The sequence below is a fragment of the Pseudoalteromonas sp. MMG033 genome, assembly GCF_057197785.1.
The window spans coordinates 3,762,817-3,820,487 of sequence record NZ_CM170070.1 but is presented as its reverse complement, the minus strand read 5'-3'; the positions used below and the strand labels follow the sequence as shown (position 1 = coordinate 3,820,487).

The following is a 57,671-nucleotide window of genomic DNA, read 5'->3' as shown; positions in this document are numbered from 1 at the left end:
TCAGTTATTGCTTATGATACTTCTATCATGTTTGGATGTATTAGACTGCGTTCATGATAAAATATAACATAATCACAGTAATTCACACCTTTCCAATAAACACTGTTATATAAGTCGTACGTAATGTGAATTTCAACTTTACGAAGCTCAACAACATAATTTTATTGAAGTTAACCATGTGTACTTTTATTGAGAACCAACTAACGCTGGCCCCAAGGTAAAACTAGATAGCGTCAGGTAGAGGAGCGATAGACTTCAAGTTGATTTATACATAGATAACTTATAATTAACTTGTCTCGGTATAAGAATGATATGCTTTAAATGTTGCTTTGAAAATTTGGCCTTCTGATATATTTTTGTTGTTCCTCTAATGACCTAATATCAATATAATTAAAAATTCAATGTGAATAAAAACAAAAAACAAGAATAAAAAACTTACAACTTTTAGAAAAAAACAGATTAACAGTAGCGCTTAAAGGTTTTTTACGCTAACCAAAGGGCTAAAACCAAAATACCTTAGTAGTACACCAACTATATTTTCATTAACGAAGTCAAAATATGGAAAAGAAAAAATATTTACAATAAATTTAAGCAATGAAGATAGTGAAATGGTTTTTTCTAACCAATTATAAGCAAAATGCAAGCGCTCTATCACACAGAACACTTGCATCGCTACTCATCAGAGTCTAAGTAAATTATACCAAGCTTTGATTTATTTTACTGATGAAGCTTCATCAGTAAATGGGATCACTGGACCACTACCATACCAAAACATGCCATATGCACAAGCGTTTATATTTTCCCATGTACCGTCTTTATATAAAACACGCCTTGCACAAGCTTCAGCGCCACCACTAGGCTCATCATTGTAGTTCCTAAAGATACAGTATTGCCCTCTCCCACAGTCCCACCTTCCTGACGAGCCGTTATATGTCCAAGATACCTCGGCGATAGGCTTGCTTGTAACAAGCCTAAATCTGACACTTGACGCAGTGGAACTAACTGCGCTAGAACAAAAATCCGCTGTGTACTCTTGAGGTGTGGGCGTGCCACTGACTATACACTCGACAACCGCAGCTTGTGCGGATAAGGTGAATACCCCAAGCCCTAACGTAAGTATTAAAGCATTTTTTATCATGATTATTTCCTTATCTTAATATTTTAAATTTAGCTTTCATCTCACTGTAATTAAAAAATAAAATCAGAGTGAAATTGAAAACACAATTAAATCAAACCAAAAAAACCGGCAGTTTAATAAAATTAAAAATTAGCATGTGAAAGCTACATCCCCTTTTTCACAACCAAAATCATTAACTTGAATACAACAAGGAAATCTCAAAGGGTAATTCAGTAGTTTAAATAGTGCTTTTACTTTTAATATGACATGTTCTCGTCAAGCAGCGCTTCTGAAACTTCTGCAATAGACGGCTTAACTGGATTACTCTCATGATAGAACATACCATATGCACAAGAGTTTACGCTTTCCCAAGTGCCGTCTTTATATAGCACACGTGTTGCACAAGCTTCTGCACTCCCAGTCGGTTCTCTTCTATCATTCCTGAATATACAATACTGTCCATTTCTACAGTCTTCCCAGCTCCCAGCGGAGCCATAATAAGACCAAGATACCGAGGCAATAGGTTTAGTTGCATTTAATCTAAAAACCACTGCAGACGAAGTAGTCGATGTCCAACTAGAGCAAAAATTGGCTGTATATTCTTGTGGGGTCGGTGTACCACTTATTAAGCATTCAACTATCGCAGCCTGAGTTGATATACTAACAACACCAAAGCTTAGAAATGCTAATACGTGAAGCTGCTTCATAAATATTCCTTTTAGTTTAGTGAATAAACCAGCCTTAATTAAAACAGTATTAAAATAGCCGCCTTTATTAATCTAGTACAATTGCGACCAATGGCTGATTTTGATTATACGCGTTAGCCTTTGGTACCAAATTCAATAGGACCACCACCGGTGTACCAAAACTCACCTTCTGCACAAACGTCTGTATTTTCCCAAGTACCATCTTTGTATAAAACTCGTGTTGCGCAAGCTTCAACCATGCCAAATTCAATGCCATAATATGATTGATATGAACAATATGTACCGTTATTGCACCTCCAATTCCCCCTAGTCCCAGCATAAGACCAAGTCACATCGGCTATAGGTTTACTAGACTTGAGGTTGAATAAGATACCGCTATCTAATGTATTTGTAGTACTAGAACAAAAATGTGCTGTAAACTCTTGCTTTGTCGCCGTTCCGCTAACTAAGCATTCAACTACTAATGCTTGAGCAGAAACGCTAACAATACCTAATGTTAATACTGTTAATAATGTAAGTTTTTTCATTTGAATTATCCTTTAATTATCCCCTTAACAATTATTAAGCTGCCACCTGAGAAGTTAGTTTGTCAACAGAGCCTCACAACCGATTTTAAAAATATAATGCTTGATAACCTTTAGAGTTATGATAGAAAAAGTTAATAATGTTGATAATTAAAGATATAAAAAACACCAAAGAAAAAAACAAAGTTAAATATAATTGAAATAATAACACTAATAAGAAAGTCTAAGTAATTTAATACTCAAAAATTATAGTGACTTGTAAAAAAAATAAAAATAAAAGGCATTAACAATTAAAATTAACCGAACAAAGTAAGAAAAAAAACTAAAATTGTTCCTATGTTTATTTTGTGTTGCACTAAAAGCTATTACCTAGCTCAGATAACAGGCTCACGACTCATAGTTGAGCTATGAAGATGGATAAGTTCAAAGAGAACTTACCTTATTCCCAAGGAAGTGTTTTGAATAAACACAGAAGTGGAATTCGAAGAAATAGTTAAGCGGCTCAAAACTGTCTGTCACTTATTCAATATGCGACACTACGAGGTTATTTGCATAATAGAAAATACGATATCTACAAGCTTTTACCTACTTCTTGGCGCTCTCCTACTGCCGAAATACGCAGTACTGAACATTCAATAATTACAGAGCACTGAAATAGCCCTATAAGAACATATAAACTCTGCCACAACAGCATTAATTACCTTTATAAAATAAAACGCGAAAAAGAGATCCAAAGCGTATTTTTAATAACTTAACGGGCCATAAATGACAAGTTATTCACAACAAATTTAACTATTTTAAACCACTATAGTTATAGTGTTATCGACTAACAAGTGCGCCAATATATAACTCACGAGTTTCTAATATATGCTGATTTGACGTATTGCTTTTTAATAGCACAGAAAAATAAGGAACATTCACATCACTATTAGACTTTACAAGAGAAACACTTATTAGGCTGGTAATTCTCGGAGGCAAAGTCTATTTTTGATAATGTATCATGAGTCACTGAATCTTTTACAACAACTTGTATTGTACCTCAATTGCGCTTTCTCAGCAGAAGCAGCTCATCAGAACCATTCTCGTTGAGATCTGAAATTGATTTATGATCTACATAATTAGCATTGTTCTCGTTGATTTTAACCTCTTGTCCAGTACTACCGAAATTCCAACCACCGTATACAACAAAATCGACAGTCTCGCCTTTCTGTAACCATAAATTATCAAATGCAAAGACTACAGCATTTGCTTTTGTCCAAACAGAGTATCCATTAACTCTGATTGTAACTGTCATAGAGCCTGTATCTCCTGCTAAAATGCGCCGTCAATTGCAAAATCAGAACTAGTTGATACCGTAAAACGAGCAATAGCATCTGCACCGTTAGGGCCCGGTTTCAAAGGTAGCGTTTGAGGTGCTAAACCGTATTTCACTACATTCGAGTAATTGAATCCAATGTTAGGGGTATAACCATTATCGATCGCATCATCAAACCAGTGCTGAATTTGACCTGTATCGATTTGATTGGGATATAACGTAAATGACAAAAAGTCTTTTGGTTGCCATCAGAAGGCCCACACGCTATTGGATGGCGATGCATAGTTAAAGTCTTTCTTAATGAGAAAATGAAGCCTAGCTGTAGGTCAGTGCCGAGATAAGTAATAATACATTTCACCCATCATTTATAATGAGTATTTTTCATTAAAATTCAATTAGTTACAAGATTAAAAATAAAAACTCTATGTCTTTGATCAAGCTCGACACGATTAATGATAACGGTTATCATTACAGTGAATGAAATCTTCAATTCGAATTTAAGTAACCGGAATTTTAATGAAACAAATCAAGCGTTTTAAAGCCACAGTGATGCTATCAATCCCTTTAATGTTGGCTCAAGGCTGTATGACAACACAACAAGATACCTCCCACTCGAGTCATCTAACCATGTTACATGACTATACGTTGTACGACGCAAGTAATGAGAAACCTATCACAACTAAAAAGCTAACTGAGAAGTTAAAAAACGCAGACGTAATTTTTATGGGTGAATACCATAGCCACAGTGCCTCTCATCTTTTACAGGCAAATTTACTGCCCCTCATATTCCAACAAAACCCAAACTTAAAACTGAGCTTTGAGCAATTTACACGCGATAAACAACATATATTAAATCAATACTTAAACAATGAAATTGGCGAACAAACATTGATTAAACAAGCTGATGCTTGGGACAACTATCTAAGTGACTACCGCCCTTTAGTGGAGTTTGCACGTGAAAATAAGCTAGATGCCATTGCCGCCAACACCCCGCTAAGCGTTGTTAGATGCGTTGCACGCAAAGGCCCTGAATATATTAAAGAATTTACAGCGTCGCAGAAAAAGTGGGTCGCGGAGGATATAACTACCAGCTCACCAGCGTACCAAGAAAAATTTATGGCGGCTATGAGCCATCACGGGTCAAAGACGACTAAATCTGGCCCTGTGAAACTCAATAATAGCTTTTACGCTCAGTTGGCACGTGACAACACCATGGCGGAATCAATTTTTAATGCACTAAAACAATCTGAAAATAGCCAAGTAATTCACTTTAATGGCGCTTTCCACAGTAACTACCACCTAGGCACCGTCGATGCTCTTAAGCGACTTGATCCTGACCTCAAAATTGCAGTTATTAGCCCACAATTTATAAACAACCAAATCGACTGGTCTGTTGGTGATTTTGTATACACTATAAAACCATTGCCAGAACGTTATATTAAAAAAGAAAATTTGAATTTCGCTGTGAAAGCAATGATGGAAAAGCGTAAACTGACTCAATGCGAATTATAATGTTATTGCTAAAGATGAACTTAAGATAAGTAGTTATCGCATTCAAATTTTACCAATGATAGGGTTACACTTTGTACTCCACTTTGATAAGGACATCCGCTTTAAATTGATTGATATCATTAGCTTACCCTATCACTCTAGCCAATTTTGGGAGTCGATTTAGCTCTAAAATGAACCTAAACTTAGCAATAAAAAGATAAACAATGAATGAGTAATTACACATGGATCCTTTAGAAAAGCTGACCGAACGAAACATGAAAAAATAAAACAAAATGAGCGAATAGAAGTGGCTCGACATTTACCACTCGTAACTCTTTATATCATTATTTATCTATCAATCTATGTGTTTCTTAGTGTCGATAACTTCGCGCCTAACACTGATAGTTTATTAGGAATGTCAAAGCAAGTATGGCTTTTTGCAAAGATAATAAGCGGTAGCTTTGGTGCAATACTTTTTATTGGCAGTGTAGCATCGATCATTTGGTTTTTTCTTGTATCAAGCTATATCGAATTCAAGCGTATACCAAAAAGGGCTATTTTAATTCTTTTACTTGCAAAAGTATCAAGCTTTTGTTTCTTTATACTAGGAAGTTACCTCGACACTATAATAAATATCAATTCACAGTTAATTGCAAAATTTATGAATTTTGGTTATGAAACCACACCATTTTTAATCACTTTGCCAGCAAATATGTTTATAGCTGGGGTCGCTCTAATTTTGCTTAAAATATTAATATCTATAGCATCCATTCCATTAGATGCGAAAAAGCATGCAGAAAAACTTATCGCTCTATATAAATAACTGTTGGCCGAACTACACTAGCCTACAATATAAATTTGCATTTAGTGGTCTAATACAAAATATAGACCACCCACTATGCGTCGTACTCTAGGCCACGTCAGTAGTATGTTGTTCAAGCCACAATCCAATGTCTTGTTTGCGATTTTCAGTGGCATCACTTGCTCCCGCCGCAACTAGGTCGATTAGCTTTACTTTCGCCAACGAATTTCTGTATTCAACCTCAGCACGAGCAAACGCAGACGCAATGTGGCATGGTCCAGCACACTCTTTTTCTGAGGCGCCGCAAGGGCCATTTCGCCTTACTTCAGTACACCTAAAACTAGGCGTAGTTCCTTCAACTGACGCTGTGATATCCCAAAGTGAAATTAGGTCTGCACTTTTAGCCAACCGATATCCCCCTTTTGCGCCCCGATGCGTCAGCACAATACCAGCTCGACTCAGAGCCTGTAACTGTTTCGCTAAATAGGGTGCTGGAACACCTAAAAATTCTGCAAGCGACTCTTTTGACAATGCGCGTTTAGGGGGCAATAGCGCCAAAATAGCGCAAGCGTGTGCAACCAGATTAACTATCTACAAATCTGGTTATTGTATTTCAGTAAAATTAGCGAGTCGAACCATTTACTCAGATACAAACCAGTACTTCTAAGGAACACCATGATCTTATTGATAATTGTATCGATTTTTATATCTGTTATCGCGCTGTTATCTATGATATTTGGCGAAGCTATCCAAGATTTATCAGAGCGTCTTCCTGGGCACAGTGAAAGTATCATTTCATTGACAATTATACTTAGCTCACTCTGTACTGCTTGGTTTATCAATCATCGTAAATCTAAAATTAGAGCCTTTGGCACTTTACTCGCTTCGACCGGTTGTTTAGCAATTGCAAGTTGGTTTTTTCTGTTTATTATCAACACTGGCTTTCTAACCAACCCGAAACCCTATGATACGCCACTAGACGCTTTTAAACCGACTCTTTTGTGGCTTCAGTGCACATTTGCGCTTACGGTTGGTATTGCTTTACTTTATGTCGCTTACAAGCAGAGTCGCTCCGGCACTCCTTTACCCTTAAAAAATACAAATGACGATAGCAAATATGGATTAGTTGCTAGAGCGCTGCATTGGACAACGGCATTTTTATTTATATTAATGATCCCCTTGGGTATTTTCGCAACAATCATCCCCGAAGGAACGCCTTATCGCATTGAGTATTATGTTGTTCATAAAACCATAGGTGTTCTAATATTTGCACTGGTAATCATTCGCCTTATTTGGAAGCTATATAACCACCAGCCAAAATCTGTGGAAGGGCTTAGCACCTTTGAGCGCATACTTTCACGTGCTGTCCATGCATTGCTCTATTTGTATTTACTGGCGTTACCCATCTCGGGATTCATCATGACCAGTTACTTTGGGGCCCCCACCTATTTATTTGGTTGGGAAGTTCAGCCACTTTGGCAACCCAGTGAGCGTGGCGTGATCATTTGGGGGTAATACACAAGTACTTATTACCTTACTTAATCTATCTTATACTTGGCGCACATATTTTAGGCGCACTCAAACATCATTTATTTGATAAAAAAACCAAGGTGCTAAATAGGATCCTAGGGTAGCCCATTGGTAAATTAACCAAAATAGAAACAGACATACTAAGAGCTCTATGTTTACTATCTAAGAGCTCTACTCTGCTCTTCACACTTGAGTTTGGTCAATCCATAGATTAGTCGACATTACTAAATAACATACTGATTAATAAAATATTAGTGTAGCAATCTTGAAATGGTTTTTGAGTCATCTGCATAAACTCTTGCCTCAGCTCTCGGTACTCTCGTGTCAATTCACAGGACATGGTAGAGAATGAAACACTACAAAGCGTGATTAACATACTTATGAGAATCAATTTATAAAGATGCAAAATTCAGCTACTTTAATGAATATATACGCTTTTTTTATAAGGAGTCTGAATAAAACCCTTCAAACTAAAAAGACGAAGTGGAGCCTAGTTCTTTAGAAAAATTGGGTAACTGAATCGTTGCGATAGCACCATTACTATCAACTCTGCTTTTTAATGTTAACTCGCCACCTTGCGATCGAATAATTTCTCGGCTTAATACCAATCCAATGCCATTACCCTGCTCTTTTGTTGAATAAAAAGGCGTGAACAAATTATCTGTATTTGATACACCTTCACCTCTATCTAATACTTCAAAACAACTTTGTGACTCAGAGAGTTTTATGACCAATATTACTTCAGTCTCACCTGCTACCTCATTCGCTTCCTCAGCATTTTTGACTAAGTTAATTAATGCCTGTTCTAACTGCTCAACATCACAATATGCAGTCAACTCTTGTTCAGAAACTTGTTTTATAAATACGTTGGGGAATAAGGCTTGTAAACGCTGATGCAGATCAGTGGCTGCAACAAAGTGCTTTTTAGGCTCAGGCAGTTGAGATAACTTGGAATAACTTGATACAAAATCAAGTAAGTGCTCGGCACGCTTTTCTATCACTCCTAACATAGTATGTTTTAAGTCATTATTTGTATTACTTGGCAATACTTTTAATGATTGCGCCATGGAATAAATTGGCGTAAGCGAGTTTCTCACTTCATGGTTTAACACCCGAACCAACTTTTGCCATGCTTGCTGTTCATTTTTTCGAAGCTGCTGTTCAATTGATACATACACCATCAATTTATAGTGTCTTTGCCCCCTTAACAGCGTATGTTCCACCACTTTAAAACGCTGATTATCCGCTGTTGTTTGCCAGCGACCATTTACCTTTTCAAGCGCCAATTGTGAGACATTAAACCCCGTAATATTAGCGCCTTGATAAAAGCGTCCAGCAGCTATGTTGTAATGATAAACTTGAAAGTGATGATCGAGCACCACAATGGGCAAATCAAGTTCGTTTATAAAATCAAAAATAAACGACTCATTTTGAGCATACTCTTGACGCTTGTGTTTCATTCGCCAAGCAATCGATCTCAAGTCACTTTTCACCTGAGCAACACGCCCCTGCCGATATTGGGCTAATTGCCATATGGTAAACTCCTCATTTGCTAGGCTTTCGATCTGGATCGAGATCCCATCTAAGCAAGAACATACGCACTCGTATATTTTATAACTCGCGATAATGCTCGGTAACATAACCGCTAAAAATAAGGTCAAGGTCTCCAAAGCGTCTAACTTAAAATGTGTGGAAATAAAGAGTATCAACAGGAGTAAAGTACAAATAGGTATACTAAAAAGCCAAACTAAGCTGCGTTCTAACGATGTTGTTTTTAGCTTCATTGCGTACCTTTCACCTGAATACTAAATTTATCAATTCGTCGATAAATCGCAGATTTACTCAGACCCAAGAACTCTCCCGCCTTAATCACATTGCCATCAAAATGATTTATCGCTTGAGTAATTAGCCTTTGTTCGGCTTGCTCTAACGACATCAGGGGTACATGGTTCACTTCTTTTTTACTGCCTTGCGTAATTTGAATATCATCAGCTTCTATAACATTACCTTGAGCCATAATTACTGCACGTTCTAAAACATGGGAAAGCTCGCGGATATTGCCCGGCCAATGGTATTCTTTAAGTTTGTTGAAGGCGCGTTGCGTTAAAGTCAGTGGGTCTTGACCATACTTCTTTGCATGATGATATAAAAAGTGATGTGCAAACTCCGCAAGCTCATCCAAACGCGACCTCAGAGGCGGCAACTCAATAACGAGCGTATTGAGGCGAAATAGGAGATCTCTTCTAAATTTCCCTTCATCAATAAGCTTATCCAAATCAGCATTTGTAGCAGAAATAACCCGAGCATTACTTCGTTTAGATTTAGAGCAACCAACTTCCTCGTACTCCCCGCTTTCCAGCACACGCAAAAGCTTTGCTTGCAACGGTAAAGTTAAGCACCCGACCTCATCTAAAAACAAACTAGAGTCATTGGCTAACGTAAACCGACCAATTCGATGTTCCTTTGCATCTGTGAATGCACCTTTTTTATGGCCAAACAACTCACTTTCAAATAAATTGTCAGGGATCGCAGCCATATTCACGCTTACCATATCTTTGGTCGCACGATGACTGTGTTGGTGGATGAACTTCGCTAACATACTTTTACCAGTGCCGTTTTCACCGGTTATCAATATATTTGCATCGGTTTTAGCGATACGCTTGGCTTTTTCAATTAACAAATGACTGGTTGTACTAAAGGCACCAAATACGTCTTGCTCTTTGGTATTTGAAGAGGCGTCGGGCTGCTCTACACTCTTTTTTACAGCATCTATTAGCCTGTTATTTTTCCAAGGCTTTTCGATAAAGTCACACGCGCCCTTTTGCATTGCTTGAACAGCAAGCTCAATTTTCGCCCACCCCGTTATCACGATAACGGGAATAGCTAAACCCCGAGCTCTTAAACTTGATAAAAAAGCCAGTCCTTCATGCCCGGATGTCGTATCCTGACTAAAGTTCATATCCAATAAAATCAAATCAACTTTATCTTTAGCCAAACAAGTCAACGCTGTATTTGGATGATCCGCCTCCAAGCATTGAAACCCATGGCTTTCAAGCACAATCCGTGCACTTAAACGCACGTCGATAAGATCATCTACAATTAATACTGTTTTCATACTGCCTTTCTAATTCTTATTTTGGGCTAAAACATTGATGCTTTAGCCCACCACTCTATCTAATTTTGGCGAAGTGAAGCCATCGGCTTCGAGCCTAATATTTTGCTCATAGGGTATAAAGTCGCAAACAGTGCAAACAATACAATTCCCGTACACACAGCTGTCAACCAAATGGAGTTAAGTAGCATATAGTCACTCACATGCTCCATAAATTTACGATAGCTGGATACACACACTAATATTGCCAATATAAATGCACTCGCCAAGGGTAATATAGTGTCTTTAGCTAACTGTTTATACAGACTTTTTCTTTTTGCTCCTAAGGCCATTCGAATACCCAACTCGTAGCGGCGTAAACCCAAGTTGTAGCTAAGCACTCCATAAATACCTACACCGGCAAGAATCAGAGTGAACATCGCAAGTACAATAGTGAGATTACGTGTCATACGCTCCATATGTGTCATCTTGCCATACTCATGGTGCATATCTGTTAGCTTCCAAACGTGTGCTCGGGGATCAATACCCCTGCCCGCTTGAAATACCAATTCACGGTTTAAGCTTCTTCCCTCTTCCATTTTTACAATATAAGGAAAAGAATAGGGCTGAGCAGCCCACCAGAATTGGCGCCCCTGGTGTCTACCAAAAGATTTCGGATGATTAAAGTTTTCCGTGATACCCACTACCTCTACGGGGTTATCAGGGTCAAAACTAACAAAAGTCTCTCCAATTAAACTGCCGTTTGGTTTAAGTAAATCATTAACTGCCTTTGAAACCAAAAACTCATATTTTTCACCGCGGATCGCCGCTTCACTAAATGTTCTTCCCTCAATGATTTTAAGGCCCGTGACGTCAAAGTAATCTCGACCAACCCAAGCTTGCGGAATAAACACACTCTCTCTCCCTGCCATATCGGTCACTGTACTTGCAAGCACATTCATTTCAACAGGACTTCCTCCATGCGCCACTTTCTCAACTCCATCAATATTCAGAAGTGCATTCTTAAAAGTGTCGATATAGTGATAACGTTCAGAGACACTTTCTTCGATACCTTGTATAAAAAACTGAACTGTATACAGGTTTTCTGTTTCACTACCAAGTGGCCGGTTAAGCGTTTCTAGACTTTTGCTTAATACCATGGTCGCACAGATTACTAAGACTGTAGCTAAAAATAACTGCCCCCCGACCATCCACTTTATTGTGCGAGCACTCACCTGACTAATCGCCCCTTTTCCAGAAGACTGGATTTGCTTACGAAGCTTACCAAAGTCAATTAATCGACTGGTTATTGCAGCAAATAAAAAAGACAGCAACAGACAAGCAACCAATGCACTTGTGAGCACTGCGATATCAAGAGAAAGATCGGAGATTAAGGGTAAAAACCCTTCACTTACAGAGACAAAAAGTTTAATTCCCCATGCAGCTAAAAACAATGCCACCAGCACGGATGCTGCCATTAACATACTTGTTTCTAATAAAATACTCTGAAACAATATTCGCCGTTTAGCTCCCAATACAGCTTGAAGCGCTAATTGCTTATGTTTAACAACCGCTCTGGAGATAAACAAATTACTCACATTTAATAATGCGATACACAGTAACCCTGTGACTCCAGCCAGTAACAAAATTGCTAAATTATCATTATTACCCAGTTCCGCCTCACGAAAACTCGTTATAATGGGTTTCAAGTCTACTAAGCTAGGAAAGTCTTCTTTCCACTGTGCTTTCACTTGCTGAATAGATTGATACAGATGCGTTTGTGCGCTGTTGTGTGTTTCCCAGTGTTTTAAAATCCCCACTAATTTAAGTGTGCCGTATAAACTTGACCAAGGGCTGCGATTTTCTTCACGGAAATAACGTACGTCTGAGGAAAAGTTAAACCATACTTGCGCTTTTCCATCGTTAAACATAAATGGGTCGACAAATTCTTTTGCTGCAACACCAACGACTTTAAATGAATTCTCTCGCAAACCGTCAGTTTGTAAAGTTTGGCCAATAACAGAGTCATCGCCATCAAAATACCGTTGCCAAAAAGTATAAGAAATAACGACCTCTTGCACTTTTTCCTCAAGTTTAGAAACAGGGGTTATATGGCGGCCCAATACCAATGGGACTTTAAATAGCTCGTAGTATTCACTTGTCGCGTACGTCACATGAATTTTAGGCTGTCCTGGTAGACTGGTAATAATTCGTTGTGCGGTACTGACTGCAGCCGCTTTTTGAAACACTTGCTGAGTATTATACCAATGCTCGATCGATTGAAAGCTCTGATAGCCTGAACTGTTTTTATCCTCATAAATATTATCTTGTTCGACAATCACTAATCGTGATTCATTTTCAACTTTGAGGGGCTTTATAAAGTAACTGCTAAAAAGGCTCATTACCACGAAAAAACATGCTAACGTCAGTGACAAAGTTAATATTATGGAAGCGGAGAACCCTTTTGCTTGACCAAGAGAATTGACAGCTAACTTTAACTGATTAAAAAAGCGAACTATATTCATGCCATCTTCCTCGACGCTTCAGGTCCTAATTCACTTGTATTTAATACTGAACCATCAAATAACTTAATTTGTTTTTTTGCATACCCAGCGTATCGTGGATCGTGGGTCACCATGCAAATTGTTGTGCCTTGTTGATTCAAAGATTCTAGGATGGCCATAACCGCGTCCCCATTTTTGGAGTCTAAGTTTCCCGTAGGTTCATCAACCAATAAAATACTCGGCTCGCCTGCCAATGCACGAGCGATCGCGACACGCTGTTGTTGTCCACCTGATAGCTGGTTAGGTTTATGATTTGCTCTATGCTCAATTTCCACTTGACTCAAAGCGCGGATGACTCGCGTTTTGATATCCTCTTGACTCAAAGCTTGCTCACGATACATGAGTGGCAATGCAACATTATCAAAAACAGATAACTCATCAATTAAATTAAATGACTGGAAAATAAAACCAATATGCAGATTTCTAAGCTCTGCAAGGGTATCCGCATCTAAACTCCGGGTATCCACCCCCTCAATTTTGTATGAACCATCTGTAATATCGTCTAGCAGTCCCATCAAACTTAGGAGTGTCGACTTACCACAGCCGGAAGGCCCGCTAATTGAAATGTAGTCGCCTTTATGGATACTTAAGTTGATATCAGTGAGTGCATGGGTTTCTACATCTTTACTTATATATACTTTCGAGACATTGATAAGCTCGATAACTGGTGTATTAGCCATGGTGTTTCCTTATAATTATTGCGTTATTGTTATTTGTGCGAGGTGTTTAAAGTCAGACATATCAGAGATCACAACTTGCTCGCCGGCTTGTACACCAGACCGAATTTCGATGGCGCTACCTGCGAGTGTACCAAACTCTATGGGGGTTTTAACGAGTTGATTTGTATTTAAATTAAGTACAAACAATGATGCATTACTTTGCTCAGCAATATAGCTTGGCTTTTGCAAAGAAAGCGCATTGGACTTGATATCTGTGATGATCCGCCCTTCAATCGATAACGATGGCCTTGCGTTGTCCGGCAAAGCACCTGTTAGTTCCAGCTCAATAGCTATGCGCCCATCCCTGACAACAGGATCGATGCGCTTGACACGCGCTTCTACCTCCGCACTAAAGGTATTGATAATCCCAATTTGGCCTTCTTTCACCCTACTCGCTTGCTTCTGTGGAATCTGAAGATCTGCTAACAAAGCAGATTCGCTGCCAACCAAAGCCAAAGGCGCCCCGACTTGAACAGATTGGCCTTGCTCTACATTCACTTCTTGAAGCATGCCGTTGATACCTGCACGCACTTGCAATTTATTGACATCCTGCTGTGCTGCAGTAAAGCTCAGTTCCACTTCGCGCATTAGTTCTTGTTCTATTTGCAGTCTTTGCGCGTGCAATGCCTCAGTTTGAGTTAGTTGTAATTCGGCTAATTTGACCCGCTTGGTGAGTTGATCCACCTCTAACTGAGAACGCTTGTGGTCAAGTATCGATACTATGCCTGTTGCAATCAATTTTGCTTCTGCTTCTTCGCGGTTTTGTGCATTCGCAAGCTCACTTTTTAGCAACGTAAGTTGACCTTGTTGCGCCAATAAAGCATTGTGCTGACTCAGTTTTAACGCTTCAAAAGTAGCCTTTTGTCTTGCGAGTGCAAGCCGACTTCTATTTAAAGCTTGTACTAGTTCCGAGTTCGACAAGCGCATAATGATAGTATCGGACTGCACACGACTACCGGGTAGGTAAAAGATTTCTTCTACTTGGGAGCGATGGCTCGCTGTAATAAATCGACTTTGTTTAGAGCGGAGAGTCCCATAACCTGATACTGCTAAATTCAATTTACCCCTTTGTACTTCAGCGAGGACCAAACTATGCAAATCAAGCTCTTTTTTATCAAAACCTGAAAATGCCAGCGCAATTAATGCAATACAGCCAGCTATACCGAAGAAAGCTATTTTCAAGTGAGGCGTGTGTTTTTTACTTTTAGCAAGCGAGTCTTTAATGTCCATGTTCAGTCTCAGTAATGATTTCTCGATTACTAGAGCCAATTACATGCCAAATTTAAGGGGTTGATTTTTAGAGACTTTTAGATTTTCGGTTTTCAAACCTTCCCGGTTTCGGGAATTTTAAAATAATTATGGGATTGAAATAAAAGCAGGTTACTTATTCAGAAGTGCAATATGTACTGCGGTGTTTAATAAACTCACATTGCACAATAGGCATTTAATAAAATATCAAAGCTGATGCTTAGTACATATCAACACTCGGGGCTCCACCTTCATAAATGCACTTTCTAACATAGTAATTAATTTGACTGTTACCAGAGACAAGAATACTCCAACTCTTACCATACCTTGGGTTATGGCATGAAACGCGAGCTTGATCAGCTGTTACGCTTGGCTGAGCATGGAGTACGTTTACATTCCCAAGTGACAATGTAGCAAGTGAGATAATTAACATCCTATTTAACATAATTAGTTTCCTATATTTATTGTGTTTAAAGCAAAAAGTGTCCAGCACTCTCTTTGGCTAAAAGCCATAAACACTATATTCATATTATAAAATAATTAACAAACAAAAAATTCAAAGCTACTCATGCAAAAAAATCATCGAGAAAATCTCAATATCAACATGTCATAAATAATAACTTTTTATTTTTATGAGTGTTCATCTAAAGCCCAATTCAAGAAAAACAACCTAACAACTAAGGACTGATTTAAATAGAAATATTTTTAAAATATCAACAGATAATAAGACCAACATCAATAAATCAATATTATATGGAAGAGCCAACTTGCATAATTTTAATCTGGTGAAACATCCCACCAAAAACAACTTAAACCAATTTTAAATACACAATTGAAAGAATTAAAAACATCAAAATTAGACGTTTATTAAAAATACATCCCAGTTTACATTTGAAATATAAAAAGAATAGACACGAAAAGTAGGCAACATAAATTAAATAGAAAATGAAAATTATTGTATTCGTTTTACAAGTAAACACCACCACGCCAACCACCTAGTTGTCATGTTAGCATTCAGTTGCTTAAAAATCTGGTAGAGCCTTTCAAGCAAAAGTGTAATTTCTGTATAGTCATAGGAGATGAAGAACTCAAATCAGATACAGTTCAACTCAAACACAAAAACATGCATTACTCACTACAACTAAACGAATTGACTCTGTTTCTATTAGCTCAATAAACGTCTTGTACTTTTCTTAGCGTTGTCAAACTGCAGGTATTATGACAACGCTAAATTGTGTCAGTGCTGAGCATCCTGTTTTTTATCTTCAAGCTTTTCCATAAACTCAATGGCATTTTGTGGTTGATAGTTATCGCTTTCAGAAATACGCTTATAAACACTTTCATGCAAAGATTCATTAGTGCGTTTACCAATACCCAGTTGACGCACGCGCTCTGTAATTTTGTAGAGCCAACTCATCGAGTCGCGATATTCATCTAGGTAGAAAGGTCGATAGTATGATAAAAACCTCTCGTTGAAGATCAAACCATGCGCTCTGGCGCAATCCTTTATCCAATGCAACGAGATATTTGCTAACCCATCTTGCGAATAACCACCACCGATATTGCTATGGCTTCCTGCAAACCACTTTTGCTCTAATGTTTGCTTAGAACCTTCCGGTAACGTCCAGATTGCAGGTTTAAATGGTCCTCGCCTTTCATCAATTGCTAAAGCATGATAAGCATGTTCGATATTTTCGGTAAGGCTCACATCGTGAAATCGATATCGACCATTTATAAAATCTAAATCAAACGGGACTCCTAGCGCACCAACTGTATCCCACACACCTACAAACTTAATCGACACATCTGTGCAATTATGTTCAGCCTTAAATTTATCAACTTCACTTTCAGGCGCTGTATTGCGATAAAGCCTATACGCTTCAGGCATATAAAAAGCATGATCTTTTGGTAATAATCCAATTTTGTTAATAAGCCCAATTACGCTGCGAATAGTATAAGCACCGCGGCTGAAACCAAACCCATAAATTTCATCACCGGGTTGATAATTCAAGACCAAAAATTGATACGCGCGCAAAACGTTCTGCGACAAACCAAGACCAAAACCGCCACCTAAAATTTTATCCATACCCCAATGAGTACCAACCCCCTCACTGTAATAGACAACTTGATGCACACCATCAGGGCATACAGGGTCAACTCCTCTAGCAAGCTTAACCACATTGGTTGGCTTTCTTTTCCCTCGATCATATTGCGTAGGCTTATTCCAAGTACCATCCATACACAACACCAATCTTTTCATCATTTATCCTTTTAAATCAGCATGATTAAAGTTGACGGTAAGATACAATTAAACTCTTGTATTAAAAAGGGCAAACTTCACCTTTACTTTAAAGAAAAGTAAATGAGCGGTGTTTTTTTAAACGCCACTCAAATATATTTGCTCTGGTATTTGCCTACATGTTTGTTTAAACAGCCACGCCCTTACTAAATAGTGCTTACGTCCCCCTTAAACTATTAGGAATGAAACTCGTCAACATCATACCCACGAATAATTGTGAAACTTCCAACAGAAGGCGAAAAATACTCGGTTTTAACCGCTTGATATCTTGGATCATCAAAAAATGAAGTCATGATACTTTTACTTGGAAATCGCAGCGTAAATACACGATTAATGCGCTCGGTTACTTCGCTTTTAAGTACTTCGGATACGCGAAAGTCATACCCAAATTCACCTCCTTTCTCCTCTAAAATAGGCCTCATAGCGGTACGATACTGGCTGTATACAACGTCATCCAACACTTCCAACCCAACTAGCATTTCATATTTTGCCATAGTGTATTCCTTTCTTATTTGTCGTGTTCACCATATTGAAATAGACAACTTTGTAATTCAAGTTCGATAGTGAGCATTTTAAAAGCAAATCTGTTTTCTCATTTTTTAGTATTAAGTTAATGTCCACACTTCACAATTGCTCCTTATTGTTCTTTTATATAATAGTTAGTTGTAATTAGATGGATAAACTCATGATCCAACCACTATTCGATGGCGAGACAGCCATAAACGATACTCACCTCAACGTAATCGCTCACATGCCAACTTTAAGTCTACCGGTTATCACTACTGATGCATTTAATCAAAAGCTAAGTGACGCAGACTATATGCGCATAGCTGTACTACTTGCTAAAAAAAGTTATATAGAAGGCGGATGCCCGATTGGTGCTGTTATCGTCAACAATGCAACCAAGCAAATTGTCGGTAAAGGCCACAATACATTGGTTCAAGAGTCGCACCCGTATAACCATGGGGAAACATCAGCAATTCGTGACGCTGGCAGAATTGATTTTTCACAAACCACGCTTTACACCAGTTTGAGTCCATGTGATGTGTGCGCAACCTTACTTTACATGCGAGGCTTTCAACGCGTGGTTGTTGGCGATGTTAGCAATGCATGCGGTAACGAAGCACTATTAAAAGAAAAAGGCATTACAGTCGATATTCTCGAAGATAAGATGGGTGTAGCTCAATACGCTCAATTTAGGCAAGAAAAACCAGATCAAGACTTAGAAGACTGGCAAGGCCTTGCAGCAGTTTCAAAGCCTTAGGTAGCATTTTGGTCTATAAGACCCGCGTGTATTAATTGCTCATGATTGGGTGGTTAATACCCCCCATCACCCCGACCTTAAATCGTCCATACCTATGCCCTCGCTTTCCTCCACTTTTTGAACATTAAAGATTGAGTTTAATATTCAACCAACTTTACACGCAGGAGACTTTACTAATACCCAAGAGCACATTTATTCTAATTCATAATTTACATATTAGTTTTATAGGCTTAGCTAAAAAGAAAACTTTAATTTATTGACTGATTACTCGTAACCTGAGGTTATAGCAGACAGATACACGAGCGCGTAAAATCAGTGACAACTTAAAACAGTAATGTATAAAGGCCCAGACGTAGTCAAATTGCCAAAGCGGATAACTGACTATAAAAGCTTATGCTTTAAACATAAAAAAGAACTACACAGTTTGACTGTATAGTTCAATATTTTATGTGATTTAAATTACCTCATCCACCTTGGCTTTTTGCTAGTAGATAAATATAAGCCACTGATTATAGGAAGTTATCATCACATAGGATCAACATGCCACCGCGGCGACATTGCTGGATCATCGGTGGTGTTAGCGTTCTAGTCGTCTCGGTTACATTACCGTCATTATCTGTCACTCTTAGTTTTACTGTGCTTGTAGCGCGAATATCTACATGGCCACGGGTCGTGCTCACTCCATTTACCCACTTCTCTACCTTTTGTACCTGACCATCGCGATCACTGTAATTAAAATCTGCAACAATCACGTCCGCTTGATAATAAGTGGTACGTGTAATGTGGTCATAATGCGATTCAACCAGATGCTCTGTTATATTCGCTTTAGGCGTATACTGGCATGACTCTCTTGAACTGGTGCTATATCCTTTATTAGGTAATGATGCATCACATCTATAAGTTGTCCAGTTACCATTCTCATACTTTGTTTCTGTTAATGTTATCCACTGAGAATGATACTGGCTGACGTACTCAGTGAGGTACTCACCAGAAGCGCGGCAGCTAGCCCAACCATACCAATATGGTGTTTGTACTGTCGTTGTTTTACAGTTGACCTTTTGGTCTCCAGCAGCAAAAACACTAGCAGACAAAACACTTATAGAAGCAATAGCGACTTTAGATAGTAAATTCATAATTACCCTTATTAATTTTACGATATTTTAAATTTATTATTTTAATTATCCCACTAAGCAGTGGTTGTAAATAACATTAACAAACAGAATTTAGCTTTACAAACCAGATACTTTAAAAAGGGTGAAATATAACAATCCTAATTTTAAAAGTTGAATTTAAAGCATAAATAACAACAACTTATATTTTTATTGATTTTTCACTGTAACATTTTATAATATTGATATTTTTCAATTATTAGAATTTAAAGGACTTTTTACTGATAACTTCCTTCCATTTTATATTGAATAAGACTATCAATTTACCTAATCACTTAAGATAGACTTAATTCCTAAAAAACCACCTTATAATTAAGGCACTTTCCAATCTTATATTTTACTAAAAGTCCATCGTTGATTTTTACGTATAATGTAAAGCCTTACTTTACCAATTAGATCAATAGCGAAATGGAAGAAATAGAATGCGGACCTAGTTCAATGCAACAACCTAGCGTGAAGAAGTAGATCAATCTAAAAATATTTGGGATTATCGATGGAGGCTTAACGATGAAAACTCAAAATTTAATTGAAGTCATAAACATTGTTGCTATAAAAAACAATAGATTGGAAGAAATGATATTTAGATTTTTATATGAATTAAGCTCCCCTACTTTGCTAGACTACCCTTTTTAAGCTGTCACTTTTTGACTTCACGCATAAAATTAATTGAGAAGCCTCTCCCCTCCTCTCCAGTAACCGCAACAGTAATGTTATTTTCATTTTTAAGTTGATAAGTTAGCTTTTTAGGAAAATCATGCTTAGGATTCTCAAATATTGCAGTTTCAGTTGTACAACTAGTCAATTTAAATGCAATTGGTAAACTATTACTTGCAACTTTTGCCACATAAAACACGTCTCCTGACATCTCAATTAGTCGTAAAGTTTCAGCACTGACTGTTTTACTCATTTTTATCGAGTAAGTGTAGCCTGATCCCTCAAACGTCTTATTGCTTACTTTTTTCCATGACTCTTTAATTTTCAGCTTACTAGTGTTTGAACTCCAGCTACCAACAATCCAAGATAAAGACTCAAGAGAGCCACACGTATTGTTTTGTGCTGATGTATTAAATGTAGCAAATATCACTATTAGATAAGCAAACTTAAACATTGAACAAACTCCCTGTTATTCCCGATACTTACAGTGATCATGACACTGAGTATAAAAGCAATTAATTGCGAACTTAAATGAAAGCACAGATCAAGTTTTTTACCACTATTTGCTAAACAAAAATCAGTGAAATTTTTATTAAAAAACGGCTTTTTACGTGCCAAGCTTTATTGTTTGCGTACCCATTTTACAAAAATTTACTTTGATATTTTCCCTACTAATGTATATTTAATTTTGGTAATTAACAAAAACATGTACACAAGGAATGATTATGAACCTTAAGTTTAAGAAAAAGAAAATCAAAAATTTGAGTAAGACTGCTGGCAACCTAGACAAAGGGGCCACACCTAATATTGCAGGAGGTAGACACAATACTACACCTGATATTACTAACTTAGGCTGTACAACTATTTGCCCTAGTTTTTTAAATTGCCCGTCCAATCCTCCAGAGTATGACTGCTATTCAACCTTACGTTGTTAAATATATCTCGTTGCTGCGCTATGTGCGCAGCAACTTTTTTCAACCATGTTGTATTCGATTTTCAAAATAACATATCAATATCTAACTTATTAATATCCTCGTCTATAATACTAGATCGTACTCAATGCTACAGTCTAATATTCCTACTCAGCTCAATAACCTTTGATTACTGTCATCATTGGTTCAAACTTGTGCCTTTGCTAATTAAGCACATAACTAATTTAGGTCGAAAAATAGCGCCTTTGTTTTATCACTAATTGTAATGTCACCAATAGCGGTGCTATAAACACAGGGAGCAAATATAAGCTCATTGTCCCAGCATAAAAGCTTGCCGCCGACGATGCTATTACGCCAGACGTAATATATAGCTTCAATCTGGTTGGTTTTGTGTTTTCCTGAAGCGGAAACAGAGTAAGGGTAATTAAGCTTATTGCCCCCCAAAACCCTCCAAACCCTAATATTATTAATACAAAGATTAACGCCTTACTCAATATGTCTTGATCGAGGCCTAGAAGCAAAGCCGGGCTAAATATAAGCGCCAAAACCAACACAATAAGCGACGGTCCAAATGCCAAGACAAACTCTACTATATATAAAAACCGTCTAACTTTACTCATTGAACTCTGCATTAACCACCTTTTGTTCTACTGAAAGCAACAAACTTTACCCAACTAGAATCAAGAGAAATCAGTGTATTATTTACTCACGTTCAAATTATCTATTTCGAAAAATAAGGTATTGCCTTTTATACAAGCTTACTTATTACTCTGCTCATTGCTTGTCGCATTCAAAATTATGATTGTAAAAGCAATAAGTGGAACATTTGTTGTTACGGGATTAAAAGCTTCAACTAATAACTGAGGTTGTAGGATCATAACCCCAATGAGTAGCCCGATTAAAGCAAAGATATTTAATAATAAAATTGCTTTCACCCTATAGAAGAAATAGAACACGATTGCCCAAATTACTTCACCCACTCCAGCGGTCTTAATCAATAAATAAGTTAGCTCCTCCCCTAGGCCAACGCTTTCTGAAATTAGCTGCTCTATGGGTGCAATCTGTATTAATTTAGGAGCAAGCCCATGGTAGAGCCATACAAAAGCAATAATAAATCGAGCTATTTGAATCGTTGCCACATTCCTTCCCGTATTTGTAAATCAGCACAACTGTCAGTATCAACATTGGAAAATTTTAGACAGTGCAAAAAACAGCATTTGTTATGAATCTGTATTAACCAAGCAACCAAAAATTCGCTTAGTTTAAATTTTTTAAGTCATAGCCAAAAATATACTATCAGCCTTCTTTATTTTGATGGCTTTGTAATTGTTGAAAAACACCTAATCGGTCAGCAACCTGCCAGTGGCCCGTGATTTTATTATTTTTAAAATAATAAACCGTGGCACCCGACATTGTTATTTTTTCACCTGTAGGTGGCATACCCGCGATTTCACCTAGATGCGTTGCACTCCAAAGCCAAGTAATACAAACACTATCCTCTTTTTCATACATTTCCTGAATATCAAAGGTCTGATCAGGAACTGGCTCACGAGATGTTGCCACTCTTCTTTGAAAACCTGCTACATCTAGCTCCATTCCTTCCCACGGATCGGCAGGATCATGAACTATGGTGTATTTGTCAGCAATATATTTCGGTATGGCATTAATATCCCCTTCATTCCAAACTTTTTGAATGAACTCTTTTAAAACTTCTTGTTTCATAATTCTCACGTTTTTTGGTATAGCTATTTGTAAGATAAACTACCATATCTGAAAATAAAAGCAGTAAAATACTCGAAATAGCTTTGTCTACTAAATATAATGTCACTTTCGTACAAATCCAGTTAAAACAAAGCATTAACAAAAATCAAAAACTATATAAAAATGACAGAGTACTATTTGATATTTGAAAATTTAATGAACAATAATAGTTCAATTATAACGAGCGATAGGACTGATTACTATTGTCACCTAGATTCCCCTCATGTGAGTGTGGATGAGGTTGTAACAGTAAAAGAAGAATGTACATTAAAATCAACCAAAGATTTCCACTTAATAGGTGAAGTGATTTGCAATGAAGATATAGCCCGAATTTTTTCTAAATACAACCCTTATAGATGTCGATTTTTTCCTATATCAATTAGTGACGAGAGCTTTGAAACCCTGCCTAACTACAGCCTAATTTCGATTGAAAATATAATTAAATGTGCAGATATGGAAAAAAGTGAGATTTTTGTTTTCCCTAAAAGAAGAAATCACATAAAGATATTATCCTTGTACCTTGACTTAGAACAGTTAAATAAAACACCCAAATATAAAAGAAACATTTTTATGATCGAAGAAGCTAAAGGTACTATTCTAGTGTCTAAAGAGCTTGGGGAAGAATTGTTGTCGTACTTAGCAATGAACAATGACTCAAGCCTTGTCGTTAAGCCCATATATGAAGATGGAAAAGTTCCGGAGCTTTTTTAATGCGAAAATTTTATGAGCTAAATATTAATTCACTAGATACCTTTCCTATAAAAGAAAAAAAGATAGAAGGGTCAACGTCCCCAGACTTAGTTTTTGATTTTTATATATTTCCGAAAATATTTATAAATAAAAAACTTTTAAAAAATCTATTACCTTATTTAAAAAATAACATCGAGCTTCAGGAAGGTGCAATAGAATTAAAACACTCAGACTTAAAATTGAATTACTCTTACCTATACATTATAGGCTATGAGAATAGTTCCCCGATAAATGTAAACACACATATCTTAAGGAGTGAAGACAATAGTTCGCTTTTTTTAAGCAGAGAACTAATCAATGAAATAAAAAATCAATCGAAGAGCAATATTATATATCGTTGGCATTAAGTGCCATTCGCTATAAAAACGCCTTTATCAAATATCTTTGGTCAAATATAAGCTCCTCCCCCTTTGAGCATTTTAATTTTATAAACCCGCTAACGACCAAACTTAAGACAAACGCGTTGCGTGATCAATGGTACTTTTTAGGCCTTTCTCCATAAGAACCGCATTTTCACTATAGATAGCACACACATTAACGCCTTTAACTTCATGAAAGCCAACTTTTGACCTACTACTTGCCCTTGTCAATAAGTACTAATAGCCATGTCATGTAGGTATAAATACTTACTGATTTTGATATAAAGGCTCGAATAACTTTAAGTATGTAGTGCAGCTTCAGTGGGGAAATGACAAGTCCCGAGTACTCCCCACCTGTTGTCATGCACACAAATCAAGTGTAAAGATATATACCTCATGCTTACTTTTTATCATAATAATAAATATAAGCAAGCATGCCATTTGTGCTTTGGTTTAGGCATTTTTTAGGGCAGAACTTATGGCCGTTTGTAGAAACCTGTCATATTAATATCCGTGTCAGAGTTGTCCATCTGAAATAAGAATAACTCAACGGCAGTTGTTGATTCACTCGTTCGCGCCGTAATTGAGCCTGAGCCGACTTGACGGTTATTTAAAATATCAACAATGAGCTTAGCACTGTCGACGATAGCACCTTCAGGATCTTCTGAAATAATGTCAACGGCTAGGCTTAATGTATCTGAAACTAAGTTGGTAGCATACTCTTGATCTACATTAGTCCATGTTACGCCGACCATGTATGTGGAGCCAATCCACCAGTTATTGTTACCTGAAAAATGACCTTGGCCTAAAACAAAGTCTTCAAAAGTATAGGTGACACCATTTTCCATATTAAGTGTTAGAGTGCCGGTTACGGCAAAGTTAAGGCTGGATGGAGAGTGGCTACTATATGTTTTCGCTATTCCTCCGATATTAATTCTTTCTTTAAACCAAGTTGCTACGTCACTTGAGTTGTGGCGCCCAGCCTTTACTGTAAGCGTTCTACCGTCACAAGTTACACCTTTATACGGTTGCCCTTCGGTGACTTTATAATCTTTAACGACGAAAGAAACGCTTGAAAGCCCTTCAAGATCGAAGGTAAATTTATTATCGTGCGACTTTGTCATGTTAACTTATCCCTATTCTATATTGGTGAGTAAATTTATATAATTTCAACTCAGTTATGATACACCTCTAATTATTATCCATAAGCGTGGCAAACGTTATTACACTTTATTACTGCATCCTCTAGATAGCGGTACACCATCGATAATGACACGTTTTAAAAGTTTGCTATGGGTTAACCTCTCCTGTTTTGGCTAATACCGAAAACAAAATGCAAGCATAGAAATAAAGAGGGCCGATAGAAAAGAAATACACATAGACGAACGTTTTTAAAAGCTTTATGTCTGCTCATTACCACTAGTTCATTTTTAACATAAATTAAAACTGAATATTCACACAGTGGCTGAGCAGTTTTTTTCAGCAAAAAATTAGTGTCTGTCCCATATGGTTTTAACACCAAAAGAAAAATAAATTGACCTTCTTATTTCTTAAACCATATATAGCAATATATCCAACACACAGGTTAATTTTTTGACATAAAAAATCACATTCCTTCCTTGAAAATCAATAAAACACCGGGCAATATCACAAAAAATAAACAAAAACTTAACGAAAAAGGAGCAATAATTTGAAGTTAAAACTCAACATTAAGAAAGTAAAGTGCTTATCAGAGAATAAGAACCTACCTAAAAAGCAAACAAGAAAAGTTGGTGGTGGTCTTCCTGAAACAGCTAAAGATTGCCCATGTGAGGCATTTACTTACATACAGTCAGGTTGTTATATGACTATGTATTGTCAATAAATCGCTTTATTTTTTAAAATAACCTTCAATTACTCAGTTACATAACAAACTGCCCGAACCCAAAAACACCCCGACTTGGCTAGCATTGTTTTCGGCAAAAAAATGAATTGTACTTGTCCAAATGACTGCAAAAAGCGAGGCCGTGTAATTTAACTTGCCTTACTAATTGCCCGCCACGATAAACCTTTATTTTTTGAAAACTAAAATTAAACTAAAAAATTTCAGGGTCAGTCACATCCCAAATTTTAAGTTTAGTTAGGAGTTTCGGCATTTCGTAAGTAAAAACATTTGCATCAAGTGAAGAGCTATTACACATACCAATAAAGGCGACTTGCTCTTTGTGCCTACGGATATAACTCGTACTTGTCCCCATCCATCCGCCATTGTGCAGCGTATAATTAGGCTCAATATACTGCCCGTTAGCATAAAAAGTTATTCCGTTGTTTTCGTAGGTGTGTTGACTATTTGGCGTATTGAATTGAGCCATCAATTTATTAGGAACATCTCCTAATTTCGGGTTATAAAAGTGATTATCCCAAATCAACATATCTTCCAGTGTGGTGTAAAGACCACCGTCACCTACTACAAAAATATTCGTTTCATAACTCTTTAATACATTATCTTTGAATGTTCTATATCCTTGGGCACGATTAAGTACTATCTCTCGCATATCGTCAGCAAAAAAAGTGTTATGCATACCAAGCGGTTCAAACATGTGCTTTGTCGTGTACTCCCGCATGGACATTCCACTGACCTTAGCAACTAACTCCGACAATAAAAAGTAAGCGAAGTTGCTATAGGCTTGTTGAGTATCAGGTTGATGCTCTAAAGGAAGCGATTTTATGACATCGTAATATTCATCTTTAGTCAGGTAATCCTCATCACCAAGCCTGAAAGGACCACCAGCAGAAGACAGTAATGGTTTAGGTAAAAGCGGTTTGAGTGTATCGTAATCTGCCATCCCTGAAACGTGACCTAACATCGAGTTAATAGTGACTTTTACACCAAAGTCTTTCAAATCGGGAAGATATTTACGTATATCATCATCAAGGTTAATTTTCCCTGCATCTGCTAGTAACAATACCGAAAACCCAGTGAATTGCTTGGATACAGAAGCCATACGAAATACTGATATTGAACTAAGAGGAACTTGATGTTCGATGTTTGCCAAACCATAGCTTTTCTTGAATAAGAATTGTTGATTTTTAATGATGCCAACTGAACACCCAGGCCCACTAGCCGGTATAGACTCTTCTGCAATTTTATCAATTTCCATTTCCAGTAGAGTTAGTTGGGTTTCGTTTCCCATAACAGTAAATGAAAGCAACAAAATAACCCCAGCGATTACTTGAATACTTTTACTCATCAATATTCCTTTATTTTACTACAATTAGTTACACGTCTTAAGTTTGCTTTTTTTGTGGATAAAATCAACAATGAATTTGTGTCTGTCCTATTTCGCTCCTTTTAAAAGCGAAGCAAATTTCGAGATATCATTACAAAACAATGGGCTCTTCACTATAGAAATATCGAGAAACACCTGTCATTAGACATCAACTTCTAATAGGAATGTTTTCACTTTTTTAAGCAAGCAAAAACTTGATTTATAAGTAAGGCTTAAACAAGTTTTACTAACCTACTCCCTTATACCAATTTACATCATTTTTAGCGGCATGCGCTCTTAATACCCTTTTCGAGCCTGCAAAGTTGCCATAGTGATTACCATAATTTTGCACTCTATCTAACCAAGTTACCTCTTCAATTTTCAGTGATACTAGAATATCGGGCACACTCTTTGGTATGTACCCTTTCTTTTTCGGATGAACATGACGACCTGTCCAATCAACTAACTCGAGGTAATCCAAAAACGAAAAAGGTAATGTATTTTCATACTCTCTTGTTCCAAACGATTTTAGTATTTTTGGCTGTTTGATTTGATGCGCATTTTCATTATTTAGATTAGATTTTTGTGCGTTTGGTTTGGCATTTTTAAAGTGCCTTATGCGCTCTTGAATTGAGGTCAAATCACTACCCTCTAGATTATTTGCCATGTTAGCTCGGATTGAGTTTAAATCTACGTAAGCCATACAACTGAGCAATGCCGTTTCATCTAGCAAGGCTTGAGACTTGTACCGCCCTTCCCAGTATTTACCCGTACAACCATCTTCTTTATTTGCTTCTTTTGCTATGTATTCATTGAGGTTTTTCATAAACCAGCTGATGTCGTATAAGCGAGATCGCCACTTTTCAATCAGTTCCCATACAAGCAATTGCTCTGCTTCACTGAGAATATCGCCGTGAATGTATCTATCAATGATTGGGCTGCCCTTGTACAACTTATACCATCTAAATATTACCTCGTTATTTGACCAACTAAGTGCTTGCTGCCTATTCACTTTAACAACCAAATGATAGTGATTACTCATAATGGCATAAGCCGCTATTTCAATGGCAAATACACTGCTTAGCAACTTTACTCTCTCGACTAACCATGTTCGTCTGTGGTCAAAGTTTTTACTTGTGTATTCGTCTTCCCCACACAAAAAAGCACGGCGTACACACCGTGCTATTAAGTGATAATAAGACGTCGACGACAAATCTATCAGTGCTTTCCGTGCTCTTGTCATTCCGATTCAACTCAACTTAAAACTGGATATTTCATCAGTAGTCCATTAACGTGATTTGAGCAATAAATTTGTGCCTGTCCTATTTAGCTCATTTACCTGTGTATTCATCTTCTCCGCACAAAAAAGCACGGCGTACACACCGCGCTATTAAGTGATAATAAGACGTCGACGACAAATCTATCAGTGCTTTCCTTGCTCTTGTCATTTCCATTCAACTCAACTTAAAACTGGATATTTAAACAGTAGTCAATTAACGTGATTTGAGCAATAAATTTGTGCCTGTCCTATTTCGCTTCTTCTTGAACTATTATTAGCGTAGCCACAAAGTTTAAAATATAAACATGGACAGACATATTTCAAATACTGAGTCTCTGTCAATTACCACTATTTCCTGTTCAACTTAAATTAAAACTACATATTTACACAGTGGCTGAGTAGCTTAATTTCAGCAAAAATTTGTGCCTGCCCCATATGATTTACATACCCTTTAACGATACAAAAACGACCAATCGTTTATACTGTCACCCTACTTTTATGGTAACTTCACCTTAGAAAGTAAACTCATAATCGTTTTTTGGTCAAATTTTCCCCCTATTTGAAATATGCTTTGACTCTTTTTGTTTATAATAAATACCTCGTCAAAACTTCTATGGTTACTTATTAAGGTAAAAACTGCCCATTCAGAAGACTCATAAACATTTATTTCATGTTCGGACTTCAACTCATGTATCTCGTAAGCAATTGAGTAGTCTACTTTAAGGTTATTTTTTAATGCTAGGGCTAGAAAGTAACGATATGCCGATAAACCATATTTTTTATGAAGTCCACCCGTTGCATTTTCCACCGTTTGTACTTGAAAAATATACTCACGCCCATCGTATACTATTGACATAGATGTGTATTTTGAATTTAACACATTCAGATAACTTACATTTTCTGGCTCCAAGCACAATTTGATAGCAGAAACTTCTAGCCAATAAGGGGTGCCACTACAAGATGACTGTGGAAATTGGCTAGCACTGGCGGTACAAGTGAAAATGGATAATAGTATTAATATTAACCTCATAGCTAAATACCTAAGGACGCCAATTTCAATGAAGTTTTATAGTCTAAAATTACTTTTTTAGCACAAGTTAAAGATTGCTCTTCCTTTAATTGGTTAATCGCACTCTTTGTAAAGTTTTTCGCAACCCATGTAATGGTCGCTTTTCCGCCTGTTGGAGTAGGCACCCACTTTAGTGCGGTTGTACACTTTTGAGTTTCAATTACCATTTTCCCAAATATTTCAGCTACCTTTTCATTAACCTCACCGGTGAACTTTAGATTAATTCCAGCGCCTTTGTAAAAAGCATTAATGGCATCTTTGACTGAATTTGCTTCGTTCATGCATCTTTCTCCTTAATTGATACAAACAGTGTACTTAACTGCTCTAATCATACAGAACACGTAGTTGAACTAATATAATACTATTAGCTAGGCCCAATAAATGAGAGAATATACTTAGCTGGTAATCCCCCATTTTTAATAGCCATCAAAAAGATAGATTCTGCTTTGCATAAGCAGTTAAAACGTGCACTTGCATGCTTACTTCATATTGAATCGTCACCACTTTAGAAATAAATTTGTGTCTGCCTTTTACTACTTTGCATAAAACGCACAGGATCAAAGTTAACCTTACAAACTTAGCAACGGCTGTTTTTATATTGGGGAATACCGTACTTTTCAGTTAGATTCCGGCTCACTGAAATGCGACTGATATTTAGCAAGATAAAAGTAAAGAGGTAGTAATAACTACCCAATCGAACTTTCTTAATTTGGGCAAAGGGAGTAACATATTTATCACATTTACTTTACCCTCAGGTTTAATACTCTATCCTTGAAAGAATATCTAAAACTCCCTTTTCATCAAACTCACCTGTAATTTGATAAATCACATCACTATCTATTTTATTTAAATAAATCCTGTCATAATCTGCATTACTTCCTGTAATAGTAAAAGCGAATACATTGCCTTTTTTATAAACTTTCATCTTATTTGATTTATCTATATCAAACGCTTCTTTTATTAACCCCAAATTATCAGTTTTTAATGTGCCTTCATACAAGCTCAAAAAAAACTCATGCACAGTCAGGTTAAATTTCTTATGGAGATTTGAGATTGAAATATCTGGAGGGTTAAGACCAATCGTTAATTCCTCACCATTACTGAGTATGGTTACCGTTTGTTCAGACAACCCAAGAAAGTTTATTCTTTCTAAGTTGCTTGTCAGTGGGCAAAAAGACACATCAACAATATTTAACTGTAAGGTACCTGTTGAGCACTTTAATTTGGGGAATTGCAATATAGCACTTGCAAGTGCATTACTAGATATAATCAATAACAAAAAAGAAATTATTATGTTCATTTTATATGCCTGATGCTGCAATCTGTAGTTTAGTCCTATAATTACGAACTACCTCTTTAGCACACGTTAATGATTGCTTTGATTCTATCTGCCTTAAAACACTTTGAGAAAAGTTTTTTACGATCCAAGATATTGTTGCCTTCCCTCCACTGGGCCTTGGAACCCAGTTTAATGCAGTTGTGCATTTCTGAGTTGCAAAGATCATTTCACCAAAGACTTCAGCTACACGATCTCAGCTAACCCAACTTATCCAAATGCACTTAAGGCTTAAAGGCGAATACCTTCAATATGTAATTCAAGCGTCACGTGTGTCGATGCTGGACCTAAGTTATAGTCGATCCCAAAGTCTTTTAGTTTTAGTGATGTTTCGCCAGAAAAACCAACACGGTAGCCACCCCAAGGATCTTGCCCTTCGCCAATTTTTTCAACTGGGAATGTAATTGTTCTTTTTACACCGTTCAGCTCTAGTAAGCCTGTTAACTTGGCTTCTTTGTCGTTTACTTGCTCATACTTGGTACTTTCAAAGGTTGCTTGTGGGAATTTCTTCACATTCAAAAAATCTTTACCACGTAAGTGTTTATCACGCTCAGCGTGGTTTGAGTCAATACTAGCTGTGTTGATCACAATATCGATTTTAGACTCATTTGGCTTGTTTTTGTCATAGCTAAATTTACCATCAAAATCATTGAACCGACCTGTTAGCCAGCTGTAGCCTAGGTGCTTAATTTTAAAGTTGATAAATGCATGTGCACCGGCTTTATCTACTTTGTACTCGGCTGCGTTCGCTGTTCCAGCCATTAATAAGCCTGTTGCTAATACCGCACTCACGATACCCTTTTTCATAATTTGCCCTTAAATATTCTATAAATAAATTAAAATACGTTATTTTGATACTTTTAAAATACGACTTAAGCCGCCGTCTTTATTGATAAATTGATGTTTCAGTGCTGCTAACATGTGTACTGCCACAAATCCGATTAAACTCCATGCAAGCCAAAAATGTATATCGCCCACAATGTCTTCTTGGTTGTCAAAAGACCAAGACACTGCTGGGATTTCAAACAGCTCAAATACACTTATCGGCCTACCATCTGCGGTTGAGATAAAATAACCACTGAGTAAAAGAAGCAACATCAACACATATAAAAGCTGATGTCCCACTCTCGCAGCAATCTGTTCTAACTTTGGTCCAGGTAGCGCTTTTGGTTTTGAATTTAGCTGTCGCCACGCCACTCTAAATAACCACACGCCCATCAATACGATGCCCAGCGATTTATGTAAATCTAATGACCCTTTATACCAAGCGTCATAATAGGTTAACTCGACCATGTACAATCCAAGACCAAACATGAAAAAGATGGCCACTGCCATGAACCAATGCACGGCGATGCTTACCCAACCATAACCCTGATCGCTATTTTTTAGCATATGAAACCCACACCTTTAAAAAAACTGAGACTAGATTACCGCGCATAAGTGACATTGAGTAGTGCACAAATTAAAGAACTATTGTGCAAAAAAATATATACTCAAGATCTAGACGAAGTGAAAAATATTATATTTATGCAGAAATTGAATTGGGATGATTTTAAAGTTGCCCATACCGTTGCAAAGGCAGGCTCGCTTGCAAAAGCTGCGACTATTTTAAAGTGTAACCATACTACCGTATTGCGACATATCAATCGTTTGGAGGACGCACTCAATGTAACTTTGTTTATCCGCCATCAAAGAGGATATCAACTTACGGACGCAGGTCAGATAATGAGTGAAACTCTCGAAGAGCTAAACACCCAGTTTATCGCTTTGGAAGACACTCTCCAGAGCATTCAGCAAGATTTTAGCGGCAAAATTCGCATCACAACCGTGACCTCTTACTCTCCCCTGTTAGTACCAGCAATGCAACAGTTCAGAAAGCAATACCCAAAAGTCAGGATCGAACTACTGGCCACCGATGAAGTTATCCCGCCGCAAAGTGGCAATATTCATGTTTCATTACGAGCAGGCCCTGAGCCAAAAGAACCTGATTTAATAGCCAAGCATGTGATCTCATTAAAAATGTCTTACTTTGCATCCAAAGAGTACATGTCAGAATATGGCTTACCGCAAAGCGAAGATGAATTTAATCGATTCCATTGGCTAATGCCCGACAGTTCAAAACATCATATTCCGTTTATCAACCAAGTGATCAAACACTTAAAAAACGACAGCATTGTGTACACTAGCAATCAATTTTCGGACATACAGTCGGCTGTTGTCAGCGGCATGGGCATAGGACCACTCTCTGAGAATGATGCCATTAAGCATCCAAATTTAGTGAGGTTAGATGGCTGCCCGCTTCTGTGTACAGAGAACGTTGGCGCCCTTTGGTATACCTACCACAAGGATCTCAAGCAAAATGCAAAAATACGTGCACTTTATGAGTATTTAGTTGAGCACACTCAGCACTTATCAGTGGTATAAGTGCTTCGCTTTTCAAACACCATAGTTAGTGTTTTTTCACCGTAATATCTTTACCCTGCTCACCGGCATAAAACACAATGATGCGTACATCTTCTTTACCCACCGCTTTGCCCTTATGCCACTGGTTCACAAGCTCAACAATAGGCTCTCCTGATTTTAGAATGAGCAGTTCACCAGTTTGCTTAGTAACATGTAACTCACCAGATAACACAACCCCCGCATTAATGACTGGGTGAAGGTGCAGCGGCAGCTCTGTGCCTGCTGGAATATGAATATCTAGCAGTGTAATTTCAGGTTTGCCTTGAGGGTATGCTGGTAAAGGTGTGCCATCCCAGCTTTGCGATGTTTTTGTTAAGGTTTTTACCGTCACTGTATTACTATCAGCAATCGCATTGCCACTGAGCAAACATGCCATAGCAATTATCGAGAGTACAAGTTTTGTTTTCATGGTTTGTGTTTTTAAAATTTAATTACAGGCTACTTTAGATCATTGCTGCAAACATGTACACGTGTATTGGTAAAGGTCATCCAATACATAACATACCGGGATAGTAATGTGATCACAATAAAAAAGCCCGCATTGAGCGGGCTTGTCTAATTCATTAATACTTAGGCTAGCTTGTCTGAAGCCACTTTGTATTTAGGGTCTTCAATCACGTTGATTTCAACCAAATCTGATGCGTTATCAAGTAGCTGCTTACAATCCTCACTTAAGTGACGTAAGTGCAGTTTTTTACCTGCTTTAGTATATTTCTCAGCTAGCGCATCAATGGCTTCAATAGCACTGTGGTCCGCAACGCGACTATGCTTGAATTCAACAATCACATCATCTGGATCGTTAGCAACATCAAACAATTCTGAGAAGTTTTTTACTGAACCGAAGAATAGTGGGCCGTGTAGCTCATATACTTTAGAGCCTTCGTCATCGATATAGTTATTTGTGTAAATGTGCTTCGCGTGCTCCCAAGCAAATACAAGCGCAGAGACAATCACACCCACACATACCGCAATTGCAAGGTCCGTGATCACAGTCACACCAGATACCAACACAATCACAAACGCGTCACTCTTAGGGATACGCTTCATTAAACGGAAGCTTGACCATTCAAATGTGCCAAGTACAACCATAAACATAACACCAACAAGTGCCGCAAGTGGGATCATCTCGATTAAGCTTGCCGCAAATAAAATGAAGCCAAGTAGTAATAATGCCGCTGTAATACCCGATAGTCGGCTGCGACCACCTGAGTTAATATTGATCATTGATTGACCAATCATCGCACAACCACCCATCGCACCAAACACACCACACGTTACGTTTGCAGCACCTTGGCCAACACATTCACGGTTACTGTTACCACGAGTTTCTGTGATTTCGTCAATCAGTGTTAATGTCAGTAGTGATTCAATTAAACCGATAGCAGCTAAGATAAGTGCATATGGGAAGATAATTTTAAGCGTTTCAAGGTTCCAAGGTACGTCTGGGATATGGAATGCAGGGAAACCACCCGCAATTGTCGCATCTACATTACCGCTCATGTCTTTAAGGTAATCAAGTACATTGCGCGCATCTAAATCAAAGCCAATTACAATACCCGTCACGACTAGAATAGCTGCTAAGCTTGATGGCACAGCCGTTGTCAGCTTTGGCAGGAAATGAATAATGGCCATAGTTAATGCAACTAAGCCCGCCATGATATACAGCTCTGAGCCTTGCATCCACTGAAGAGTACCTGACTCGTCCATGACTTTAAACTGGCCTAATTGCGCTAAGAAAATAACAATGGCCAAACCATTTACAAAGCCAAGCATAACCGGGTGCGGAACCATTCGGATAAACTTGCCTAGCTTAAATATACCGGCCAATATCTGTAAAATACCCATCAATAAGACGGTGGCGAAGAGGTATTCAACGCCATGTTCAACCACAAGGCTTACCATAACTACTGCAAGTGCACCAGTTGCACCTGAAATCATTCCTGGACGACCGCCAAAAATTGACGTTATCAATCCAACGATAAATGCTGCATACAAACCGACCAGTGGGTCGACTTGTGCAACAAATGCGAATGCGACCGCTTCTGGCACCAATGCTAATGCAACGGTTAAACCAGAAAGCACGTCGTTCTTAGCAGAGCTTGGCGCTTTGCCTATAAGATTAAACATTTATATCCCCAAGTGTTTTTACTACGACAGAAAAGCGCTGGATCCTATCAAAATCCAGCGCTTTTAACAAACATGATACATTATAGTGTTAAATTGAGATGTCTGTATGACACTATATGATTGGCAAGGCGGTTGAGCGTTTAACGCATGTCATGGTCACATTAGAGTGAACTTCTTGTACATATTCAAGGTTTAATAAATTATCACGAACAAACAACTCGTAACCTTCAATCCCTTTGGACACAATTCTAAGCATAAAGTCCATAGTACCAGCCATGGTATAGCACTCGGTCACTTCGTCATAGCTCATGATGAGCTTTTCGAATTCAGCAAGGTTGCTGCGACCGTGATTGGATAATTTGACATGGGCGTATACCAACATATCAAAGCCAAGTTGCTTTTCATCTAATAGCGCAACTTTTCCTTTTATGAATCCATCTTGTTCCAATTTGGCTATACGTCTCCAGCAAGGAGATTGCGATAATCCTACTTTGTCTGCAATTTCTGCTGTGGACAAACTCGCATCTTGCTGTAACAACGCTAGTATCTGACGATCAACTTGATTTAATGACATATTTTTCTTTATATTTTAATGTTAAATTTTACGCTATTCACGTAGCGCTACCCAAAGCGACCGCTCATAAATGGGTTATTACGCTTCTCGTACCCTATAGTGGTATCTTCTCCGTGACCACTCATTACTTTAGTTTCATCATCTAAAGTAAAAAGCTTTGTATTAATAGCGTGCTTGAGTTGTGAGGCATCTCCTTTAGGAAAATCAGTACGCCCCACTGAACCTTTAAACAGCACATCACCAACCAGTACTGTCGCACTTGCAGGTTCATAAAAAACCACGTGTCCAGGTGTATGCCCTGGACAATGTCTTACTTGTAATTGCAACTCACCCAACGAAACAACATCTCCCTCATCTAACCATCTATGAGGCAAAAAAGCACCGTGTGGCTCAAAACCAAACATTTGCGCTTGCATGGGCAAGCCATCAAGCCAAAACTTATCTTCTGCATGCGGGCCAACAATCTCTACACCGAACTCTTTGGCTAGTAGCTGACTCGCACCAACATGATCTAAATGGCCATGAGTGAGCAGGATAAATTCGATACTGAGATTATGTTGTTTGACTAATGCAATTATCTTCTCAGCATCCCCACCGGGATCTACTATGGCAGCTTTTCCTGTTTCGTCGCAAGCAATAACTCGACAGTTTTGCGCAAACGGCGTAACCGGTATTGTTAAAACTTTCATGTTACTGCTCCGCATACGAAAGTAAAATCGGATACTTTAAATAAGCTTGATCATAGTATGGTGTTTTTTCATACAGCCATTCAAGCCTTTGTTTATCGCTTTTGGCAAACTTTTTATCCTCGCGGATCTTTTTATCAAATGCCAAAGCAAGCTTAGGACTCTCTTTTAACATCTTCCTAGCGTATGGCTCAAGTGCATAATTTTCAACATATTCTGTGCGTTGAAATATGCTGTGGAAGTCACCCCACGCAAAAAATGAATCTGGCGCAGCCGGGTGAAGCAAATGCGTAGCCAGTTCAGAATAGTCTTGTTTAGTCGATACTTTCGTCCAACCAGCAAGCATAACCTCATCTTCGATTACAGTTGAAGTGAAAGATGCTTCAACTCTAAAACGCCCCTCAAATGGTGTTTTTGCGAAAGTATGCTCATCAACTTTAAGCTGTGTCAGCCCAGCCAATGACACATCTGCGGCAAGCTTTTCAACTTCTATACCGTGTAAAACAAGCTTATCAACTAAAGTCGTGTACTCGGGTGGGATATAAAAAGCATCGGGTACTTTAACGGTCAACTTAACGTCTTTTTGCCAATAAACCGGAAGCTTGTCATATTGAACTGGTTCACCGAGATACTTCACTTCCTGATGCCCAGACAAAGCACTTTCAAAGCTTTTATATTTAATCCCTTTAAAGTTTATGTAATCCGCTTCTTTACTGTAACCTCTAGCAACAACCAGTTCTGTTGGGTGGTTATGCTTTTCCGTTTCAATTGCTTTATCCAACGCCTTATACTGCTGCGCCAGTGCGTCAATCACACCATCAATAAAGACATAAGTACCCAATACGCGCTGTTTATATGGCTTTAATGAGTGATTCTCGACTAAAATAGTAGGTAGTCCTTTGACATCCCCCCAACCATTTGAAAACCTTGGCGAGGCAACCCAACCAGCTAGTCCTTTTTTAAGGTTTCGTTTGTCCATAACAAACACCAGCGGGCCTGGAATATGGCCTTGCTCAGTCAGTTTTTTATCAATAATCGGCGTAAACTGCTCTTCTAGCACTTTTGCTATCGCTGGAGATTCACTGGCAAAGCTGGGGTTAAACCCGTAGGTTACGTCATATTGGTAATCCGCGCCATCCGTTACATGCACATCAACATATAGCGATGGTGCGTAATCATTGATCACTTTCAAGACCGAGCGCACTCCCGGAGTCTCTAATTTGGTATAGTCGCGATTCAGATTTAAATTTTTTGAATTGGTTCTAAAACCCATGTTGATTGGGCCACGTTGATTAATACGGTTAAATGCACTGCTTCTTTCGTGACCATCGACATTTAAAATCGGGATAAACAGTATATTCACCTTGCTCAAAATATCGCGGCGCTTTCCTGTGGCGATATCTCTAAGCAACATAAACATGGCATCTTTACCATCGATTTCTCCCGCATGAATACCTGCTTGGATCAAGACCGTTGGCTTATTATTGTTTTTCATCATCGCAGGCGTAAATTGGCTATCTTCGACCGCCAAGAGCATATTAATGTCTCTTCCTTGATCGCTTGTACCAATTTTAATCGACTTAAACTGCGTTGGGTTTGATGCAACTAATCGCTTTATAAATGCGTTCGTTTGTTTGTAATTTGGGGACTCCAATCCGCCACTTAACTCAAAGTCTGTTGTTAAAAGTCCCTCTTGCTGCATTAGCTGCTCACTTTGGCCCTGCCATGGCTGCAAAGGAGGGAGATGACTATTCAAATTAAGTGTTGCGGAAAGCAGAACAATACCTAAACTCATAAACATTCTTTGTGTCTTTTTTGTATAAAGTTGATTATATCAATATTTTATTTAACGGCTTACAATGTGCGGTGATTCAACAAAAATTCACAGTTAACCGCACGATGACGCGGTCAACTTAAGGAAAGTTTAACGAAACCAATGAGTAAAAGTATTTTAATCACGGGGTGCTCTACCGGCATAGGTTTGTATTGTGCAAAAACACTGCATAACTCTGGGTACAAAGTTATTGCCTCAGTCAGGGACCCAAAACACCTTTCGATATTTGAAGAATTAGCGATACCTTGCATCTTACTCGACCTATCAGACGATAATTCGATACACCAAGGCTTCGAAGAAGCGCTTGAACTATGCGATGGAAAGCTCGATGTGCTCTTTAATAACGGTGCATATGGCCAGCCTGGTGCAGTTGAAGACTTACCTACTGATGTTTTAAGGCAGCAATTTGAAGTCAACTTTTTCGGCTGGCACACATTAACCCGTCTTGCCGTTGCACATATGCGCCAAAAGGGCCAAGGTAGAATTATACAAAATTCATCAGTGCTCGGATTAGTCGCACTGCCCTACCGTGGCGCATACAATGCCAGTAAATTTGCACTAGAAGGACTGACTGACACGCTAAGAATGGAGCTTGCTGAGACTGATATTCAAGTCAGCCTGATAGAACCTGGCCCAATCCTGTCAGATTTTAGAAAAAATGCCCGCCAAGCTTTTGAGCAACATATTGATATCGGATCCAGTTACCATAAAGATGAGTATCAAGCGCAGCTAACGAGGCTTAAAGCACAAACAGCACCACAAAAGTTCACACTCGGCCCGGAAGCAGTTTACGACAAGCTACTACATGCGATTGAGTCGCCAAAAGCGAAAGCTAGATATTATGTGACATTTCCGACTTATTTGATGGGTTACTTAAAACGTATTTTAAGTTCACGTTGGTTAGACAAATTACTACTTAAAAACAGATAGTAAAATGAGATACGTTAATGCAGCAAAAACGCATAGGTTAACTGTAAATAAGAACTAAAAAAGGAGCCAAAGGCTCCTTTTAAACATCGCTATACTTAATTAATAAATTAAGCTGCAAGACCTTCTTTTGCTTTCTCTACTAGAGCAGTGAAAGCTACTTGGTCGTATACTGCGATATCAGCTAGGATCTTACGATCGATTTCGATTGACGACTTTTTAAGGCCGTTAATGAAGCGGCTGTAAGATAGGCCGTTTTGACGTGCTGCAGCGTTAATACGTGCAATCCATAGTTGACGGAAAGTACGTTTCTTAGCGCGACGGTCACGGTATGCATATTGACCAGCTTTAGTTACAGCTTGGAACGCTACGCGGTAAACACGTGAACGTGCTCCGTAGTAACCTTTAGCTTGCTTTAATACTTTTTTGTGACGTGCACGTGCGATAACACCGCGTTTAACTCTTGCCATTTCTGATATCCTCTATTAAGCGAATGGTAACATACGATCGATAAGGCCTAGGTCATTCTTATGAACCATAGACTTAGCACGTAGGTGTAGTTTACGCTTTGAAGACTTCTTAGTCAGAATGTGACGAAGGTGCGACTGTTTACGCTTGTAACCGCCTGAAGCAGTCTTTTTGAAGCGCTTTGCAGCACCTCTGTGTGTTTTTAGCTTATAAGCCATTGCAATAACTCCAAATGATATTGCGTTTAATATATGCAAGTAGGCGGATGCGAACATCACTTTTAAGGCCCAACTTACACCCTATTCCGGCGAAGCTGAATGAAACAAACAGCTTACTTATTACCGGTTAACACAGGTGACTCAAGATTAAAAATCTCAGTACTTTCAATACCTGTGTTAAATTCTTTCAAAAATCGGCGCGAATTATGCCTGACTTATGCTTTTTTTGCAATAGGTGCCATCATCATAACCATCTGACGACCTTCAACACGATTTGGGAAAGACTCAACTTGAGCGATCTCTTCCAAATCTGCTTTTAAGCGGTTAAGCATGTCAATTGCGATTTCTTGGTGAGCCATTTCACGACCACGGAAACGTATGGTGATTTTCGCCTTGTCGCCACCTTCTAAGAACTTGCGCAAGTTACGAAGTTTAACTTGGTAGTCACCTTCGTCAGTGCCAGGACGGAATTTAATTTCTTTAACCTGGATCTGTTTTTGCTTTTTCTTCTGTTCTTTTTGTAATTTTGCTTTTTCAAAAACGAACTTACCATAGTCCATTATCTTGGCCACTGGTGGCTCAGCATTTGGACTGATTTCAACAAGGTCTAAACCTGCGTTTTCTGCTTGCGCTAGCGCATCTCTCGTAGAGACAATGCCCGCTTGCTCACCTTCAGCATCGATTAAGCGAACTTCTTTCGCTGTGATTTCATCATTGATACGATTCTTTTGAGCAGTAGTTTGCCCTTTTTTGCCGCCTCTAATGGTACGTTCCTCCAAAAAATCCAAAATTAAACGTGCGGCACTGTTGTAAATATGTTTGCCGCACGGGTTTCAAAAGTTAAACTCTGTTTTTAATCTCTTCGCTAATTTTAGCGACAAAATCATCCACAGAGAATTTGCCAAGGTCTTCACCCTTGCGCGTTCTTACTGCTAGCTCTTGTTGCTCAACTTCTTTATCGCCAACAACAAGTAAATAAGGTATACGTTTTAAAGTATGCTCGCGGATTTTAAAGCCAATCTTCTCATTTCTCAAGTCAGCACAAGCTCTTATTCCAAGTTTATTTAGTTTTTGCACCACTTCTTGGACATAATCAGCCTGTTTATCCGTGATATTCATGATAACAACCTGTTTTGGTGCCAACCATGTTGGGAAGAAACCAGCATACTCTTCGGTTAAAATACCGATGAAACGTTCAATCGAACCTAAAATCGCGCGGTGGATCATAACAGGCGTCTTACGCTCGTTATTTTCAGCGACATATGTCGCGCCCAAACGACCTGGTAACGCAAAGTCTAGCTGTACTGTACCACATTGCCAAGCACGCTCTAGGCAATCGTACAATGTGAACTCAATCTTAGGTCCGTAGAAGGCACCTTCACCCGGTAGGTATTCAAACTCAATGTCATTAGACTTAAGCGCTTCAGCAAGTGCTGCTTCTGCTTTGTCCCACATTTCGTCTTCACCAATACGCTTTTCAGGGCGAGTAGAAAGTTTTACAACTATCTTTTCAAAGCCAAATGTTTCATACGTATCGTAGACCATTTTAATACAAGATGAAACTTCATCCATGATCTGCTCTTCTGTACAGAATACATGAGCGTCATCTTGAGTAAATCCACGGACACGCATTAGGCCGTGTAGAGCACCTGACGGCTCATTACGGTGACAACAACCGAACTCAGCCATACGCAATGGTAAATCACGGTATGATTTCAAGCCTTGATTGAAGATTTGTACGTGACCTGGGCAGTTCATTGGTTTGATTGCATATTCACGCTTCTCAGATTCAGTCGTGAACATTGCATCTGAATACTTATCCCAGTGACCAGACTTTTCCCAAAGCCCTCTGTCCATCATCAATGGACCTTTGACTTCTTCGTAGTCGTATTCACGCAATTTTTCACGAACAAAGTCTTCTAGTTCGCGATAAATGCTCCAACCATCGTTGTGCCAGAATACCATGCCTGGCGCTTCTTCTTGCCAGTGCCATAAATCTAATGCTTTACCAATTTTACGGTGGTCACGTTTTTCAGCTTCTTCTAAACGCTTAAGGTATGCTTTTAACTGCTTTTTATCTGCCCAAGCTGTACCGTAGATACGCTGAAGCATTTTGTTGTCTGCATTACCACGCCAATATGCGCCTGCAACCTTCATAATTTTGAAGTGTTGGCAGAACTTCATGTTTGGCACGTGAGGACCACGACACATGTCAATGTATTCTTCGTGATGGTATAGGCCCGGACGGTCATCTTTAGCAACGTTCTCGTCTAAGATTTCCATCTTGTAACTTTCACCGCGAGATTCAAATGTGTCTCGAGCTTCTTGCCAGCTTACTTTCTTTTTAACAACATCATAATTTGTTTTTGCAAGCTGTAACATGCGCTTTTCAATAGCATCAAGGTCTTCTTGAGTTAGTGAATGCTCCATGTCGATGTCGTAATAAAAGCCATTGTCGATAGTTGGACCTATCGCCATTTTAGCTTCAGGGAAAAGTTGCTTTACCGCGTGGCCAATTAAGTGCGCACAAGAGTGACGAATGATCTCTAAACCGTCTTCGTCCTTTGCGGTAATAATTTCAAGATTAGCATCTTGTTCAATGATGTCACATGCATCTACACGCTCACCGTTAACACGGCCAGCAATGGTTGCTTTTGCAAGACCAGGGCCGATGTCTTTAGCAACATCAAGAGTAGAAACAGGGTTTTCGAAAATACGCTGACTGCCGTCAGGAAGAGTAATTACTGGCATTTTTAATCCTATTTACAGTGGTGACACCTACGCCGCGTCACATGTATCTATTATCAATTTTAAGTGTTAGTGTTGCCCATCAACGCTTTTACGAATAAGCATTGGTTATTCAGTGGTATGCTAAATTTGACTGGGGTCTTTCAATCCTACGGCTATTGTGACCTGATGCGTGACGAGTTGCAAGGAAAAGACTAAGATAAAATAGTCATTATTAATGGAAAACAGAGGGATTTTTATGGAGCAGCGAAAAACTTTCAAATTTGCGTCTTTCAATCTTTTGAATTTTGCATCGCCTCCTTATGCATTTTATCAACCTGAGGAAACCTATAATGACACCCAGTGGGCTACTAAAACGCAATTTATCACAGGCCTAATTCAGCACATAGACCCCACAGTAATCGTCTTTCAAGAAGTATTTGCTCCAGATGTTTTAGCCTCAATTTGCGAGGATTTAGGGCTTAAATACTTTGCCACCGTAGATTCACCTAAACCAGACGCAGTCTATCCAAATGTACTTTTCAACCCGGTTGTCGCGATTGCTTCTAAAGTGCCATTTAAACAATGCAAACCTTTAGAGCCTTGCCATGAGTTATTAGAGTATCTAAATAACCTCGCAAACTTTAAATTTAATCGAACCCCCATTAAATGTACCTTTGATTTAGAGGGGTTTGGGCTCTTAACCATTTATGCGGTGCATTTTAAATCTCAGCGCGTCCATTCCATGGCGCAACTATTAGGGGATCCCGATCAAGAAGATCCATTCCTGGTTATGCTTAATCAAACGGTCGGCACAATGCAGTCTCAAATCTCTCGTTCTTTAGAAGCTTCAATTGTGTATTACGACGCACTTAAAACCCAAAGAGAAAAAAGCTCAGCCACATTAGTAATGGGCGACTTTAATGCACATATTACCAGCCCTGCTCTATCTTTCATGACTGAGCAATTCCCTGTTGTCAGTGAATCAAGTCAATTAGGAACCGTTGGCCTATTCGAAAGCTTTGCCATCTCAGACAATCAGCCAGAACTCGGGGTTAAGCCTCCAACACATTATTTTCATGGTGAAGGCAACGTATTAGACTATATTTTAGCATCCAAAGAGTTTTCACCCAGAGACCCAAATACCCGTGTCAACTCGCTTACTTATCACAATTATGCGAGTCATTTGGACCCAAAAAGAGATGAAGAGGACATAAGATATTCAGATCACGCCGCAATTGCGATAGAAATTACAATTTAATAAACAAGCTATGCTATTATCCCTGCCATTAGGTATAAATTGGAAAATATAATGAGAACATTAGGTGTTGAAATTACTGGTAGCGAAGCGATGCTTTGTCTTTTATCAAAAGAGAACGACGTATTCGACATTAGGGATATTCGACAAACTCGCTTCACATTGGCAAACATCGGCCAAGATCAAGAAGCAATGCGCAAGTTTCATTTTGATGTGTCAAAGCTAGTTGAAGACTATCAAATCGATACCATCGCTATTCGCCAAAGAGCGCATAAAGGAAAATTTGCAGGCAGTGCTGCTGGCTTTAAAATGGAAGCGGCTTTTCAGCTTATTCCTAACACTGAAGTACATTTATTAAATGCAACTGAAGTGAAAGAGCAATTAAAACGCAACCCAGTCCCTGTTGATTATGCCGACACAGGATTAAGAAAGTACCAAGAGCAAGCATTCACAAACGCTTACGTACTGATTATGCGCAAAACGTATGGCCACGACGTGGAAGATGAGCAAGCATAAAATTCTACCGATTTAATTATTTAAGGTGAGTGACTCACTCACCTTGTAAACTGTTTCTGCCCACAACCACTCACCCTTTTGACTAATCCGTTTCATTGACACCTATACTTATACACACCATTATTTGTTACTCTCGATACACTTAACATAATGAATCGCGCATAATGAAAACTATAAGGATGTATAATGTATAAGCTGTTTGAAAAGCTCACCGATGCTTTCCCATCCCAAGATGCCAACCAGCCACCAAATTCTCTGTATGCTTTTTGTAGACATTATAGTAGAGGCATGGAATACCCCCTGATTATTATGTCTGTGTGCGCAGCTTTACTTGCTACATTAGAAGTTACCCTATTCAGCTTTATGGGCACATTGGTAGATTGGATGCAAACCATGGAGCCAAAGCAGCTCTTTAATGACAAAAGTGATACTTTGCTTATCATGGCACTGATCACTCTCATTGCTATCCCTTTATTGGTTTTTGTTCACAGCGCTTTTTTACACCAGAGCTTGCTCGGTAACTACCCTATGTCAATCCGATGGCTGGCACATAGATATTTGCTAAAGCAAAGCATGTCATTTTATCAAGACGATTATGCTGGCAGGATCTCGACCAAATTAATGCAAACCTCTTTAGCCATAAGAGAAGCAGTAATGAAGCTGCTCGACGTACTAGTTTACATTGTGGTGTACTTTGGCGCGACACTTGTATTGATTGGTAGCAGCGATATAAAGCTATTGATACCGCTGTTAATTTGGTTATTTTTTTACATTTGTGTTCAAGTTTACTTTTTACCACGCTTAAAACGTGTCTCTTCAGAGCAAGCCAATGCACGCTCAGAAATGACTGGGCGGATCGTAGATAGTTATACCAATATCTCTACCGTTAAGCTTTTTTCCTATACAAGGCGAGAAGAAGAGTATGCTAAAAGCAGCATGGATGTGTTCATGCAGCCGGTTTATCGACAAATGCGGCTTGTTACCAGCCTTAATGTCAGCATCCAAGTATTAAATTACCTTCTGGTTTTCTCCATTGCTGGGCTATCACTATACCTTTGGTCACACAATGTGATTTCTGCAGGTGAAATTGCCATTGCGATCAGCCTGTCCTTAAGACTAAACGGTATGTCGCAATGGATCATGTGGGAAATAAGTAGCTTATTTGAAAATATCGGTACTGTCGTAGATGGTATGAATACGCTATCAAAGCCAATAGAGGTTGCCGATAAGCCCACTGCCAATGAACTCATTGTCACAAAAGGACGCATTGACTTTAAAGATGTCACTTTTGCATATAAACGCCAAGATAAACAGTTGACAAACTCAGTCTTTGATAACTTATCCTTAAAAATTAAAAGCGGTGAAAAGATTGGCATTGTTGGTCGCTCTGGCTCTGGTAAATCAACTTTAGTCAATTTATTGCTGAGGTTTTACGATATTCAACAAGGTAAGATTACGATTGATGACCAAGATATCTCTCAAGTCACACAAGAAAGCTTAAGAAAGCAAATCGCTATGGTGACACAAGACACTGCTTTGTTACACCGCAGCATTAGAGACAATGTTTTATATGGCAGGCCTGATGCAACAGAAGACGAATTACTACAGGCAATCAATAAAGCGCAAGCAAGTTCTTTTATTTGGGATCTTGAAGACAGTCATGGCAATCAAGGTCTAGATGCCCAAGTTGGTGAGCGTGGTGTCAAACTCTCCGGTGGCCAAAGGCAACGTATTGCTATTGCTAGAGTCCTTTTAAAAGATGCACCAATTTTAGTACTTGACGAAGCCACCTCTGCTCTAGACTCAGAGTCTGAGCAGGCAATCCAAGCAAGCTTAGATGAGTTAATGCAAGATAAAACGGTGATTGCGATTGCGCATAGGTTATCAACCATTGCCCAGATGGATAGATTAATTGTCCTTGAGCAAGGTGCCATTGTAGAGCAAGGAACACACACAGAACTACTTGAACAAAATGGCATATATGCCAAACTCTGGGCACATCAAACCGGTGGCTTTATTGGCGTGGACTAACACCACGACAAAACAATTTACAGGCTTGTTCAATAAACACTTCAAGTTGCTGCTCATCTACGGGAGGCTGCCACCTGATGGCCATCTCCCAAAATGTGAGTCTTTTTAAGCCCCCCCAAAAAAAGGCGGCAGCAAAATGGGCATCATGATCGCCTAAGCATCCTGCACTGGATGCTTCTTCAAACCACACTACCATTGACTGCTCACAGTGACTAAATTTTTCATTTAATCGATGTGCTTGTGTCTCACTTCGCATTGACTCAATCATCACAATACGGGATAACCGGATATAGTCAGGATCACACAGTAAACTTACAACACTGGTCGCTAAATGTTTTAATTGCACTTCAAAGTCATAGTTAGGAATAAACTGAATTGCAGTTAATGGTTCTATTCTTTCAATAAGCAAAATAACAACAGCATCAAATAGCGCTTCTTTATTCGGGTAGTGCTTATATAAAGTCCTTTTTGATACTTCAGCCTTTTGGCAAATTGCCTCCATTGTTGTGGCCTGCAACCCATTTAGCGCAAATTGTTCTATCGCGGCACTAACGATTGCTTGCTGTTTGGCTGACAATTGCGTCATTTATTTCTCTCACTTTTAACAATTAACACCAGTTTAACCAATTATCGGGACAATAAAAAGTACACGGCTACGTTTATCTATAAAATAAAAAGTACACGACATCGTTTACCTTTACATTAAACAAGTATACACTAGCGTTTACTTGTATAGTTGTCGAGTTTATAACCTTTACTTTGGTGTGAGGAAGGTATCAAATGGACAATCTCCCCACTAATACCCTATGTGGAATAATTTATACAAGGTAGTAAGCTAAACTGTGATGAGCAATAACAGCGACAGTTTGGAAGCACGATAGTTAATAGGATTTGGAGTGTTCATGTATCCAGCATCATTCAAAAGCAAAGTTAAACACCTTTCTTTAGCACTTTTTACAGCAGGCATGTTAAGTGCTTGCTCAGAAGCTCCACAGCAACAAGCAGGATTTGGTATGCAACCTGCTCAAGTCAGTGTGACTCATGTTTCAACACAAAGCGTACCGTTTAAAATTGAATTACCAGCGACACTTCTTGGCGACAAAGAAGTTGAAATACGTGCTCGAGTATCAGGACTGATTGAATCCAGAAACTTTGATGAGGGACAATACGTAAAAGCCGGACATTCCTTGTTCACCATCGAGTTAAAACCATTCGAACTCGAACTTGAAAAAGCACAAGCTGATCTCCATGCCGCAGAAGCAAACGTGGCACAAGCGAAGCGCGAAAGAGATAGATTAGAAAAACTTAAAGATGAGCGTTCAGTCTCTAAGCGTGATTTCGATAATGCCGTTTCAGCTTACGATATTTCACTTGCTAATTTAGAATCTGCAAAAGTCGCTTTAAACGAAGCCAAGCTTGACCTTGAATACGCACAAGTAAAAGCGCCAGTGTCAGGCATTATCGGTCGTGAAAAAGAATCTCAAGGTAGTTATATCTCTGGCCCAACCGTACTTCTTACAGAACTGACAGACACCAGTGTTATGAGAGCACGCTTTGGTTTCTCAGAGCGTGAGCAGCTAGCAATGCGAAAAGATGTTGAACTTGGTACGTTAACCCTGCCAAAAAATAACGAGTTTGACGCCACCATCATTTTGCAAGATGGCTCCACCTACTCTGAGCAAGGTAAAGTGAACTTCTCAGATGTCAGAGTCAACCGTTTTACCGGTACTTCAGAACTGCAGGCTCGTATTGCCAACCCAAAAGGTGAATTAAGACCTGGGCAATTTGTGCGTGTGCAACTGAGTGGTGCAGTTAGAAACCAAGCAATCGTGGTGCCGCAACGTGCTGTTTTAGATAATGGAACGGGTAAATTCGTCTATATCGCAGCAGATAATGAACAAGGGATGAAAGTGGCACTACCAGCACCGGTTGAGGTTGGCGAGTGGGTGCAACTAAATGGTCAAAATATGTGGGTTATTCGCTCGGGACTGCAACCAAATCAACCTGTTATTGTTGAAGGAATGGCCCGTATATTCTTCCCCGGCATGCCAGTTAACGTAGCGGCTAAAGGAGAATAAGCCCTATGTTCTCTAAATATTTTATAGATAGGCCGATTTTTGCCTTTGTGATCTCAATTGTGATAGTACTGGCGGGCCTCGCGGCAATGCGTACTTTGCCTGTTGCACAATATCCTGAAATCTCACCGCCTCAAGTTCAAGTTACGGCGGTATATCCTGGTGCATCTGCCGATGTGCTAGAGCAAACTGTTGCAGCCCCGATAGAAAATGCCATCACAGGTGTTGAAGGCATGATGTATATGGAGTCAATCAGCAGCAGTGCCGGTGCAACCACCATCACAGTGACATTTGAAATTGGCACTGACGTTGACCAAGCAGCTGTTGATGTCAATAACAGAGTAAAGCAAGTCGAGGCTCGATTACCTGAAGAAACAAGGCGTCAAGGTGTCGTTGTAGCCAAAGGGTCATCCAGTTTCTTGCAAGTTCATGCTTTCTACTCTCCTGACAACAGCCGTTCAAGCTTGTGGACATCAAACTATGTCACCATGAATATCTTGGACAACATTAAACGTATTCCTGGTACGACGAATGTTCAAATATTTGGTGCTCGTGATTATGCCATGCGAATTTGGCTCAGACCTGATCTTATGAGCCAGTTAAAGGTCACAGTAGAGGAAGTCACAAATGCAATTCGTGAGCAAAACTCACAATATGCCGCAGGTAGCATTGGTGCAACCCCCACATCTGCAAGTCCTCAAGAGTTAGTATACAGTGTCACTGCACAAGGGCGACTATCTACGCCTGAAGAGTTTGACAACATCATTATTCGCGCAAACGCCGATGGTTCATCTTTAAGACTTAAAGACATCGCTCGGGTTGAGCTCGGTTCAAAAGATTATAACTTCAACGGTACGATCAACGGTAAAGATGCTGTTCTACTGGGTATATTCTTGCAACCAGGCGCCAATGCGCTAGACGTTGCCAAAGAAGTTGAAAATGAGATTGAAAAACTCAAGTCACAGTTTCCACAAGGTCTTGCTCATATCAACTCTTATGACACAACGCGCTTTGTAGAAGTGTCCATTCGTGAAGTGTTGATCACTTTAGTAGAAGCCATGGTGTTGGTATTCTTGGTGGTATACCTGTTTTTACAAAACTGGCGCGCAACCTTAATCCCAACCCTTGCAGTGCCGGTATCCTTGCTAGGTACATTTGCTGGACTTTACATGCTCGGCTATTCAATCAATACACTCACCTTATTTGGTATGGTGCTTTCAATTGGTATCGTCGTCGATGACGCGATCGTTGTGCTTGAAAACGTCGAGCGTATTATGCATGAACAACGAGTGAGCGCCCGTGAAGCCGCTTACAAAGCAATGGAAGAAGTCAGTGGCCCTGTAGTTGCTATTGTATTGGTGCTTTGTTCTGTGTTTATTCCTATTGCCTTTTTAGGTGGCTTAACAGGCGAACTATTCAGACAATTTGCCATCACTATTTCAATTTCTGTGAGCTTGTCTGGTGTTGTCGCTTTAACCATGACGCCAGCACTGTGCGTTTTAATCTTAAAACATGAAGACAAGCAAACCGCCCGCTTTTTCTTGTGGTTTAATGATTGGTTCACGCGCATAACTGGAAAATACGTCGGCTCAGTGAGCTTTATGATCCGCCGTGGTGCGCTAGGTTTTGTGCTCATGTCAGCAATGGTAGGCACCACCCTGTTTATGTGGGAAAAAACGCCAGGTTCACTGGTACCAGATGAAGATCAAGGCTTTTACATCAGTGCAGTATTCTTACCAGATGGTACTTCGTTAGAGCGCACAACTGAGGTCACCAAACAAGTTATTGAAGCTGCACAATCTAACCCAGCCAATGAAAATGTTGTCGCCTTTACCGGTTTCGACTTCTTAGGTGGAGGCTACAAAAATAATGCCGCTACTCTATTTATTACCCAAAAACACTGGGATGAGCGCGAAGTCGATACAAAAGCACTTGTTGGCGAGCTCTTCATGAAAACCGCGCATATCAAAGAAGCACTCGTACTGGCATTTAACCCCCCAGCTATCTTCGGGTTAGGCTCTACCGGTGGTTTTGAGTTTTATCTACAAAACAAAACTGGCGCAGATCCTGAGAAATTAAAACAGGGTATGCAATTGATGATGAATGCAGCACAGCAAAGCCCTGTTTTAGGTGGACTACAAACTCTGTGGCGTCCCGATGCACCTCAACTCCAAGTACATATGGACAGAGAGCAAGCCAGAGCAATGGGAGTCAATATCAACTCTGCGTTTAATGCCCTTGCTGCAAATTTAGGTAATTACTATGTAAATGACTTCAACAAGTTTGGGCGTTCATGGCAGGTAATTATGTCTGCAGAGGCACAATTTAGAATGTCACCTCAGGATGTTGGTCGCATCTATGTGAAAAACAACCAAGGCGATATGGTACCAATATCTGCTTTTACCGATATTGAGTTCTCTCGCGGACCAGAAAGCTTGCACCGTTATAACAATTTATCGGCTGTAAAATTGATGGGTAACGCCGCGCCAGGATATAGCTCGGGTCAAGCAATTGCAGAGATTGAGAGAATTGCCGCTGAAGTTCTACCACCTGATATGACATTCGAATGGACTGCGTCAGCATTCCAAGAGAAACGTAGTTCTGGCACAACTGGGCTTGCATTGGGCCTTGCCGTTGTCATGGTATTTTTGATACTCGCCGCCTTGTATGAACGTTGGTCATTACCTATCTCTGTCCTACTCGCACTGCCGTTTGGTACCTTCGGTGCTTTAGTATCAATTTGGGTTGCAGGTCTCACCAATGACGTATACTTCCAAATTGGTCTTGTCACGCTACTGGGCCTTGCAAGTAAAAATGCCATTTTGATTGTTGAATATGCATTAATGAAACACCAACAGGGCTGGAGTGCTAGTGCTGCCGCATTAGAAGCCGCAAGGTTAAGGTTCCGCCCTATCATCATGACGTCACTTGCATTTATTCTGGGCGTAGTACCATTGGTATTAAGCTCAGGTGCAGGCGCAGGGGCGAGACACAGTGTTGGTACAGGTGTGATGGGTGGCATGATGGCGGCCACTTTCTTAGCTGTATTCTTTGTACCGTTATTCTTTTACTGGTTAACAACTAGGAAGTTTACGGAAAAGCGTTCAAAGAAAGAGCTAGCAAAAGAAATAGCCGAGCATCATAAAAGGGATCACACTGAAACACAGGAAGATCTCGCTTAACCTCTACGGTAAACGCCAGCTCTTTGGCGTTTACCGCTACACTACGCTTCGCGGTTACAAATCATAACAAGGTTTTGGCTGTAAAAGCACCAGACTATTATGTTACTATTTGCAATTATTTTCTTTCAAAGGCTAGATCTTTGCGCTTATTTGTTGCTCTCGCACTTACTTTAGTAGTTAACTTCCCCGTATTCAGTAGTACACACAGCACATGGCAACAAACCTATGATGTCCTTCGTGCACAAGACACACATACTGCGTTCGAATTTTTAGCTCAGCAAGTCAAAGCCACTGAGCCCAGTGCAAAACGTGTATACATCGGTGCGACACTTGCGAGGACCGTCCTAGCGCTCAAAAAACAGGCCTCATTGAATACACTTATCAGCTATGAAAAAAATGACTATGACCTTATTTTGCAACAGTTAGTCACTGCCTTGCTGAGTGCACATAACAATGAATATGAGCAAACCATGCAAGCCTTTAAAAAAGCAATTACGCTGGCATATACCGCTAACGACCCTGCACTGACTGCAACTGTCGAGTTGTTTTATATTAATGCCAAAATAACATTGGCTAATTACATTCAACTTGAACGCCATATTAAAGAAGTGGAACGTAATGCAAATACGTTAAGCAAACCTTTTTGGGGCTTAAATTCACTACACAATGCAAAAGCGTTAAATGCAAATTTTTTAGGGGATCATGCCCAAGCTATTAAAATGTATAAACAGGCTATTGCTAACTCGAAATATGAAGGCAACAAAGCCCCCTATTATAATAATTTGGCCCTCACCTATTTGGAGATTGGCAATTACACCGATGCCACAAAATATCTCAAAAAATCTTTGCACTTGAGAAAAGTACAAAACAATGAATTCAAAGTTGCACTAACCATGCTCAACCTTGGTATTGTTGCTAACAAAGCAAAGGACTTTGACGTCGCATTAAAGTGGCTGAATCAAGCGCATGAGTATTATGTAAAATTCGACAATCCATACCGCCAAGCTTATACCTTGGTACAAAAAGCAAAAGTTTATGCCAATCTAAAAAACATAGACCTTGCTACCAGCGCCCTTGACCGTGCGCTGTCTAAAATTAGTTTAACCAATAATATCAATTTAATTACCGATATTAGACTACAAGCTGCAGAAAACATGCGTGCGCTTGGTCAGTATGATAAAGCGATTGAGCAAGCACAAATTGCCCATGATTTATCGAGCAATGTCAGCGACAAAACGCATTTAATACACAGCTTGGAGCTACTTTCCGATCTGTATGCGCATGAATCAAATTATCAACAAGCCTACCTGCTACAGAGTCAGCTAGTAGCACAAAAAGAGCAGTTCAATTCACAGAAAACAATGCAAGCCATGATTGAGCTTGAATCAGAGCTAGAAGTGACCGCCCAACAATTGGAAAACATACGACTAGAGAAACATAATAATCAGCAACTTGCTCATATCTCTGCTTTAGAAGAAAGGCAACAATTCCAAGCTATTATTATTCTTTTCTCACTTTTGCTGTTATTCATAAGCTTACGTGGCTACTCCAAACATAAGTACAGAGCGCAGCACGATAACTTAACAGGCGCGCTTACACGCAGTACTTTTCTAGCTGTGGTTTCTCGTTCAGCTATTCCTTCAATTGGCAAACAGCATTGCCTTGTCTTGTTCGATTTAGACCATTTCAAACAAGTCAATGATGTACATGGCCACCCAACAGGTGATATTGCTTTAAAACACACGGCGACACTCGCAAAGCAGTTTTTTGGTAAAAATGCGCTTTTATCCCGCTTTGGCGGCGAAGAGTTCATGTTGTTCTTACCAAATTTGGCAAGTTCAAATAAAGACGATGTTGTAGAGCAATTTAGAATTAAGTTGAGTGAATCTACAATTATCTCAGAGTCTGGAAAAGCGATTAATATCACCGCCAGCTTTTCGACCTATTACTACAAAACGTCGCCTGATAGCCTTGATAAAATCTACAGCAAGTTAGATATTGCACTTTATCAAGCGAAAAAGTCCGGCAGAAACCGCGTTGTTTGTGCAGTTTAAACAAAACCTTCTTGAAAGAAGTGTGGCTGAGTTCAGAATTAAACTCAGCCAAAACCTCTGGCATTAAAGCCCAAAAACGACTTTCTCACTTTTCAACATCCTGCTGCTCAGCATGGTAAAAATAGCAAACAGGGCAAGTGTACTTGCAGACGATAAAAGTACTTGCATTAATGGCAGTTCATTCCCTTTTATCACTTCAATCATGGCATATTGCTGAGCGGCGATCGGTGCCCATTGCACGTATTCAGTCGCAATATCATAAGTCGTCATCATACTCAGGCCAATTGGTACAAATAAAACAAAAGCAACATAAGATTGTGCTTCTTTAAAAGATTTAGCCATAAAAGAGACGAATACCAATAAGCTTGCTGACATCAAAGCAATTGGCAGTCCAATCAGCGTGCAAAATAAAATGAACATCAAATCCAAGTTAATACTAAAGCCAAGTTGCTCCCAAGGCACCATGCCATATGCAAATTTTGAAACAACCAGTACTAAAATCAAGCCAACCATTGAATAACTGGCGATGGCTGCAACTTTGGCAAGGACAAGTTGTGTACTGCTGATTGGGTGGCTCAAAAGTAGCGCCAGAGAGTTTCTCTCCCTTTCACCTGCACTGGTATCAATGGCTAAATTCATCGCTGAGTAAAACAGTGCAATAATGATGGACAAGGTCGCAATCCCAAGAAACATCCCACCTTTAGAGTCAGGTGTTGCTTGATCCTGCGTCTGTACATTCACAGCACGCATGATGCTCGGATCAATACCACGACTGATAAGTCTTAACCCCGCTACTTCTGAATTGTATCGAGCAAGGGACATTTCTAAGCGGCGTACAGACTTAATCAACTTATTGTCAGACTTATCTGCCACAATCGTAACAAGCGCACTGTGCCCTTGAGACATATCTTGTGCATAATCAGTATCAATGATCAAGCGAATGGCTTTCACACTCGACTTTTCGCTATGACTAATGTCATGTCCTTCTAAAAAGCGTACAAGGTTTGGTGCCGCTTGTGGGTTCTCAATGGTAATTTCAAGTGCGTCAGGAGAGCTCAGTTGTTTGAGTAAAATGGTAAACAGCACACACATGACGATGGGCGCACCAATCGCATAATATAATCCAGCCATGACAGAACGTTTGTCACGGCTCGCGTCTAGCATCTCTTTTTTATATAAAACTTGGACCAGTCTCATCATGCAGCAAGTCCCTCATCTGAACCAATTAATGTAATGAACGCTTCTTCTAAAGTCTCTTTTTGTGTTTGTTCACATAATGCTTGAGGTGATCCTTCTGCAACGACTTTACCATTTGTCATTACAACAACATGATCGCAAAGCGCTGCAACTTCCTGCATAACATGACTAGAAAATAACACGCAATGTCCTTGCTCTTTGAGCATCAGCAAAAGGTCACGCAAAATGCGCGTACTCATCACATCAAGTCCTCGCGTCGGTTCATCAAGAATAATATTTGTAGGCTGATGCACAATGGCTTGGGCTAATGCCGTTTTCATTCTCTGACCTTGAGAAAAGCCTTTACACTTTCTGTCAGCGATGTCGGTCATTTGTAACTGTTCAAGCACGCTTTGTGTTGCCACTTTTGCCGATTGCTTATCCATGCCACTGAGCTCTGCAAAAAATTGCACATACTCTCTGGGCGTTAAACGCTCATAAAGGCCGCATGGATCCGGAAACAACCCAAGTTGCTGTTTGGCGCGCATTGAGTCTTTTACTACATCGATATCATCTATTTTAGCAAAGCCGCTATCTGCTTGAAGCAAACCAAAGATCGTGCGCAAACACGTCGTTTTTCCCGCACCATTTGGCCCTAATAAACCTGTGATTTTTCCATCTTCAGCTTTAAAACTGAGCTTATCCAGTGCCTGTACTGAGCCTATTTTTTTCTCTAATTCGATTACTTCAATCATTTTTTTGCTCTGTTTCCTGATGGGCCACAGGTCCATTTATGTTCATAAAATACTGCTTGCGATTGTCTTTATCGAGACAATCTGTGTCTAAGTCAGCAAACGTCAAAGAATCGATAAACTGACCAATGATTTTGTTTGCACATGTCTGTGCTGCGACGCCGTGAGTCGCTGATGGTGAAACTAAATGTTTTGCATTGCTAAAACTAACCATTGCAAGATCCGCCCAGCTTGGCGGAGTAGCTGGGTCAAGGCCACCAGATAAAAGTAAAATTGGAATATCTGTTTTAACTGGCTTATAGAAATCGTGCTCAACAGGTTCAACATCCCATATTGGACAGGCTGTATCTAAAGATTCAATCATCATCTTGCCAAAATATGATTGACCAAACTGTTTTCTGTCAGCCTCAGTTAAACTCGGCCAGTCTTCTCCACACGTAATAGCACTATGCATCCCCATTGCGATACTACCAAGAGTTTGTTCATTACCTAACAAACCGGCTAACGGGCTATAATTACCTTTAACTGCAGAATCTATTACCAAAGGGATCAATGAACGTGTCGTGTGACCATACAGAGCCATCCTCACTGCACCACGCAATTTACTCTCAGTAAGCACCAATGAAATTTCTTTAAAAGTACGAGGGTGTCTGATTTTGACCGTAATAGGTGTTTCCCTCAATTGCTCCAATAATTTCTGGTAATCATCGGCCAAAGAAGGATATTGCGATAAACACGACTTTTCTGCCATGCAATCAAGAAACACTTCATTTAGTGCATTATCAATCGCATCACCAATTGCCACTAAACTCTGTTGCATAGGAACAACCCCATCTAAGGTTGCGCTTGCCACAGAACCTGGATATTGACGCAAATATTCTTGCGCAATACGAGTGCCATAAGATGCACCGTACAAGTGGAGTTTTTCATAGCCAAGTGCAAGTCTAACAGCTTCGAAATCACTGGCAGCAGCCACTGTAGTAAAATGCGTAAGATCTATTCCAAGCTGCTCTTTACAGGTGTTTGTTTCCTCTTTGGTAAAAGCCACAAATGACAAAGCGTGATCATCAAACTTAAATTGCTCTTCAACCGTGCCACTATCACATTGTAACAACTGAGATTTACCTGTCCCCCGCTGATCGACAAGGATAATGTCTCGGCTCTCCCTAGCATATTTCAAGTTACGAGCAAAAATAGCAGCGACTTCTATCGCTGATTGGCCCGGTCCACCAGCAAAAGCCAATACAGCTTCTTTAGGATGCATATTTTTAATTGCAGGGATCACCGCAAAGTGAATATCAACATTATTAGCAGATGTTTTTTTTGAAAGGGGCTGGCTAACCGAACCACACATCAGGCGATCTTCTAAGCCTTC

General features: G+C 39.2%; 53 protein-coding genes (1 of these 53 running past the window's edge). 14 read left to right on the top strand and 39 right to left on the bottom strand.

What is annotated here, in order from left to right; genetic code table 11:
* Nucleotides 1–712: 712 nt before the first annotated feature.
* From AC2CZC_RS16585 to AC2CZC_RS16565, 5 genes are all read right to left on the bottom strand, one after another.
* Nucleotides 713–1,138 carry a hypothetical protein gene (locus AC2CZC_RS16585; RefSeq protein ID WP_484582643.1) on the bottom strand — a complete coding sequence of 142 codons (426 nt, stop codon included), beginning with the start codon at nucleotides 1,136–1,138 and terminating at the stop codon, nucleotides 713–715.
* A 236-nt stretch (nucleotides 1,139–1,374) separates the two neighbouring features.
* Entirely contained in the window at nucleotides 1,375–1,824 is a 450-nt protein-coding gene (locus tag AC2CZC_RS16580; protein WP_484582642.1) for a hypothetical protein, read from the bottom strand.
* A gap of 113 nt (nucleotides 1,825–1,937) precedes the next feature.
* Entirely contained in the window at nucleotides 1,938–2,351 is a 414-nt protein-coding gene (locus AC2CZC_RS16575) for a hypothetical protein (protein ID WP_484582641.1), read from the bottom strand.
* A gap of 1,036 nt (nucleotides 2,352–3,387) precedes the next feature.
* Entirely contained in the window at nucleotides 3,388–3,642 is a 255-nt protein-coding gene (locus AC2CZC_RS16570) for a hypothetical protein (RefSeq protein WP_484582640.1), read from the bottom strand.
* Between the two features lie 17 nt (nucleotides 3,643–3,659).
* The gene (locus AC2CZC_RS16565; RefSeq protein WP_484582639.1) at nucleotides 3,660–3,893 is read right to left on the bottom strand and encodes a hypothetical protein; all 234 of its coding nucleotides are present in this window, start codon (nucleotides 3,891–3,893) and stop codon (nucleotides 3,660–3,662) included.
* A gap of 286 nt (nucleotides 3,894–4,179) precedes the next feature.
* Here AC2CZC_RS16565 and AC2CZC_RS16560 point away from each other — a divergent pair, with 286 nt between their 5' ends.
* On the top strand, nucleotides 4,180–5,175 hold the full coding sequence (locus tag AC2CZC_RS16560; RefSeq protein WP_484582638.1) for a ChaN family lipoprotein: 996 nt from the start codon (nucleotides 4,180–4,182) through the stop codon (nucleotides 5,173–5,175).
* Nucleotides 5,176–5,569: 394 nt separating this feature from the next.
* Nucleotides 5,570–5,977, top strand: coding sequence for a hypothetical protein (locus AC2CZC_RS16555; protein ID WP_484582637.1), 408 nt, complete (start codon nucleotides 5,570–5,572; stop codon nucleotides 5,975–5,977).
* Nucleotides 5,978–6,064: 87 nt separating this feature from the next.
* Here AC2CZC_RS16555 and AC2CZC_RS16550 read toward each other — a convergent pair whose 3' ends face one another.
* Nucleotides 6,065–6,538, bottom strand: coding sequence for an Rrf2 family transcriptional regulator (locus AC2CZC_RS16550; RefSeq protein ID WP_484584897.1), 474 nt, complete (start codon nucleotides 6,536–6,538; stop codon nucleotides 6,065–6,067).
* 93 nt (nucleotides 6,539–6,631) lie between these two features.
* Between AC2CZC_RS16550 and AC2CZC_RS16545 the strand changes: the two genes are divergently transcribed.
* Nucleotides 6,632–7,471 (top strand): cytochrome b, encoded by an 840-nt coding sequence (locus AC2CZC_RS16545; RefSeq protein ID WP_484582636.1) that lies wholly within the window; start codon nucleotides 6,632–6,634, stop codon nucleotides 7,469–7,471.
* Between the two features lie 485 nt (nucleotides 7,472–7,956).
* Here the strand turns inward: AC2CZC_RS16545 and AC2CZC_RS16540 are convergent, their stop codons facing one another.
* The 8 genes from AC2CZC_RS16540 to AC2CZC_RS16505 all read right to left on the bottom strand — a co-directional run bounded on the left by AC2CZC_RS16540 (nucleotide 7,957) and on the right by AC2CZC_RS16505 (nucleotide 17,901).
* Nucleotides 7,957–9,270 carry a sensor histidine kinase gene (locus tag AC2CZC_RS16540; protein WP_484582635.1) on the bottom strand — a complete coding sequence of 438 codons (1,314 nt, stop codon included), beginning with the start codon at nucleotides 9,268–9,270 and terminating at the stop codon, nucleotides 7,957–7,959.
* Nucleotides 9,267–10,601: a sigma-54-dependent transcriptional regulator gene (locus AC2CZC_RS16535; protein WP_063360112.1), complete on the bottom strand. Its 1,335-nt coding sequence runs from the start codon at nucleotides 10,599–10,601 to the stop codon at nucleotides 9,267–9,269. Before AC2CZC_RS16535 ends, AC2CZC_RS16540 begins: the two co-directional genes overlap by 4 nt.
* A 59-nt stretch (nucleotides 10,602–10,660) precedes the next feature.
* Entirely contained in the window at nucleotides 10,661–13,102 is a 2,442-nt protein-coding gene (locus AC2CZC_RS16530) for an ABC transporter permease (RefSeq protein ID WP_484582634.1), read from the bottom strand.
* Nucleotides 13,099–13,821 carry an ABC transporter ATP-binding protein gene (locus AC2CZC_RS16525; RefSeq protein WP_484582633.1) on the bottom strand — a complete coding sequence of 241 codons (723 nt, stop codon included), beginning with the start codon at nucleotides 13,819–13,821 and terminating at the stop codon, nucleotides 13,099–13,101. The genes AC2CZC_RS16530 and AC2CZC_RS16525 overlap by 4 nt, the downstream gene beginning before the upstream one ends.
* Before the next feature lie 15 nt (nucleotides 13,822–13,836).
* Nucleotides 13,837–15,090: an efflux RND transporter periplasmic adaptor subunit gene (locus tag AC2CZC_RS16520; RefSeq protein WP_484582632.1), complete on the bottom strand. Its 1,254-nt coding sequence runs from the start codon at nucleotides 15,088–15,090 to the stop codon at nucleotides 13,837–13,839.
* A 238-nt stretch (nucleotides 15,091–15,328) separates the two neighbouring features.
* A complete protein-coding gene (locus AC2CZC_RS16515; protein ID WP_484582631.1) occupies nucleotides 15,329–15,553 on the bottom strand; it encodes a hypothetical protein in 225 nt (74 codons plus the stop codon).
* Nucleotides 15,554–16,345: 792 nt separating this feature from the next.
* On the bottom strand, nucleotides 16,346–17,371 hold the full coding sequence (locus tag AC2CZC_RS16510; RefSeq protein ID WP_484582630.1) for a DUF2235 domain-containing protein: 1,026 nt from the start codon (nucleotides 17,369–17,371) through the stop codon (nucleotides 16,346–16,348).
* Between the two features lie 212 nt (nucleotides 17,372–17,583).
* Nucleotides 17,584–17,901: a DUF1330 domain-containing protein gene (locus tag AC2CZC_RS16505; protein WP_484582629.1), complete on the bottom strand. Its 318-nt coding sequence runs from the start codon at nucleotides 17,899–17,901 to the stop codon at nucleotides 17,584–17,586.
* A gap of 191 nt (nucleotides 17,902–18,092) precedes the next feature.
* On the opposite strand from AC2CZC_RS16505, the gene AC2CZC_RS16500 reads away from it, so the two are divergent.
* On the top strand, nucleotides 18,093–18,671 hold the full coding sequence (locus tag AC2CZC_RS16500; protein ID WP_484582628.1) for a nucleoside deaminase: 579 nt from the start codon (nucleotides 18,093–18,095) through the stop codon (nucleotides 18,669–18,671).
* A gap of 509 nt (nucleotides 18,672–19,180) precedes the next feature.
* Here the strand turns inward: AC2CZC_RS16500 and AC2CZC_RS16495 are convergent.
* The 4 genes from AC2CZC_RS16495 to AC2CZC_RS16480 all read right to left on the bottom strand — a co-directional run bounded on the left by AC2CZC_RS16495 (nucleotide 19,181) and on the right by AC2CZC_RS16480 (nucleotide 23,148).
* A complete protein-coding gene (locus AC2CZC_RS16495; RefSeq protein WP_484582627.1) occupies nucleotides 19,181–19,804 on the bottom strand; it encodes a hypothetical protein in 624 nt (207 codons plus the stop codon).
* A gap of 673 nt (nucleotides 19,805–20,477) precedes the next feature.
* Nucleotides 20,478–20,948: a DUF6265 family protein gene (locus tag AC2CZC_RS16490; RefSeq protein ID WP_484582626.1), complete on the bottom strand. Its 471-nt coding sequence runs from the start codon at nucleotides 20,946–20,948 to the stop codon at nucleotides 20,478–20,480.
* A 1,236-nt stretch (nucleotides 20,949–22,184) separates the two neighbouring features.
* On the bottom strand, nucleotides 22,185–22,565 hold the full coding sequence (locus AC2CZC_RS16485) for a DoxX-like family protein (protein WP_484582625.1): 381 nt from the start codon (nucleotides 22,563–22,565) through the stop codon (nucleotides 22,185–22,187).
* Between the two features lie 157 nt (nucleotides 22,566–22,722).
* A complete protein-coding gene (locus AC2CZC_RS16480) occupies nucleotides 22,723–23,148 on the bottom strand; it encodes an ester cyclase (RefSeq protein WP_484582624.1) in 426 nt (141 codons plus the stop codon).
* Nucleotides 23,149–23,343: 195 nt separating this feature from the next.
* Between AC2CZC_RS16480 and AC2CZC_RS16475 the strand changes: the two genes are divergently transcribed.
* Nucleotides 23,344–23,898, top strand: a complete 555-nt coding sequence (locus AC2CZC_RS16475; RefSeq protein ID WP_484582623.1) for an imm11 family protein — start codon at nucleotides 23,344–23,346, stop codon at nucleotides 23,896–23,898.
* 874 nt (nucleotides 23,899–24,772) lie between these two features.
* Here the strand turns inward: AC2CZC_RS16475 and AC2CZC_RS16470 are convergent.
* Nucleotides 24,773–25,420, bottom strand: a complete 648-nt coding sequence (locus AC2CZC_RS16470; RefSeq protein WP_484582622.1) for a hypothetical protein — start codon at nucleotides 25,418–25,420, stop codon at nucleotides 24,773–24,775.
* 566 nt (nucleotides 25,421–25,986) lie between these two features.
* Here AC2CZC_RS16470 and AC2CZC_RS16465 point away from each other — a divergent pair.
* Complete coding sequence (locus AC2CZC_RS16465) at nucleotides 25,987–26,160, top strand: hypothetical protein (protein WP_484582621.1); 174 nt, start codon at nucleotides 25,987–25,989, stop codon at nucleotides 26,158–26,160.
* A 211-nt stretch (nucleotides 26,161–26,371) separates the two neighbouring features.
* Here AC2CZC_RS16465 and AC2CZC_RS16460 read toward each other — a convergent pair whose 3' ends face one another.
* From AC2CZC_RS16460 to AC2CZC_RS16430, 7 genes are all read right to left on the bottom strand, one after another.
* On the bottom strand, nucleotides 26,372–27,526 hold the full coding sequence (locus AC2CZC_RS16460; RefSeq protein ID WP_484582620.1) for a serine hydrolase domain-containing protein: 1,155 nt from the start codon (nucleotides 27,524–27,526) through the stop codon (nucleotides 26,372–26,374).
* 265 nt (nucleotides 27,527–27,791) lie between these two features.
* Complete coding sequence (locus AC2CZC_RS16455) at nucleotides 27,792–28,787, bottom strand: transposase (RefSeq protein ID WP_484582619.1); 996 nt, start codon at nucleotides 28,785–28,787, stop codon at nucleotides 27,792–27,794.
* 532 nt (nucleotides 28,788–29,319) lie between these two features.
* Nucleotides 29,320–29,853, bottom strand: a complete 534-nt coding sequence (locus AC2CZC_RS16450) for a hypothetical protein (RefSeq protein ID WP_063360018.1) — start codon at nucleotides 29,851–29,853, stop codon at nucleotides 29,320–29,322.
* Nucleotides 29,854–29,855: 2 nt separating this feature from the next.
* Nucleotides 29,856–30,173, bottom strand: a complete 318-nt coding sequence (locus AC2CZC_RS16445; protein WP_211037571.1) for a hypothetical protein — start codon at nucleotides 30,171–30,173, stop codon at nucleotides 29,856–29,858.
* 476 nt (nucleotides 30,174–30,649) lie between these two features.
* Nucleotides 30,650–31,192: a hypothetical protein gene (locus AC2CZC_RS16440; protein WP_484582618.1), complete on the bottom strand. Its 543-nt coding sequence runs from the start codon at nucleotides 31,190–31,192 to the stop codon at nucleotides 30,650–30,652.
* A 267-nt stretch (nucleotides 31,193–31,459) separates the two neighbouring features.
* Nucleotides 31,460–32,035 (bottom strand): YceI family protein, encoded by a 576-nt coding sequence (locus AC2CZC_RS16435; protein ID WP_046355062.1) that lies wholly within the window; start codon nucleotides 32,033–32,035, stop codon nucleotides 31,460–31,462.
* A 39-nt stretch (nucleotides 32,036–32,074) separates the two neighbouring features.
* Complete coding sequence (locus tag AC2CZC_RS16430; RefSeq protein ID WP_484582617.1) at nucleotides 32,075–32,620, bottom strand: cytochrome b; 546 nt, start codon at nucleotides 32,618–32,620, stop codon at nucleotides 32,075–32,077.
* A gap of 135 nt (nucleotides 32,621–32,755) precedes the next feature.
* Between AC2CZC_RS16430 and AC2CZC_RS16425 the strand changes: the two genes are divergently transcribed.
* Nucleotides 32,756–33,652, top strand: a complete 897-nt coding sequence (locus AC2CZC_RS16425; protein ID WP_484582616.1) for a LysR family transcriptional regulator — start codon at nucleotides 32,756–32,758, stop codon at nucleotides 33,650–33,652.
* 25 nt (nucleotides 33,653–33,677) lie between these two features.
* Here the strand turns inward: AC2CZC_RS16425 and AC2CZC_RS16420 are convergent, their stop codons facing one another.
* From AC2CZC_RS16420 to AC2CZC_RS16400, 5 genes are all read right to left on the bottom strand, one after another.
* Nucleotides 33,678–34,100 carry a cupin domain-containing protein gene (locus AC2CZC_RS16420; protein WP_484582615.1) on the bottom strand — a complete coding sequence of 141 codons (423 nt, stop codon included), beginning with the start codon at nucleotides 34,098–34,100 and terminating at the stop codon, nucleotides 33,678–33,680.
* 161 nt (nucleotides 34,101–34,261) lie between these two features.
* Complete coding sequence (locus AC2CZC_RS16415; protein ID WP_484582614.1) at nucleotides 34,262–35,818, bottom strand: SulP family inorganic anion transporter; 1,557 nt, start codon at nucleotides 35,816–35,818, stop codon at nucleotides 34,262–34,264.
* Between the two features lie 112 nt (nucleotides 35,819–35,930).
* Complete coding sequence (locus tag AC2CZC_RS16410) at nucleotides 35,931–36,392, bottom strand: Lrp/AsnC family transcriptional regulator (RefSeq protein ID WP_023398345.1); 462 nt, start codon at nucleotides 36,390–36,392, stop codon at nucleotides 35,931–35,933.
* 47 nt (nucleotides 36,393–36,439) lie between these two features.
* Complete coding sequence (locus AC2CZC_RS16405; protein WP_484582613.1) at nucleotides 36,440–37,081, bottom strand: MBL fold metallo-hydrolase; 642 nt, start codon at nucleotides 37,079–37,081, stop codon at nucleotides 36,440–36,442.
* Nucleotide 37,082: 1 nt separating this feature from the next.
* Nucleotides 37,083–38,873: a M14 family metallopeptidase gene (locus AC2CZC_RS16400; protein WP_484582612.1), complete on the bottom strand. Its 1,791-nt coding sequence runs from the start codon at nucleotides 38,871–38,873 to the stop codon at nucleotides 37,083–37,085.
* A 141-nt stretch (nucleotides 38,874–39,014) separates the two neighbouring features.
* On the opposite strand from AC2CZC_RS16400, the gene AC2CZC_RS16395 reads away from it, so the two are divergent.
* On the top strand, nucleotides 39,015–39,842 hold the full coding sequence (locus AC2CZC_RS16395) for an SDR family oxidoreductase (protein ID WP_484582611.1): 828 nt from the start codon (nucleotides 39,015–39,017) through the stop codon (nucleotides 39,840–39,842).
* A gap of 107 nt (nucleotides 39,843–39,949) precedes the next feature.
* Here the strand turns inward: AC2CZC_RS16395 and rplT are convergent, their stop codons facing one another.
* The 4 genes from rplT to thrS form a co-directional block, all read right to left on the bottom strand.
* Entirely contained in the window at nucleotides 39,950–40,309 is a 360-nt protein-coding gene (rplT, locus tag AC2CZC_RS16390) for a 50S ribosomal protein L20 (protein WP_023398349.1), read from the bottom strand.
* A 15-nt stretch (nucleotides 40,310–40,324) separates the two neighbouring features.
* Nucleotides 40,325–40,525 carry a 50S ribosomal protein L35 gene (gene rpmI / locus AC2CZC_RS16385; RefSeq protein ID WP_023398350.1) on the bottom strand — a complete coding sequence of 67 codons (201 nt, stop codon included), beginning with the start codon at nucleotides 40,523–40,525 and terminating at the stop codon, nucleotides 40,325–40,327.
* 215 nt (nucleotides 40,526–40,740) lie between these two features.
* Complete coding sequence (gene infC, locus AC2CZC_RS16380; RefSeq protein WP_484582610.1) at nucleotides 40,741–41,304, bottom strand: translation initiation factor IF-3; 564 nt, start codon at nucleotides 41,302–41,304, stop codon at nucleotides 40,741–40,743.
* A 61-nt stretch (nucleotides 41,305–41,365) separates the two neighbouring features.
* Nucleotides 41,366–43,276: a threonine--tRNA ligase gene (gene thrS / locus AC2CZC_RS16375; RefSeq protein ID WP_284019447.1), complete on the bottom strand. Its 1,911-nt coding sequence runs from the start codon at nucleotides 43,274–43,276 to the stop codon at nucleotides 41,366–41,368.
* Nucleotides 43,277–43,511: 235 nt separating this feature from the next.
* On the opposite strand from thrS, the gene AC2CZC_RS16370 reads away from it, so the two are divergent.
* From AC2CZC_RS16370 to AC2CZC_RS16360, 3 genes are all read left to right on the top strand, one after another.
* Nucleotides 43,512–44,513, top strand: a complete 1,002-nt coding sequence (locus tag AC2CZC_RS16370) for an endonuclease/exonuclease/phosphatase family protein (RefSeq protein ID WP_284019448.1) — start codon at nucleotides 43,512–43,514, stop codon at nucleotides 44,511–44,513.
* A gap of 51 nt (nucleotides 44,514–44,564) precedes the next feature.
* A complete protein-coding gene (locus AC2CZC_RS16365) occupies nucleotides 44,565–45,026 on the top strand; it encodes a DUF3010 family protein (RefSeq protein WP_063360813.1) in 462 nt (153 codons plus the stop codon).
* A gap of 186 nt (nucleotides 45,027–45,212) precedes the next feature.
* Nucleotides 45,213–47,057: an ABC transporter ATP-binding protein gene (locus AC2CZC_RS16360; protein WP_484582609.1), complete on the top strand. Its 1,845-nt coding sequence runs from the start codon at nucleotides 45,213–45,215 to the stop codon at nucleotides 47,055–47,057.
* Here AC2CZC_RS16360 and AC2CZC_RS16355 read toward each other — a convergent pair.
* Nucleotides 47,041–47,643 (bottom strand): TetR/AcrR family transcriptional regulator, encoded by a 603-nt coding sequence (locus AC2CZC_RS16355; RefSeq protein ID WP_484582608.1) that lies wholly within the window; start codon nucleotides 47,641–47,643, stop codon nucleotides 47,041–47,043. The two genes, AC2CZC_RS16360 and AC2CZC_RS16355, sit on opposite strands and share 17 nt — an antisense overlap.
* A gap of 316 nt (nucleotides 47,644–47,959) precedes the next feature.
* On the opposite strand from AC2CZC_RS16355, the gene AC2CZC_RS16350 reads away from it, so the two are divergent.
* The 3 genes from AC2CZC_RS16350 (at nucleotide 47,960) to AC2CZC_RS16340 (ending at nucleotide 54,368) form a co-directional block, all read left to right on the top strand.
* Entirely contained in the window at nucleotides 47,960–49,135 is a 1,176-nt protein-coding gene (locus tag AC2CZC_RS16350; protein ID WP_484582607.1) for an efflux RND transporter periplasmic adaptor subunit, read from the top strand.
* Between the two features lie 5 nt (nucleotides 49,136–49,140).
* Complete coding sequence (locus AC2CZC_RS16345; protein WP_484582606.1) at nucleotides 49,141–52,314, top strand: efflux RND transporter permease subunit; 3,174 nt, start codon at nucleotides 49,141–49,143, stop codon at nucleotides 52,312–52,314.
* Nucleotides 52,315–52,454: 140 nt separating this feature from the next.
* The gene (locus tag AC2CZC_RS16340; protein ID WP_484582605.1) at nucleotides 52,455–54,368 is read left to right on the top strand and encodes a diguanylate cyclase; all 1,914 of its coding nucleotides are present in this window, start codon (nucleotides 52,455–52,457) and stop codon (nucleotides 54,366–54,368) included.
* Nucleotides 54,369–54,431: 63 nt separating this feature from the next.
* On the opposite strand, the gene AC2CZC_RS16335 is transcribed toward AC2CZC_RS16340, so the two are convergent.
* The 3 genes in view from AC2CZC_RS16335 to AC2CZC_RS16325 are tightly spaced (each overlapping or abutting the next) and all read right to left on the bottom strand, a layout consistent with a single transcriptional unit that may run on beyond the window.
* The gene (locus tag AC2CZC_RS16335; RefSeq protein ID WP_484582604.1) at nucleotides 54,432–55,568 is read right to left on the bottom strand and encodes an ABC transporter permease; all 1,137 of its coding nucleotides are present in this window, start codon (nucleotides 55,566–55,568) and stop codon (nucleotides 54,432–54,434) included.
* Complete coding sequence (locus tag AC2CZC_RS16330; RefSeq protein ID WP_484582603.1) at nucleotides 55,565–56,299, bottom strand: ABC transporter ATP-binding protein; 735 nt, start codon at nucleotides 56,297–56,299, stop codon at nucleotides 55,565–55,567. Before AC2CZC_RS16330 ends, AC2CZC_RS16335 begins: the two co-directional genes overlap by 4 nt.
* Nucleotides 56,292–57,671 carry the 3' portion of an alpha/beta hydrolase gene (locus AC2CZC_RS16325; protein WP_484582602.1) on the bottom strand. 120 nt of this gene lie beyond the right edge of the window, so the window shows 1,380 of its 1,500 coding nt (coding positions 121–1,500); its start codon lies beyond the right edge, outside the window; the stop codon is at nucleotides 56,292–56,294. The genes AC2CZC_RS16330 and AC2CZC_RS16325 overlap by 8 nt, the downstream gene beginning before the upstream one ends.

Bases quoted from the DNA above. Each gene is read 5' to 3' on its own strand.
- thrS (WP_284019447.1), bottom strand. From the start codon at position 43,276: ATGCCAGTAATTACTCTTCCTGACGGCAGTCAGCGTATTTTCGAAAAC.
- AC2CZC_RS16500 (WP_484582628.1), top strand. From the start codon at position 18,093: ATGATCCAACCACTATTCGATGGCGAGACAGCCATAAACGATACTCAC.
- AC2CZC_RS16555 (WP_484582637.1), top strand. From the start codon at position 5,570: ATGTCAAAGCAAGTATGGCTTTTTGCAAAGATAATAAGCGGTAGCTTT.
- AC2CZC_RS16570 (WP_484582640.1), bottom strand. From the start codon at position 3,642: ATGACAGTTACAATCAGAGTTAATGGATACTCTGTTTGGACAAAAGCA.
- AC2CZC_RS16425 (WP_484582616.1), top strand. From the start codon at position 32,756: ATGCAGAAATTGAATTGGGATGATTTTAAAGTTGCCCATACCGTTGCA.
- AC2CZC_RS16535 (WP_063360112.1), bottom strand. From the start codon at position 10,601: ATGAAAACAGTATTAATTGTAGATGATCTTATCGACGTGCGTTTAAGT.
- AC2CZC_RS16330 (WP_484582603.1), bottom strand. From the start codon at position 56,299: ATGATTGAAGTAATCGAATTAGAGAAAAAAATAGGCTCAGTACAGGCA.
- AC2CZC_RS16430 (WP_484582617.1), bottom strand. From the start codon at position 32,620: ATGCTAAAAAATAGCGATCAGGGTTATGGTTGGGTAAGCATCGCCGTG.
- AC2CZC_RS16405 (WP_484582613.1), bottom strand. From the start codon at position 37,081: ATGAAAGTTTTAACAATACCGGTTACGCCGTTTGCGCAAAACTGTCGA.
- rplT (WP_023398349.1), bottom strand. From the start codon at position 40,309: ATGGCAAGAGTTAAACGCGGTGTTATCGCACGTGCACGTCACAAAAAA.
- AC2CZC_RS16495 (WP_484582627.1), bottom strand. From the start codon at position 19,804: ATGAATTTACTATCTAAAGTCGCTATTGCTTCTATAAGTGTTTTGTCT.
- AC2CZC_RS16395 (WP_484582611.1), top strand. From the start codon at position 39,015: ATGAGTAAAAGTATTTTAATCACGGGGTGCTCTACCGGCATAGGTTTG.
- AC2CZC_RS16470 (WP_484582622.1), bottom strand. From the start codon at position 25,420: ATGACAAAGTCGCACGATAATAAATTTACCTTCGATCTTGAAGGGCTT.
- AC2CZC_RS16335 (WP_484582604.1), bottom strand. From the start codon at position 55,568: ATGATGAGACTGGTCCAAGTTTTATATAAAAAAGAGATGCTAGACGCG.
- AC2CZC_RS16450 (WP_063360018.1), bottom strand. From the start codon at position 29,853: ATGAGGTTAATATTAATACTATTATCCATTTTCACTTGTACCGCCAGT.
- AC2CZC_RS16515 (WP_484582631.1), bottom strand. From the start codon at position 15,553: ATGTTAAATAGGATGTTAATTATCTCACTTGCTACATTGTCACTTGGG.
- AC2CZC_RS16490 (WP_484582626.1), bottom strand. From the start codon at position 20,948: ATGTTTAAGTTTGCTTATCTAATAGTGATATTTGCTACATTTAATACA.
- AC2CZC_RS16415 (WP_484582614.1), bottom strand. From the start codon at position 35,818: ATGTTTAATCTTATAGGCAAAGCGCCAAGCTCTGCTAAGAACGACGTG.
- AC2CZC_RS16480 (WP_484582624.1), bottom strand. From the start codon at position 23,148: ATGAAACAAGAAGTTTTAAAAGAGTTCATTCAAAAAGTTTGGAATGAA.
- AC2CZC_RS16560 (WP_484582638.1), top strand. From the start codon at position 4,180: ATGAAACAAATCAAGCGTTTTAAAGCCACAGTGATGCTATCAATCCCT.
- AC2CZC_RS16370 (WP_284019448.1), top strand. From the start codon at position 43,512: ATGGAGCAGCGAAAAACTTTCAAATTTGCGTCTTTCAATCTTTTGAAT.
- AC2CZC_RS16475 (WP_484582623.1), top strand. From the start codon at position 23,344: ATGAACAATAATAGTTCAATTATAACGAGCGATAGGACTGATTACTAT.
- AC2CZC_RS16530 (WP_484582634.1), bottom strand. From the start codon at position 13,102: ATGAATATAGTTCGCTTTTTTAATCAGTTAAAGTTAGCTGTCAATTCT.
- AC2CZC_RS16525 (WP_484582633.1), bottom strand. From the start codon at position 13,821: ATGGCTAATACACCAGTTATCGAGCTTATCAATGTCTCGAAAGTATAT.
- AC2CZC_RS16350 (WP_484582607.1), top strand. From the start codon at position 47,960: ATGTATCCAGCATCATTCAAAAGCAAAGTTAAACACCTTTCTTTAGCA.
- AC2CZC_RS16445 (WP_211037571.1), bottom strand. From the start codon at position 30,173: ATGAACGAAGCAAATTCAGTCAAAGATGCCATTAATGCTTTTTACAAA.
- AC2CZC_RS16440 (WP_484582618.1), bottom strand. From the start codon at position 31,192: ATGAACATAATAATTTCTTTTTTGTTATTGATTATATCTAGTAATGCA.
- AC2CZC_RS16400 (WP_484582612.1), bottom strand. From the start codon at position 38,873: ATGAGTTTAGGTATTGTTCTGCTTTCCGCAACACTTAATTTGAATAGT.
- AC2CZC_RS16460 (WP_484582620.1), bottom strand. From the start codon at position 27,526: ATGAGTAAAAGTATTCAAGTAATCGCTGGGGTTATTTTGTTGCTTTCA.
- AC2CZC_RS16355 (WP_484582608.1), bottom strand. From the start codon at position 47,643: ATGACGCAATTGTCAGCCAAACAGCAAGCAATCGTTAGTGCCGCGATA.
- AC2CZC_RS16545 (WP_484582636.1), top strand. From the start codon at position 6,632: ATGATCTTATTGATAATTGTATCGATTTTTATATCTGTTATCGCGCTG.
- AC2CZC_RS16505 (WP_484582629.1), bottom strand. From the start codon at position 17,901: ATGGCAAAATATGAAATGCTAGTTGGGTTGGAAGTGTTGGATGACGTT.
- AC2CZC_RS16510 (WP_484582630.1), bottom strand. From the start codon at position 17,371: ATGATGAAAAGATTGGTGTTGTGTATGGATGGTACTTGGAATAAGCCT.
- AC2CZC_RS16410 (WP_023398345.1), bottom strand. From the start codon at position 36,392: ATGTCATTAAATCAAGTTGATCGTCAGATACTAGCGTTGTTACAGCAA.
- AC2CZC_RS16360 (WP_484582609.1), top strand. From the start codon at position 45,213: ATGTATAAGCTGTTTGAAAAGCTCACCGATGCTTTCCCATCCCAAGAT.
- AC2CZC_RS16575 (WP_484582641.1), bottom strand. From the start codon at position 2,351: ATGAAAAAACTTACATTATTAACAGTATTAACATTAGGTATTGTTAGC.
- AC2CZC_RS16520 (WP_484582632.1), bottom strand. From the start codon at position 15,090: ATGGACATTAAAGACTCGCTTGCTAAAAGTAAAAAACACACGCCTCAC.
- AC2CZC_RS16455 (WP_484582619.1), bottom strand. From the start codon at position 28,787: ATGACAAGAGCACGGAAAGCACTGATAGATTTGTCGTCGACGTCTTAT.
- AC2CZC_RS16420 (WP_484582615.1), bottom strand. From the start codon at position 34,100: ATGAAAACAAAACTTGTACTCTCGATAATTGCTATGGCATGTTTGCTC.
- AC2CZC_RS16345 (WP_484582606.1), top strand. From the start codon at position 49,141: ATGTTCTCTAAATATTTTATAGATAGGCCGATTTTTGCCTTTGTGATC.
- AC2CZC_RS16540 (WP_484582635.1), bottom strand. From the start codon at position 9,270: ATGAAGCTAAAAACAACATCGTTAGAACGCAGCTTAGTTTGGCTTTTT.
- AC2CZC_RS16365 (WP_063360813.1), top strand. From the start codon at position 44,565: ATGAGAACATTAGGTGTTGAAATTACTGGTAGCGAAGCGATGCTTTGT.
- AC2CZC_RS16585 (WP_484582643.1), bottom strand. From the start codon at position 1,138: ATGATAAAAAATGCTTTAATACTTACGTTAGGGCTTGGGGTATTCACC.
- AC2CZC_RS16435 (WP_046355062.1), bottom strand. From the start codon at position 32,035: ATGAAAAAGGGTATCGTGAGTGCGGTATTAGCAACAGGCTTATTAATG.
- AC2CZC_RS16580 (WP_484582642.1), bottom strand. From the start codon at position 1,824: ATGAAGCAGCTTCACGTATTAGCATTTCTAAGCTTTGGTGTTGTTAGT.
- rpmI (WP_023398350.1), bottom strand. From the start codon at position 40,525: ATGGCTTATAAGCTAAAAACACACAGAGGTGCTGCAAAGCGCTTCAAA.